The 57,671-nt window shown below is 72.2% G+C and carries 38 protein-coding genes (2 of these 38 running past the window's edge); 21 read left to right on the forward strand and 17 right to left on the reverse strand.

From position 1 onward, the window contains the following. On the forward strand, nucleotides 1-4,636 hold the 3' portion of the coding sequence (locus CHC09_RS48330; RefSeq protein WP_280523919.1) for a WG repeat-containing protein. It extends 20 nt beyond the left edge of the window; 4,636 of the gene's 4,656 nt are visible here — the last part of the coding sequence; the start codon falls outside the window, past its left edge; its stop codon occupies nucleotides 4,634-4,636. A 20-nt stretch (nucleotides 4,637-4,656) separates the two neighbouring features. Next, complete coding sequence (locus CHC09_RS08540) at nucleotides 4,657-5,655, forward strand: aldo/keto reductase family protein (protein WP_089292417.1); 999 nt, start codon at nucleotides 4,657-4,659, stop codon at nucleotides 5,653-5,655. Between the two features lie 10 nt (nucleotides 5,656-5,665). Here CHC09_RS08540 and CHC09_RS08545 read toward each other — a convergent pair whose 3' ends face one another. Both CHC09_RS08545 and CHC09_RS08550 read right to left on the reverse strand, forming a co-directional pair. After that, entirely contained in the window at nucleotides 5,666-6,484 is an 819-nt protein-coding gene (locus CHC09_RS08545; protein WP_089292418.1) for a site-2 protease family protein, read from the reverse strand. A 1-nt stretch (nucleotide 6,485) separates the two neighbouring features. After that, the gene (locus CHC09_RS08550) at nucleotides 6,486-6,683 is read right to left on the reverse strand and encodes a hypothetical protein (protein WP_089292419.1); all 198 of its coding nucleotides are present in this window, start codon (nucleotides 6,681-6,683) and stop codon (nucleotides 6,486-6,488) included. A gap of 83 nt (nucleotides 6,684-6,766) precedes the next feature. On the opposite strand from CHC09_RS08550, the gene CHC09_RS08555 reads away from it, so the two are divergent. Continuing rightward, nucleotides 6,767-8,695, forward strand: a complete 1,929-nt coding sequence (locus tag CHC09_RS08555) for a bifunctional adenosylcobinamide kinase/adenosylcobinamide-phosphate guanylyltransferase (protein WP_089292420.1) — start codon at nucleotides 6,767-6,769, stop codon at nucleotides 8,693-8,695. A gap of 41 nt (nucleotides 8,696-8,736) precedes the next feature. Further along, nucleotides 8,737-9,459: an adenosylcobinamide-GDP ribazoletransferase gene (locus CHC09_RS08560; RefSeq protein ID WP_089292656.1), complete on the forward strand. Its 723-nt coding sequence runs from the start codon at nucleotides 8,737-8,739 to the stop codon at nucleotides 9,457-9,459. 157 nt (nucleotides 9,460-9,616) lie between these two features. Here the strand turns inward: CHC09_RS08560 and gcvT are convergent, their stop codons facing one another. Further along, nucleotides 9,617-10,708, reverse strand: a complete 1,092-nt coding sequence (gcvT, locus tag CHC09_RS08565; protein ID WP_089292421.1) for a glycine cleavage system aminomethyltransferase GcvT — start codon at nucleotides 10,706-10,708, stop codon at nucleotides 9,617-9,619. Nucleotides 10,709-10,829: 121 nt separating this feature from the next. Here gcvT and CHC09_RS08570 point away from each other — a divergent pair, with 121 nt between their 5' ends. Then, on the forward strand, nucleotides 10,830-12,362 hold the full coding sequence (locus CHC09_RS08570; protein ID WP_089292422.1) for a leucyl aminopeptidase: 1,533 nt from the start codon (nucleotides 10,830-10,832) through the stop codon (nucleotides 12,360-12,362). A 23-nt stretch (nucleotides 12,363-12,385) separates the two neighbouring features. Here the strand turns inward: CHC09_RS08570 and CHC09_RS08575 are convergent, their stop codons facing one another. After that, nucleotides 12,386-12,706, reverse strand: a complete 321-nt coding sequence (locus CHC09_RS08575) for a hypothetical protein (RefSeq protein WP_089292423.1) — start codon at nucleotides 12,704-12,706, stop codon at nucleotides 12,386-12,388. Between the two features lie 166 nt (nucleotides 12,707-12,872). Between CHC09_RS08575 and lpdA the strand changes: the two genes are divergently transcribed. The 5 genes from lpdA to lipB all read left to right on the forward strand — a co-directional run bounded on the left by lpdA (nucleotide 12,873) and on the right by lipB (nucleotide 19,605). Further along, on the forward strand, nucleotides 12,873-14,264 hold the full coding sequence (lpdA, locus tag CHC09_RS08580; RefSeq protein WP_089292424.1) for a dihydrolipoyl dehydrogenase: 1,392 nt from the start codon (nucleotides 12,873-12,875) through the stop codon (nucleotides 14,262-14,264). 35 nt (nucleotides 14,265-14,299) lie between these two features. Then, nucleotides 14,300-16,027: a 2-oxoglutarate dehydrogenase, E2 component, dihydrolipoamide succinyltransferase gene (gene sucB, locus CHC09_RS08585; protein ID WP_089292425.1), complete on the forward strand. Its 1,728-nt coding sequence runs from the start codon at nucleotides 14,300-14,302 to the stop codon at nucleotides 16,025-16,027. 84 nt (nucleotides 16,028-16,111) lie between these two features. Further along, entirely contained in the window at nucleotides 16,112-17,026 is a 915-nt protein-coding gene (locus tag CHC09_RS08590) for a TIGR01777 family oxidoreductase (RefSeq protein ID WP_089292426.1), read from the forward strand. 30 nt (nucleotides 17,027-17,056) lie between these two features. Beyond that, a complete protein-coding gene (locus CHC09_RS08595; protein ID WP_089292427.1) occupies nucleotides 17,057-18,943 on the forward strand; it encodes a DUF6311 domain-containing protein in 1,887 nt (628 codons plus the stop codon). Between the two features lie 32 nt (nucleotides 18,944-18,975). After that, on the forward strand, nucleotides 18,976-19,605 hold the full coding sequence (lipB, locus tag CHC09_RS08600; protein WP_089292428.1) for a lipoyl(octanoyl) transferase LipB: 630 nt from the start codon (nucleotides 18,976-18,978) through the stop codon (nucleotides 19,603-19,605). Here the strand turns inward: lipB and CHC09_RS08605 are convergent. Together CHC09_RS08605 and aspS are read right to left on the reverse strand one after the other, a co-directional pair. Continuing rightward, nucleotides 19,589-20,770: an outer membrane protein assembly factor BamB family protein gene (locus tag CHC09_RS08605; RefSeq protein WP_089292429.1), complete on the reverse strand. Its 1,182-nt coding sequence runs from the start codon at nucleotides 20,768-20,770 to the stop codon at nucleotides 19,589-19,591. The genes lipB and CHC09_RS08605 overlap by 17 nt on opposite strands. A 12-nt stretch (nucleotides 20,771-20,782) precedes the next feature. Then, nucleotides 20,783-22,042: an aspartate--tRNA(Asn) ligase gene (gene aspS / locus CHC09_RS08610; protein ID WP_089292430.1), complete on the reverse strand. Its 1,260-nt coding sequence runs from the start codon at nucleotides 22,040-22,042 to the stop codon at nucleotides 20,783-20,785. Nucleotides 22,043-22,402: 360 nt separating this feature from the next. On the opposite strand from aspS, the gene lipA reads away from it, so the two are divergent. Next, complete coding sequence (lipA, locus tag CHC09_RS08615; RefSeq protein ID WP_373871887.1) at nucleotides 22,403-23,338, forward strand: lipoyl synthase; 936 nt, start codon at nucleotides 22,403-22,405, stop codon at nucleotides 23,336-23,338. Between the two features lie 170 nt (nucleotides 23,339-23,508). Here lipA and CHC09_RS08620 read toward each other — a convergent pair whose 3' ends face one another. The 3 genes from CHC09_RS08620 to CHC09_RS46155 all read right to left on the reverse strand — a co-directional run bounded on the left by CHC09_RS08620 (nucleotide 23,509) and on the right by CHC09_RS46155 (nucleotide 27,359). Beyond that, nucleotides 23,509-23,757: a hypothetical protein gene (locus tag CHC09_RS08620; protein ID WP_203833051.1), complete on the reverse strand. Its 249-nt coding sequence runs from the start codon at nucleotides 23,755-23,757 to the stop codon at nucleotides 23,509-23,511. Nucleotides 23,758-24,165: 408 nt separating this feature from the next. After that, on the reverse strand, nucleotides 24,166-27,159 hold the full coding sequence (locus CHC09_RS08625) for a helix-turn-helix transcriptional regulator (protein WP_239138148.1): 2,994 nt from the start codon (nucleotides 27,157-27,159) through the stop codon (nucleotides 24,166-24,168). Nucleotides 27,160-27,203: 44 nt separating this feature from the next. Beyond that, nucleotides 27,204-27,359: a hypothetical protein gene (locus tag CHC09_RS46155; protein WP_179276980.1), complete on the reverse strand. Its 156-nt coding sequence runs from the start codon at nucleotides 27,357-27,359 to the stop codon at nucleotides 27,204-27,206. 174 nt (nucleotides 27,360-27,533) lie between these two features. Here CHC09_RS46155 and CHC09_RS08630 point away from each other — a divergent pair, with 174 nt between their 5' ends. The 7 genes from CHC09_RS08630 to CHC09_RS08660 all read left to right on the forward strand — a co-directional run bounded on the left by CHC09_RS08630 (nucleotide 27,534) and on the right by CHC09_RS08660 (nucleotide 35,132). Then, nucleotides 27,534-28,229 (forward strand): DUF4191 domain-containing protein, encoded by a 696-nt coding sequence (locus CHC09_RS08630; RefSeq protein WP_089292433.1) that lies wholly within the window; start codon nucleotides 27,534-27,536, stop codon nucleotides 28,227-28,229. 66 nt (nucleotides 28,230-28,295) lie between these two features. Continuing rightward, nucleotides 28,296-29,600, forward strand: coding sequence for a hypothetical protein (locus CHC09_RS08635; protein ID WP_089292434.1), 1,305 nt, complete (start codon nucleotides 28,296-28,298; stop codon nucleotides 29,598-29,600). Between the two features lie 10 nt (nucleotides 29,601-29,610). Beyond that, complete coding sequence (locus CHC09_RS08640; protein ID WP_089292435.1) at nucleotides 29,611-31,269, forward strand: right-handed parallel beta-helix repeat-containing protein; 1,659 nt, start codon at nucleotides 29,611-29,613, stop codon at nucleotides 31,267-31,269. A 68-nt stretch (nucleotides 31,270-31,337) separates the two neighbouring features. Continuing rightward, nucleotides 31,338-32,759 (forward strand): type VII secretion protein EccE, encoded by a 1,422-nt coding sequence (locus CHC09_RS08645; protein ID WP_089292436.1) that lies wholly within the window; start codon nucleotides 31,338-31,340, stop codon nucleotides 32,757-32,759. Beyond that, entirely contained in the window at nucleotides 32,756-34,000 is a 1,245-nt protein-coding gene (locus tag CHC09_RS47440) for a hypothetical protein (protein ID WP_239138147.1), read from the forward strand. Before CHC09_RS08645 ends, CHC09_RS47440 begins: the two co-directional genes overlap by 4 nt. A 239-nt stretch (nucleotides 34,001-34,239) precedes the next feature. Next, nucleotides 34,240-34,821: a TetR/AcrR family transcriptional regulator gene (locus CHC09_RS08655; protein ID WP_089292659.1), complete on the forward strand. Its 582-nt coding sequence runs from the start codon at nucleotides 34,240-34,242 to the stop codon at nucleotides 34,819-34,821. A 17-nt stretch (nucleotides 34,822-34,838) separates the two neighbouring features. Further along, nucleotides 34,839-35,132 (forward strand): YciI family protein, encoded by a 294-nt coding sequence (locus CHC09_RS08660; RefSeq protein WP_089292437.1) that lies wholly within the window; start codon nucleotides 34,839-34,841, stop codon nucleotides 35,130-35,132. 135 nt (nucleotides 35,133-35,267) lie between these two features. Here the strand turns inward: CHC09_RS08660 and eccCa are convergent, their stop codons facing one another. After that, entirely contained in the window at nucleotides 35,268-39,224 is a 3,957-nt protein-coding gene (eccCa, locus tag CHC09_RS08665) for a type VII secretion protein EccCa (protein WP_089292438.1), read from the reverse strand. 125 nt (nucleotides 39,225-39,349) lie between these two features. Between eccCa and eccD the strand changes: the two genes are divergently transcribed. Together eccD and eccB are read left to right on the forward strand one after the other, a co-directional pair. Next, on the forward strand, nucleotides 39,350-40,753 hold the full coding sequence (gene eccD, locus CHC09_RS08670; protein ID WP_089292439.1) for a type VII secretion integral membrane protein EccD: 1,404 nt from the start codon (nucleotides 39,350-39,352) through the stop codon (nucleotides 40,751-40,753). Between the two features lie 6 nt (nucleotides 40,754-40,759). Next, nucleotides 40,760-42,121 (forward strand): type VII secretion protein EccB, encoded by a 1,362-nt coding sequence (eccB, locus tag CHC09_RS08675; RefSeq protein WP_089292440.1) that lies wholly within the window; start codon nucleotides 40,760-40,762, stop codon nucleotides 42,119-42,121. Here eccB and CHC09_RS08680 read toward each other — a convergent pair. Continuing rightward, nucleotides 42,118-43,404, reverse strand: a complete 1,287-nt coding sequence (locus CHC09_RS08680; RefSeq protein ID WP_143232243.1) for a S8 family serine peptidase — start codon at nucleotides 43,402-43,404, stop codon at nucleotides 42,118-42,120. The genes eccB and CHC09_RS08680 overlap by 4 nt on opposite strands. Before the next feature lie 71 nt (nucleotides 43,405-43,475). Between CHC09_RS08680 and CHC09_RS08685 the strand changes: the two genes are divergently transcribed. Beyond that, on the forward strand, nucleotides 43,476-44,321 hold the full coding sequence (locus tag CHC09_RS08685) for a hypothetical protein (protein WP_089292442.1): 846 nt from the start codon (nucleotides 43,476-43,478) through the stop codon (nucleotides 44,319-44,321). Here CHC09_RS08685 and CHC09_RS08690 read toward each other — a convergent pair. The 6 genes from CHC09_RS08690 to CHC09_RS08715 all read right to left on the reverse strand — a co-directional run. Further along, entirely contained in the window at nucleotides 44,318-45,181 is an 864-nt protein-coding gene (locus CHC09_RS08690; protein WP_089292443.1) for an SseB family protein, read from the reverse strand. The two genes, CHC09_RS08685 and CHC09_RS08690, sit on opposite strands and share 4 nt — an antisense overlap. Beyond that, complete coding sequence (locus CHC09_RS08695) at nucleotides 45,178-46,149, reverse strand: SMI1/KNR4 family protein (RefSeq protein ID WP_089292444.1); 972 nt, start codon at nucleotides 46,147-46,149, stop codon at nucleotides 45,178-45,180. Before CHC09_RS08695 ends, CHC09_RS08690 begins: the two co-directional genes overlap by 4 nt. Then, the gene (locus CHC09_RS47445) at nucleotides 46,149-47,027 is read right to left on the reverse strand and encodes a hypothetical protein (RefSeq protein WP_239138146.1); all 879 of its coding nucleotides are present in this window, start codon (nucleotides 47,025-47,027) and stop codon (nucleotides 46,149-46,151) included. Before CHC09_RS47445 ends, CHC09_RS08695 begins: the two co-directional genes overlap by 1 nt. 6 nt (nucleotides 47,028-47,033) lie before the next feature. Further along, the gene (locus CHC09_RS08705; RefSeq protein WP_089292445.1) at nucleotides 47,034-47,786 is read right to left on the reverse strand and encodes a hypothetical protein; all 753 of its coding nucleotides are present in this window, start codon (nucleotides 47,784-47,786) and stop codon (nucleotides 47,034-47,036) included. Next, nucleotides 47,779-57,243: a WXG100-like domain-containing protein gene (locus tag CHC09_RS46160; protein ID WP_179276981.1), complete on the reverse strand. Its 9,465-nt coding sequence runs from the start codon at nucleotides 57,241-57,243 to the stop codon at nucleotides 47,779-47,781. The genes CHC09_RS08705 and CHC09_RS46160 overlap by 8 nt, the downstream gene beginning before the upstream one ends. Nucleotides 57,244-57,311: 68 nt before the next feature. Further along, nucleotides 57,312-57,671, reverse strand: partial view of a hypothetical protein gene (locus CHC09_RS08715; RefSeq protein ID WP_089292447.1) — the 3' portion only. The gene runs 9 nt beyond the window's last position; the window shows 360 of its 369 coding nt (coding positions 10-369); the start codon falls outside the window, past its right edge; it ends in the stop codon at nucleotides 57,312-57,314.

Consider the following 57,671-nt stretch of genomic DNA (forward strand, 5'->3'; position numbering starts at 1 on the left):
CCGTGACGAGCGCGAACGGGTCACCAACCAGCCGGTCTCCGGGATCGCCGCCGCGCCGGTCTCCGGGATCGCCGCCGCGCCGGTCTCCGGGATCGCCGCCGCGCCGGTCTCCGGCATCGCCGCCGCACCTGTCTCCGGCATCGCCGCCGCACCTGTCTCCGGCATCGCCGCCGCACCTGTCTCCGGGATCGCCGCCACACCGGTCCCTGGGGTCGCCTCGGCGCCTGTCTCAGGCGTCGCCAGCCCGGTTCCTGGCAACGCGCCGGTTTCCGGGATCGCCGCCACCCCGGTCCCCGGAGCCGCCTCGGCGCCTGTCTCAGGCGTCGCCGGCCCGGTTCCCGGCAACGCGCCGGTTTCCGGGATCGCCGGTCCTGTTCCGAACATCGCGCCTGTCTCGGGTACGGCCGCGCCGGTCGCCGGGCCGCCGGTGCCGGACCAGCACCGGGCGGGCGGATTCCACTCGGGACAGCCTCAACACGGACAGCCTCAACACGGGCAGCCGCAATACGGACAGCCCGGGCACGGACAGCCCGGGCATGGTCAGTCTGGGCACGGACAACCCGGCCACGGTCAGTCCGGTTCGGGCGCGGGTGGTCCGATCGTTTCGGATGATTCCGCGCAGGCGAGGAACGCCGGGCGGGCCGACTCGGGATTCGCGCTTCCGCAGCACGGTGGCGAGGCGTTCCCGCCGGTGGAGCACGCCCCGGCAGTCGACCCGCGCCGGGTCACCCCGGACGTGCCGGGCTCGGCCTCCGCGGCCGGACACGGCATGCCGATCGCGGAATCGAGTGCCCCGGTCACCGGGGTTCCCGCTGTGGAGGAGAGCACCCCGGTCGCCGGAATGCCTGCCGTACAGCCGAACGCACCGGTCACCGGGATTCCGTTCGCGGAGGCCGGGCCGGGAGCGCCCGCGGGTACGCAGCCCCCGGCACAGCCTGTCGCGATGCCGCAATCTGCTGCGCCGCAGCCGGTTGCGATGCCGCAGCCTCCGGCGGAGGAGCCGCGCGGGCTGGGGTGGCTGCTGTCGATGAGCGGGCTCGGCGCGGAGACGCCGGTGCCCGATACCTCGCCGCTGGCGGAACCGGAGAGTTCCGCCGATGTCACGGAGGACACGCAGCCGACCGGCTGGTTCGCCCCCGGCACCGACGACTCGACGGACAGCGACACCGAGGCCGCCGACACGACGACCGACAGCGCGACCACCAACGAGGCGCCGACCGACGACAGCGCGACCACCAACGAGGCGCCGACCGACGACACCACGGCCGGCAACACCTGGGTCAACGAAACCACGGCCAACAGCACGACGGTCGGCGACGCGACGACCGACAGCACGACCACCAACAAGGCGCCGACCGACGACACCACGGCTGGCAACACCTGGGTCAACGGCACGACGAGTGGCAACACCACGGTCGACAACACCACGGTCGACAACACCACGGTCGACAACACCACGGTCGACAACACGACGGCCGACAGCACGACGGCCGGCGACATGACGGCCGACAAGGTGCCGACCGACGACACCACGGCCGGCAACACCTGGGTCAACGGCACGACGAGTGCCGACACCACGGTCGGCGACACGACGGCCGACAGCGCGGCGGTCGGCGGTGCAGGCACGTGGGGTTCCGCGAGTATCGCGGAGAGGTTCGGCTTCGGGGCGGGTCAGGAGCCCATCGCGCCGGTCGCCGATTCCACGGTGGTCAGCGGGGGCACCGCGCCGGTCCACGGCGGCACGGCTGGTGCGGGGGTCGCCGATCCGGTCGACGAGTCTTTCCGCAGCGCCAATGCCGCGGAGTACGGCGACGAGACGCCGACCGGGTCCGGGGAGGTTCTGGGGCACGGGTCTTCGGGTGTGGAGCACAACGCCGAGGTCGCGAGCCTTGTGAGCGAACCGAACGGTGTCGAGCTGCCCGGCGTGACCGATTCTGAGCATGTACTCGACGGATTCCACGCGGCCGATAAACCGTTCGGTGACGAAAGCGGTTCGGGCAAGGACGCTCCGGTGTCCGGGACGACGTCATCGACGGGCGAGTCCGCGGCCGACGTGATCGCGGCGCTGTTCGCCGCTTTGAAGCAGGAAATCCCTGTCGCCTTCGAATACGACAGCCCTATCGGCGGCCGGCACGAAAGCTCTGTCTCCACAGAACAGGAAACCCCTGCCACCGCCGCGACCGTAAACCCCGTCACCGGCCGACACGAAAGCCCTGGCACCGCAGAGCACGAAAGCCCTGCGACCGCCGCGACCGACAACCTTGTCGCCGTTGAGGACGGGCACTCGGTGCCGGTCGTCACGGAGCACATGACAGCCGCTGTCGACGAGCACACGGCAGTGGTTGCGGAGCATGTGACGACCAGTGGGAACACCACGACGGACGCCCAACCGGTGGACGCCGTTGAGCCGGTCGAGGCAGAGCCGGTAGACGTGGTCGAGCCGGCCGAACCCGAGCCGGTAGACGCGGTTGAGCCGGTCGAGGCAGAGCCAGTAGTGGTGGTCGAGCCGGCCGGAGCCGAGCCGGTAGACGCCGTTGAGCCAGTCGAGGCAGAGCCGATAGACGTGGTCGAGCCGGCCGAACCCGAGCCGGTAGACGCGGTTGAGCCGGTCGAGGCAGAGCCAGTAGACGTGGTCGAGTCGGTCGAAGCCGAACCAGCGGACGTGGTTGAGCCGGTGGCGGCCATCGCTGTCCCGGCCGTCGTGGACGCGCCGGCCGCGGACGGAACGGACAGTGCCTTCGCGGCGGCCGATCCGGGAGTGGACCCGGAATCGTCGGCTGCCCCGACGGCCGCGACGCCGGATGCTGGGGCGGGCGCGACGCCGGCCGCCGAGACGGTTGTAGCCGGAGACGGCGAGGCGGGCGGGATCGCCGGGACGGCTCCGGAAGCGCCGGACCCGACCGAGGCCCAGGCCGTTGACCTCAGTGTGTCCACAGCGGCGGCCGAGGACGCTGTCGGCCGCCCTGCACAAGGGGCGGAAGAGAGCACGGAAGGCGCGGACGCCCGTACCGGAAAGGCCGCGGACGAGCGTGCGGAAGGCGCCGGCGCTCGCACCGGAAAGACCTCGGAAGAACGCACGGGAGACGCCGACCCCCGTGCCGGAAAGACCTCGGAAGAGCACACGGCAGACGCCGACGGCCGTACCGGAAAGACTGCGGAGGACGCCGACAGCCGTAGCGGAAAGACTGCGGAGGACGCCGACAGCCGTCGCGGGAAGGCCGCGGGAGAGCGTGAGGCGGACGCGGACGGCCGTACCGGAGAGTCCGGGAATGATCGCGTCGAAGACGCGGCGGCGGCGCCGATCCGGCAGCGACGGAACCAGCATGCCCCCACGGACCGCCGCCGGGCCGACCCGGAGGAGATCCTGGCCGCGTACCCGTGGATGTTCGATCCGCGGACGCTCCGGGAGCAGGTCGACGAGCCGGACCGGCTCTGGGATCTCGCGGACCGGCTGACCGACCGGCTGGAGTTCGCCGAGCGGGACCTCGACCGGGCCGGACTGCTCAGCCTGCGTGCGGTCGTCTCGCGGGTGCTGGGCGAGCTGGACAGCGCGGTCGCCGACGGGCGGGAGGCGCTGCGGCACGCCGAGGCGAGCGCGCACGCGCGGACCATCTCGGTCGCGCGGGCCCGGCTCGCGCACGTGCTGCACTGGCGGGACGAGTTCGACGAGGCGGACCGGCTCTACGCGCGGGCCGACTCGCCGGAGCTGCCGGCCCGGGTCCGTGCCGAGATCCGGGAGCTGGCCGGGCGGTCGGCGTTCGAGCAGGGCCGGTTCCTGGAGGCCGTGAACCACTTCGAGCGTGCCCTGGACCTGTGCCAGGGTGGCGACGCGGAGCTGGTGGAGCGGGTCGAGCTGGCTCTCGACGTGATCACCCGGCGGTCGGTGGACGGCTGGGGCCCGTACCCGCGCGGGCGCGACGAGCTGCTGAACCTGCCGTCGGCGCCGACGCCGCTGCGGGACGACGGCACCGGCCTCTGGGGGTACGCGGCGGCCGTCGAGCCGCGGTACGCGCAGGCGCAGGCGTTCGCCGAGGGTGCCGCCTGGGTGCGGCGCCCGGAGTCGAACGCGTGGGAGCTGATCGACCGGTCCGGGACGGTGCTGATCGGCGCCGACTCCGGCTATCTCGCGGCCGACAAGTTCGCCGAGGGGCTGGCCTGGGTCACCCGGGATCCCCAGGGCGGCTGGTTCGCGATCGACCGGAACAACCGGCTGATCGTGCCGGGCGGCTTCGAGGACGTCCGGCCGTTCCGGAACGGGCTGGCACTGTTCCGGCGCGCCGGTGGCTGGGGCGCCATCGACCGGCACGGGCGGATCGCGGTGCAGCCGAAGTACCGGCAGTTCGCCACGGTGCTGAGCAGCGGTGGGCCGGTCGACGGCTTCGGCGAGGACGGCTTCGCGGTGGTCGACACGGGTAACGGCCTGGGCGTGGTCGACCGGACCGGGCAGCCGGTGATCCCACCGGTGCACAAGGCCGTGGTGATCCACCCGTCGGCGTTCCTGATCGCCGACGAGGCGGGACGCTGGGGTGCGCTGGACCGGCAGGGACAGCCACTGGTGGAGACCCGGTACGTGGAGCGCGCGGAGGCGGTCGTCGAGCTCGGGCGGGTCCGTCCGGACGCGAGGCCGGTGCTCTGAGATCCGGTTAGGGTCGGCGGATGGAGTTCCGTCATCTCGGCCGTTCCGGCCTGTTGGTCAGTGAGATCGCCTACGGCAACTGGATCACCCACGGGTCCCAGGTGGAGGAGGAGGCCGCGCTCGCGTGCGTGCGCGCGGCCCTCGACTGCGGGATCACCACTTTCGACACCGCCGACGTCTACGCCGGTACCCGCGCCGAGGAGGTGCTGGGCCGGGCGCTGAAGGACGAGCGACGCGACGGCCTGGAGATCCTCACCAAGGTGTACTGGCGGATCGGGCCGGGCGCGAACGACAGCGGCCTGTCCCGCAAGCACATCATGGCCTCGATCGACGGCTCGCTGCGCCGGCTGGGCACCGATCATGTCGACGTCTACCAGGCGCACCGGTTCGACCATCGGACTCCGCTGGCCGAGACCATGGAGGCGTTCGCCGACGTGGTGCACCGGGGCAAGGCGCACTACATCGGCGTCTCGGAGTGGACCGCCACCCAGATCCGGGCGGCGAAACCGCTGGCCGACGAGCTGAAGATCCGGCTGGTGTCGAACCAGCCCCAGTACTCGATGCTGTGGCGGGTGATCGAGGCCGAGGTGGTGCCGGCGTCGCGGGAGCTGGGGCTGGGCCAGATCGTCTGGTCGCCGCTGGCGCAGGGCGTGCTGACCGGCAAGTACCGGGTGGGTGAGCAGCCGCCGGCCGGGTCGCGGGCCACCGACGAGAAGTCCGGGGCCGGTTTCATCGCCCGGTGGCTGGAGGACGACGTGCTGAACGCGGTCGCCCGGCTGAAGCCGCTGGCGGACGAGGCCGGCCTGACCATGGGGCAGCTCGCCATCGCGTGGGTGCTGCACAACCCGAACGTGTCCGCGGCGATCATCGGCGCGTCCCGGCCCGAGCAGGTCCGGGACAACGCGAAGGCGTCCGGGGTGAAGCTGGACGACGGGCTGCTGAAGGCGATCGACGAGATCGTCGACCCGGTCGTCACCCGGGATCCGGCGCTCACGACCAGCCCGGTCGGCCGGCCGTGAGCAGCCGGTCCTAGTTCGACCAGAAGCGCATCAGGTCGAATCCGTCGGAGACCAGCCCCGGGTGCAGGTGGAGCAGCTCGGCGATCGAGCTGACCAGCCGGTAGAAGTAATCACCGGCGCTGGTCTGCCAGAGCGCCACGAACAGCAGCAGGAAGCCGAACGGCGCGAACATGTCCCAGGCGCGCCGGTAGGCCGGGTTCAGCCAGGGCCGCAGGATGCTGCCGCCGTCCAGGCCCGGGATCGGCAGCAGGTTCAGCACGCTCGCGGTGATCTGCAGGAACGCGACCAGCGAGAGCGCCTGCCAGAACTCCGGGTGCTCGGTGTAGACGAACGTCCGGCTGCCGGTCTCGACGAAGTCCGGGCCGAGGCCCAGCAGGAACGGCATGGCCGCCACCAGCGCGAGGATCACGTTGGTGAGCGGCCCGGCCGCGCTGATCAGTGAGTCCTTGAGCCGGCTGTTGATGTACCGGTGGTCGATCCAGACCGCGCCGCCGGGCAGGCCGATGCCGCCGAGGATCACCACGACCACCGGCAGCACGATCGACAGCAGCGGGCTGGTGTACTTCAGCGGGTTGAGCCGCAGGTACCCACGCTCGGCCACGGTCAGGTCGCCGGAGAAGAACGCGGCGACGGCGTGCGCGTACTCGTGCAGGCAGAGCGAGACGAGCCAACCGGAGACGACGAACAGGAACACGTCCAACCCGACGTTGCCGAACTTCGTCCAGACCAGGAAGCCGCTCACCGCGAAGATCGCGACGATGCCGACGAAGACCGGGCTCGGGATGAACGCGTGCCGGGGGGTACGGGTGAAAACCGGTTCGTAGGTCACGTCATTCCGCCGGTTGCAGGCTCATCTGGTAATCGACCCGATCGTCCTCGACCAGCGTGACCGTGCTGACCCCGCCGGCCTGCAATCCGCGCCACTCCTGGCCGATCCAGGACTCGGCGTCGGCCTGACTGCTGAACGTCTCGGCCGGTCCTTCGACAGCTTTGCCGTCGACGTCCTCGTACCGCCAACTCCACGGCATTGGGCCGCCCCCCTCACGTCGTACGTCGGTGGCCTTCCACCCTACGGCTTGTGCGTGTGCGACCCGGCTTTAAGGTACGGGGCATGTCCGAAGATCGGTGGAACACGGTCCTGGTGCTCGGCGGGATCCGCTCCGGCAAATCCGCGTTCGCCGAATCGCTGGTGGCCGACGCCCCGGCGGTACGGTATGTCGCCACCGCGGTGGGCGGCGAGGACGACCCGGAGTGGCTGGCCCGGATCGAGGAACATCAGCGGCGCCGCCCGCAGTCCTGGTCGACCGAGGAGACCGGCGCCGACCCGGCCCGGCTCACCGAGCTGCTGTCCGAGGCGAAGCCCGATGACACGCTGCTCGTCGACGATCTGGGTGGCTGGGTGGCCGCGGTGCTCGACCCGGCGCGGCAGCCGAACGACGACGAGGCGGACGTGGCGGCGCTGGCCGCCGCGGTGCGCTCCACCCCGGCGCGGGTGGTGCTGGTCAGCCCCGAGGTCGGTCTCTCGCTGGTGCCGGTCACCCCGGTCGGACGGGCCTTCGCCGACGCGCTGGGCACCACGAACCAGTCGCTCGCCGACGCCTGTGACGGTGTGGTGCTGGTGGTGGCCGGCCAGCCGACCTGGCTCAAGGGCAAGGCCGGGATCGCCACCCCGGCCCCGCGACCGAAGCCGCCCGCCGCCGCCACCCCGGCGCCGCCCCCTCCGCCGGTCTTCGTCACTCCCCCCGCCGACCCCGCTTTCGTCGCGACGCCGGTCGAGGCGGAGGTGGTGGCTCCGCCCGTGGCCGAGCCCTTCGACGCGCTCCAGGGGCGCACCCAGACGCTGCCGCTGATCGCCTCCGGCCTCACCGTCATCCAGCCGGGCATGGACCTGCCGCTGCCGAGCAGCGAGGCCGGCCCGGACGCCCGGGACCGCCTCGGCATGCTCGACCTGCCCGGCGCCGGGCTCGGCATGGTCGCCGAGGCGGTCGAGTTCGCCGCCTCGACCCAGGACAGCACCGCCCCGCGCCCGTGGTCGTCGGTCCGCGTCGTGGTGATCTCCGGCCGGCACGGCGGCGGTGCCGCCGCCGGCGCCGACTCGCTGGACGCCGAGCGCCGGGTCGCCGAGGCCGAGCTGGGCATCGGCCTGCTGGGCCGGCTGGCCGGGCAGGCCGGTGCGGACATCGCCGTGCTGCGGGTGCGGTCCGCCGGAGCGATGGAGGACGGCCCGGTCGCCGAGGCGGGCGCCGTCGAGGCCGCCCTGCGCCAGGGCTGGCAACTCGCCGACGAGGCCGCCGACGCCGGCCGGGACGCGCTGCTGCTGGCCGGGATCGGGGTCGGGGTGGAGGCCGTGGCGACCGCGGTGCTCGCCGCCACCACCGGCGCCGAGGCCGCCGCGACGCTCCCCCGGGTGCTGCTGCCCGGCGGACGGTTCGACGACAATGCCTGGATGGTCCGCTGCGGCGCGGTCCGCGACGCACTGCACCGCATCCGGCACGAGCCGCGCGGCGCCCATGACATCCTGCGCGAACTCGGCGGCCTGGACCTGGCGGTCGCCACGGGCCTGCTGCTCGGTGCGGCCGCCCGGCGCATCCCGGTGCTGCTGGACGGTCCGCTGGGCATCGCGGCCGGGCTGATCGCCCGGGATCTGGCCGGGCAGACCCGGCACTGGTGCCTGCTGCCCGAGGCGGGGACGCTGGCGCTGGTCAAGCAGGGTGCGGACGTGCTCGGCCTGACGCCGGTCCTGGAACTGGGGCTGGACCTGGGCGAGGGGGCGAACGCCCTGGCGGCGCTGCCGATGCTGCGCACGATGGTGGGGCTGGCCGCGGCGCTGCCGGTGCATCCGGCGTTGCTGGATGAGCACGGCGACGCCGGCCTCGACGACGACCCCGACGTGACGGCCGTCAACCTCATCAACGACGGGTTCGGGAACCTGGCCACCGGACTCGACAGCGAGGACGACGCCGGCGACAGCGAGGACGGTGCCGGCGACAGCGAGGACGGTGCCGGCGGCGTCGAGAGCGGCGCGGCCGGGCGGTCGTGACCGGCGAGCGGGCGGCCCGGGCCGGGCGCTGGCCGGCCGGGATGCGGCTGGCGGTCACCACGCTGACCGTCCTCCCGGTGCGCGGTGGCCGGGTCGACCGGCCCGTCGCGGCCGTCGCGATGGGTCTCGCCCCGCTGATCGGCGCGCTGCTGGGCGTGGTGCTCGCGGGCCTGAACGAGGGCCTGCGGGCGCTCGGCGCGCCCCTGCTTGTCGCCGCCGGGATCACGGTGGCCGCCGGTGCGCTGTTCACCCGGGGTCTGCATCTGGACGGCCTGGCGGACACGGTCGACGCGCTCGGCTCCTACCGCTCCGGACCCGCCGCTCTGGAGATCATGAAGAAGCCGGACATCGGGCCGTTCGGGGTCGTGGCGCTCGCCGCGACCGTGCTGATCCAGGCCGCTTCGATCGCCGCCCTGGGCTGGTGGCCGATCGTGATCGGGTGGACCGCCGGCCGGCTCGCCATCTCGCTGGCCTGCCGCCGCGGTGTCCCCTCGGCCCGTCCCGGGGGGCTGGGCGCGATGGTCGCCTCGACGGTCCCCACCCTCGCCGTCGTCTCGGTCGCGGCCGTCGTGCTCGCCGCCGCGATCCCGGCGGTTCCGGGCCGTCCCTGGCAGGGCCCGCTCGCCGTGGTCGTCGCCCTCGGGGCGGTTCTCCTGCTGCTCCGGCACTGCACCCGCCGCCTCGGTGGCGTCACCGGCGATGTTCTGGGCGCCTGTGCGGAGCTGGGCACCACGCTCACGTTGATCACGCTGACCCTGCGCTGACGCTTCGCTCGTGCGGGATCGCACGGGGCTTGGCCCGCGAGGGCTGGGGGCGGGACTCCATGGTCGTACCCCGGCCAAGGGTTTGACGTGCGCGAAGCCGGCCCGGTGGCGCGCGACGGCCGGTCCTGCCGGCCGCCGCGCGTGGGGTCTTCTCGCGTCAGCGGACGGAGGGGTTGACGAACGGCGGCTTGACCAGGCGGGCCTCGGTACGGCGGCCGCGGATGTCGATCTCGACGACGGCACCGTCGGGGAGCGCCGGGTCGGTGTCGATGAGGGCGAGCGCGATGCCGATCTTCTTCGTCGGGGAGAACGTTCCGCTCGTGGTCTCGCCGACCTGGGTGGCGCCGGAGAAGATCGGCATGTGGCCGCGCGGGATTCCGCGGCCGGTCAACTCCAGGCCGCGAAGGGTGCGGCGGGGGCCGGCCTCCTTCTCGGCGAGCAGGGCCTCGCGGCCCCAGAACGACGGCTTGGACCAGCCGACCGCCCAGCCGGAGCGGGCCTGGACCGGGCTGATCTCCAGGGACAGCTCCTGGCCGTGCAGCGGGTAGCCCATCTCGGTGCGCAGCGTGTCGCGGGCGCCGAGGCCGCACGGGCGGACCCCGGCGGAGATCAGCGCGTCCCAGACCGTGCCGGCGCCGTCCCACGGGATGACCAGTTCGTAGCCGTGCTCGCCGGTGTAGCCGGTGCGGCAGACCACCATCGGGGCGTTGTCGAGCCGAGCCTCGGTGAAGGACATGTAGTCGTGGTCGGTCGGCAGGCCGAGCTTGGCGAGGACGGCCGCGGAGCCGGGGCCCTGGACGGCGAGGACGGCGAAGTCGCGGTGCAGGTCGGTGACCTTGATGCCGGCGGGGGCGGCGGCGGAGAGCCGGCGGACGACCTCCGCGGTGTTCGCGGCGTTCGGGATCAGGAAGACGTCGTCGGGGCCGTAGAGGTACGCGATCAGGTCGTCGACCACGCCGCCGGAGGGGTCGCAGCAGAGCGTGTACTGCGCCTTGCCGGGGGCGATCCGGGCCAGGTCGTTGGTGAGGCAGGAGTTCACGAAGTCGGCGGCGCCGGGACCCTGCACGCGGGCCTTGCCGAGGTGCGAGACGTCGAAGACGCCGGCCGCCTCGCGGACCGACGCGTGCTCCCGCAGAACGCCGCCGCCGGCGTATTCCAGTGGCATCTCCCAGCCACCGAACGGGGCGAATTTCGCCCCCAGTGCGGCGTGACGATCGTGCAGCGGGGAGCGCGAGAACTCGGCAGACATGAGACTCAACTTACCGTTGACCTTGGGTCTGGTTAGAGTCGCGTGGAATACCAACTGTTTCCCAGAAGCCGGGAGCACCGCCCACAGGCGTCTTCCGGCCCCGACGTCCCGGAGCGCCCGAGTGACCCAGCCCAGCCTCAGCCTGGTCGACACCGACCCGGCGGAATTGGCGGTCGACGCCATCGTCATCGGCCTGCACAGCCAGCCTGACCAGGAGGGCGTCCTGCTTCCGGCGTCCGGCGCGGAGAGCATCACCGCCGCGTTCGACGGGAAGCTGACCGCGACGCTCGCCCTGCTCGGCGCTTCGGGCGCGCCGGGTGAGGTGACCAAGCTGGCCACCCTCGGCACGATCACCGCGCCGCTGGTGATCGCGGTCGGCCTGGGCGAAGAGCCGTCCGGCTCCGCCCCGGACCTGGAGACCCTGCGCCGGGGCACCGGCGCCGCGGTCCGCGCCCTGGCCGGCAGCGCCACCGTGGCGCTGGCCCTGCCGCTGCCCGACGACGCGGACGCCCCGGTGGTGCTGCGCGCCGTGCTGGAGGGCGCGCTGCTCGGCGGGTATCGGTTCGCCGGCTACAAGACCAAGCCGCAGAAGGGTCGCCGGGAGCCGGTGACCGCGCTGCAGGTGCACGTGCCGGACGCCGGCGACGCGGCGGCCGCGGCCGAGCTGGCCCGCGCCGAGGTGGTCGGCCGCGCGGTGCGGCAGGCTCGCGACTGGGTGAACATGCCGCCGAACGTGCTGCGCCCGGCGGACTTCGCCGACCTGATCGCGGCGGCCGCCGGCGAGGCCGGCCTGGGTGTCGAGGTGCTCGACTTCGATCAGCTCAAGGCGGGTGGCTACGGCGGCATCGTGGCGGTCGGCCAGGGCTCCGAGGCGCCGCCGCGGCTGGTCAAGCTGACCTACGTGCCGGAGGGCGTCGCCGAGCCGAAGCGGGTCGCGCTGGTCGGCAAGGGCATCACGTTCGACACCGGCGGGGTGAGCATCAAGCCGACCGCCGGCATGTGGGAGATGAAGTCGGACATGGCCGGCGCCGCCGCGGTCGCCGCCACCATGCTGGCCATCGCCGCGGTCAAGCCGGGGGTCGCCGTCTCCGCCTACCTGGCGATCGCGGAGAACATGCCGTCGGGTTCGGCGTACCGGCCGGGCGACGTGATCACCATGTTCAACGGCAAGCGGGTCGAGGTGTTCAACACCGACGCCGAGGGGCGCATGGTGCTCGGCGACGCGATGGCCCGGGCCTGCCAGGACGGCACCGACTACCTGATCGAGGCGTCCACCCTGACCGGCGGCCAGGTGATCTCGCTGGGCAAGAAGATCTCCGGCCTGATGGGTTCGGACGGGGCGACCGACCTGGTCAAGGCGGCCGGTGACCTGGTCGGCGAGCCGACCTGGCGGATGCCGCTGCCGGACGACGTGCGCAAGGGCATGGAGTCGGACATCGCCGACATCTGCCAGACCAACTCGAGCCTGGACCGGGCCGGGCACATGCTGCAGGGTGGCGTGTTCCTGCGCGAGTTCGTCGAGCCGGGTGTGGAGTGGGCGCACATCGACATCGCCGGTCCGGGCTACCACTCGGGCGAGGCCACCGGGTACTGGACCAAGGGCGGGACCGGGGTGCCGATCCGCACCCTGCTGCAGGTCGTCGAGACGCTTTAGCGGCGGGCGCCGCCCGGTGCCAATCAGGCCGGGCGGCGCTTCTGACGGGCGTTGTAATCGCGCATCCGCTGCGGATATCCGAGCAACCGGACGTCATAGATGGGCAGCGAGAGTTGCAGCGCGAAACGGCGTGCGACCTCAGGCGACTGAATTCGCCGACGGGTCCATTCGCCATCATGTGCCACAAGCAACACGGTGGTTTCGGTCACCGTCGTGCGCGGCTCGACGAAGGCCTCGACGCCCTTCCTGGAGCGGACGAATTGCGTGAGATGCTCCAGATCGGCCTGATCCACCTGCCGGCCACCGGGCCCTGCGGCGCGGGGGCGACGCCGAAACCAAGCCACTTCTCCTCCTCGTCACGCGGAATCCCGCAAGGGTACGACGAGCCAACGCGTCTTGGGGCACCTGGCTGCATTGAGCGGGTCTCCAAGTGACAAGATGTCCGAGACGGGACTGTGACCGTTTCCATTGTGTGACCCACATGGCGACGACTCGACCACTGGAGTCAACGTGAGCCAGCCGAACGGCGGAACCTTCGACATCGTCATTCTCGGCGCGGGCAGCGGCGGGTACGCGGCCGCGTTACGCGCGGCCGAGCTGAACCTCTCCGTAGCGCTGATCGACAAGGCCGAGGTCGGTGGCACCTGCCTGCACCGCGGCTGCATCCCGACCAAGGCGCTGCTGCACGCGGCGGAGATCGCCGACCAGACCCGGGAGAGCGAGCAGTTCGGCATCAAGGCCGACCTGGTCGGGATCGACATGGCCGGGGTCAACGCGTACAAGGACGGCGTCGTCGGCCGTCTGTACAAGGGCCTGCAGGGCCTGCTGGGACACAACAAGAACATCACGCTGGTGCCGGGCGCCGGCCGGCTGGTCAGCCGGGACACCGTCGAGGTCGACGGGCAGCGCTACACCGGCCGCAACGTCATCCTGGCGACCGGGTCGTACTCGAAGACTCTGCCGGGCCTGGAGGTCGACGGCAAGCGGGTGATCGCCAGCGAGCACGCCCTGAAGCTGGACCGGGTGCCGAGCTCCGCGATCGTGCTGGGCGGCGGCGTGATCGGCGTCGAGTTCGCCAGCGTCTGGAAGTCGTTCGGCGCCGACGTGACCATCATCGAGGCCCTCCCCCGGCTGGTCGCCGCGGAGGACGAGGAGATCTCGAAGACCGTCGAGCGCGCCTTCCGGAAGCGGAAGATCAACTTCAAGGTCGGCAAGCCCTTCGAGAAGGTCGAGAAGACCGAGAACGGCGTCAAGGTCACCATCGCCGGCGGCGAGACCGTCGAGGCCGAGATCCTGCTGGTCGCGGTCGGCCGTGGCCCGACAACCGCGAACCTGGGGTACGAGGAGCAGGGCATCACCCTGGACCGCGGCTTCGTGATCGTCAACGAGCGCCTGCACACCGGGGTCGGCAACATCTACGCCGTCGGCGACATCGTGCCCGGCCTCCAGCTCGCGCACCGCGGCTTCCAGCAGGGCATCTTCGTGGCCGAGGAGATCGCCGGCAAGAACCCGGCGGTCATCGACGAGGCGGGCATCCCGCGCGTCACCTACTCCGACCCCGAGGTCGCCTCGGTGGGCCTGACCGAGGCCAAGGCCAAGGAGAAGTACGGCGCCGACAAGGTCACCTCGTACAACTACAACCTCGGCGGCAACGGCAAGAGCCAGATCCTCAAGACCGCGGGCTTCATCAAGCTGGTCCGTGTCGAGGACGGCCCGGTGGTCGGCGTCCACATGGTCGGCGCCCGGATGGGTGAGCTGGTCGGCGAGGCCCAGCTGATCTACAACTGGGAGGCCTTCCCGGAGGAGGTCGCTCAGCTCGTACACGCCCACCCGACGCAGAACGAGGCGCTGGGCGAGGCTTTCCTCGCGCTCGCGGGCAAGCCCCTGCACGCGCACAGCTGATTCGATCGCGAAAGCGTTAAGGAGTTTGGGGAAAAATGCCGGTATCGGTAACCATGCCGCGGCTGGGTGAGAGCGTCACCGAGGGCACCGTCACGCGCTGGCTCAAGCAGGAGGGCGAGCGCGTCGAGGTCGACGAGCCGCTCCTGGAGGTCTCCACCGACAAGGTGGACACCGAGATCCCGTCGCCGGCCGCGGGTGTGCTCACCCGCATCGTGGTCGGCGAGGACGAGACCGCCGAGGTCGGCAGCGAGCTGGCCGTCATCGCCGGGGAGGGTGAGGACGCCGGTTCGGCCGCCCCCGCCGCCGCCCCCGCGCAGCAGGCCGAGCCGGAGCCGCCGGCCCCGGTCACGCCGTCGACCGAGAAGCCGGTCGAGCAGGAGGCTCCCGCGCCGCAGGCGACCGGCGGCTCCGCCGAGGGCGTCGCGGTGAAGATGCCGGCGCTCGGCGAGAGCGTCACCGAGGGCACCGTCACCCGCTGGCTCAAGCAGGTCGGCGACGCCGTCGAGCTGGACGAGCCGCTGCTCGAGGTCTCCACCGACAAGGTGGACACCGAGATCCCGTCCCCGGTGGCCGGAACGCTGCTGGAGATCAAGGTCGCCGAGGACGAGACCGTCGAGGTCGGCGCCGCCCTGGCGATCGTCGGCTCCGCCTCGTCCGCCCCCGCCGCGGCGCCGGCTCCGGCCCCGCAGCAGCCGCAGCCCAAGGTCGAGTCCGCTCCGGCCCCGGCTCCCGCGCCGGCTCCGGCTCCGGCTCCGGTCGTCGAGTCGAAGCCCGCTCCCGCCCAGCCGGCCGCGCCGGCCGCGGAGACGGTCAAGGCGAACGGCGCCGGTGACGCCGGCTACGTGACCCCGCTGGTGCGCAAGCTCGCGGCCGAGAAGGGCGTGGACCTGTCCTCGCTGACGGGGACCGGCGTCGGAGGTCGGATCCGCAAGCAGGACGTGCTCGACGCCGCCGAGAAGGCCGCCGCGGCCAAGACCGCCCAGGCCGCTCCGGCTCCGGCCGCCGCCCCGGCGCCCGCCGCCAAGCCCGAGCCGAGTCCGCTGCGTGGCCACACCGAGAAGCTGACCCGCATCCGGGCCACCATCGCCCGCCGCATGGTCGAGTCGCTGCAGGTCTCGGCGCAGCTCACCACGGTGGTCGAGGTGGACGTCACCAAGATCGCGACGCTGCGGAACAAGGCGAAGGCCGACTTCCAGGCCAAGCACGGGGTGAAGCTCACCTTCCTGCCGTTCTTCGCCCTGGCCACGGTCGAGGCGCTGCAGCAGCACCCGGTGGTCAACTCCTCGATCGACGTCGAGGCCGGCACGGTCACCTACCACGGCTCGGAGCACCTGGGCATCGCGGTGGACGCGCCGAAGGGCCTGGTCGTCCCGGTGATCAAGGACGCCGGCGACCTGAACCTGGGCGGCCTGGCCAAGCGGATCGCGGACGTCGCGGAGCGCACCCGGAACAACAAGATCGGGCCGGACGAGCTCGGCGGCGGCACGTTCACGCTGACCAACACGGGCAGCCGGGGCGCGCTCTTCGACACGCCGATCATCAACCAGCCGCAGGTCGGCATCCTCGGTCTCGGCGCGGTCGTCAAGCGCCCGGTGATCGTGAACGACCCGGAGCTGGGCGAGATCATCGTCCCGCGTTCGATGGTCTACCTGGCGCTCAGCTACGACCACCGGATCGTGGACGGCGCGGACGCCGCCCGCTTCCTGGTGACCGTCAAGGAGCGCCTGGAGGCCGGCCACTTCGAGCCGGACCTGGGTCTCTGATCGACTGAACGAAAGCCGGGGGTGTGACACACCCCCGGCTTTCTTCGGTTTTGACTTGTCTGATCTCCGGGAAAGAATCAGATCATGCGGATCGTCATGGCCGGCGCCTCCGGCTTCCTCGGTGTCCGGCTGGCCGAGCGGCTGCGCCAGAGCGGCCACGAGATCACCCGGCTCGTCCGGAAGCCGGCCGGGGTCGGCGAGGCGACCTGGAGTCCCTCCCAAGGGCGGCTCGACCCGGCGGTGCTCGCCGGCGCCGACGCGGTGATCAACCTGGCCGGTGCGAACGTCGGCGCGCGCCGGTGGACCGCGGCCTACAAGAACGTGCTGCGGGCCAGCCGGGTGGACAGCACCGACACGATCGCCCGGACCATCGCCAAGCTGCCCGCCGGAGAGCGCCCGCGCACCCTGCTGCAATCCTCCGCGGTCGGCTGGTACGGCGACACCGGCGACCACGAGGTCACCGAGGAGGCTCCGGCCGGCAACACGTTCCTGGCCGACATCTGCCGGGTCTGGGAGGCCGCCGCCCACCCCGCCGAGGACGCCGGCACCCGGGTCGTACCGCTGCGCACCGCGCCGGTCCTGGACCGGCAGGGATCGCTTTTGAAGCCGCTGCTCCCGCTCTTCAAGCTGGGCGGCGGGGCCCGGATCGGCGGCGGACAGCAGTGGATGGCCTGGATCGCGCTCGCGGACTGGCTGGGTGCCGCCGAGTTCCTGCTGGAACGCGAGGACGTGGCCGGGCCGGTCAACCTGGTCTCCGCGGAGCAGTGCACGAACCTCGAGTTCACCCGGGCCCTGGCCCGCCGGCTGCGCCGGCCCGCGCTGCTGACCGTGCCCGGCCCGATGCTCGACCTGGTGCTGGGCGAGCTGGCCGGGGAGGCCCAGCGGAGCCAACGGGTCATTCCCAGCGTTCTTCGCAATGCCGGATTCTCGTGGACCTACCCGGACATCGGGTCCGCTCTGGGCGCCGCACTCGGACAGCAACCGGCGAGCACCCCCTGATCTTCAGCTCGCGCTGCTAACCTGCGCGTGATGTCCGTCTCCGCCCCCGCCCCCGCCGCGTCCGCCGATCCCCCCTCCGAGGAAGCCGCCAGCACACCCGGCGCCAAGCCGCGTGAATGGCCGGTCCACCTCACCGTCGCCATCGTCGCGCTCTCCTTCGCGGTGTACGTGGCCAGTGGGCTCTGGGCGGATCCGTACACGAACGTGCTCTCCGACAACGTCGGCGACCAGGCGTTCTTCGAGTGGCTGATGGGGTACGGGTACTACACCGTCACCCAGGGCGCGGACCCGTTCTTCGCCGCCCTGCTGAACGCCCCGCACGGCGTCAACCTGGCCACGAACACCTCGGTCACGGTGTACACGGTGCTGCTCACACCGCTGACCCACCTGGCCGGCCCGCAGGTCAGCTTCGTGACCGTGCTCACGCTTAACCTGGCCGGCTCCGCCTTCGCGTGGTACCTGTTCCTGCGCCGCTGGCTGGTCCACAACGCCCTCGCCGCCACGGTGGCCGGGCTGTTCTGCGGCTTCGCCCCCGGGTTCATCTCGCACGCGAACGGTCACCTCAACTGGACCTCCGGCTGGATCGTTCCGGTGGTGCTCTGGCGGGTGCTGAAGCTGCGCGAGCCGGGCCGCTGGCTGCGCAACGGCCTCATGCTCGGCGTACTGCTCGCGATCGGCTTCTCGATCGCCGCGGAGGGGCTCTTCTTCACCGCCCTGGCCAGCGGGATCTTCATGATCGTGTGGGCGCTCGCCCGGCCGGTGCGCGCCGAGGCCCGGGCGGCTCTGCCGACCGTGCTGCGCGCGCTCGGAGTGACCGCGGTGGTGGCCGGGTCACTGCTCGCATACCCGCTCTACATGCACTTCGCCGGCCCGTGGACGTTCTCCGGGACCGGGTTCAACCAGCGGCATTTCGTCGAGGACGCGGCGGCGTACCTGTCGTTCCCGAACCGTTCGCTGGCCGGACACCTCGGCTGGCACGCCGACCTGGCGCCGAACCGGACCGAGGAGACGTCGTTCTTCGGCGTGCCCCTGGTGATCCTGATGATCGTCTCGTTCGCGCTGCTCTGGCGGCGCGCGGAGCCCGGCCGGCGGGCCACCCTGCGCGCGGTCGGCCTGGTCGGCCTGATCTTCTTCCTGCTCTCGCTCGGCCCGCGGCTGAACGTGAACAAGCACGAGTACGACGTCCCGCTCCCCTACGCCGCCCTGACCCACGTCCCGCTCTTCGACTCGGCCCTGCCGCTCCGGTTCGCGCTGGGCGTCGTCGGCGTCTTCGGCGTCCTGCTCGCCCTGATCCTGGACCAGTTGCTGAGCCGGCGAGGCCCGTCCGGCGGGATGCTGAACACCGCGCTGACGGCGGCGGTCGTGGTCAGCCTGCTGCCGATCTTCCCGCTCCCGCTCCGGATCCAGTACCGCGCCGCCGAGCCGACGTTCATCGCGGACGGCACCTGGCAGAAGTACGTTCCCGAGGGCGGCACCATGTCCGCGCTGCCGTTCGCGCTCAACGTGACCGCGGACGGGCAGCGCTGGCAGGCGTACACCATGGCCCGGGGCGGGCGGCAGTTCCGCATGCCGGACGGCTACTTCCTCGGCCCGCAGACCACCGATGAGGGCGGCCGCGAGCAGCCCGGCCGGATCGGCGCGCCGCCGCGGGCGACCGACTGGCTCTTCCTGCGCGCCGCCTGGTACGGCTACATCACCAGCATGAACAACGAGGACCGCGCCCAGGCCCGCGCCGACTTCGACTACTGGGGCCTGGACGCGGTGTTCCTGCCCGGCGAGATCACCGGCTCGGACCACCAGACGCTGAACCGGGCCGCGGTCGAGGCCGTCGCCCGTGACCTGCTCGGTGAGCCCGAGGTGGTGGGCGGCGTGCTGGTGTGGCGCATCCGTCGCGGTGTGGATCCCGTCGACCGGTGAGTACCGGTGAGTACGGAGTTAGGCTGGCCGCTGTGACAACCTCCGCACTCACCGTTCTGCGCCCGGGGCTGGTCGATTACCGCGACGCCTGGGAAGAGCAGAAGCGTTTGCACGAGGCCGTGGCGACCGGCGAACAGCCGGACACGGTCCTGCTGCTGGAGCACCCCAGCGTCTTCACCGCCGGCAAGCGCACCGAACCGGCCGACCGGCCGTTCGACGGCACCCCGGTGGTCGACGTCGACCGCGGCGGCAAGATCACTTGGCACGGGCCGGGCCAGCTGGTCGGGTACCCGATCGTGCGCCTGCCCGACCCGGTCGACGTGGTCGCCTACGTCCGCCGGGTCGAGCAGCTGCTGATCGACGTCTGCGCCGAGTTCGGGGTGGCCACCGAGCGGGTCGAGGGCCGCAGCGGCGCCTGGGTCCGGGCCACCGACGGCGGCCTGGACCGCAAGATCGCCCAGATCGGGATCCGGGTGGCGCGCGGCGTGACCCTGCACGGCTTCGCCCTCAACTGCGACTGCGACCTGACGGCCTTCGACCGGTTCGTGCCGTGCGGCATCCGGGACGCCGGGGTCACCTCGCTCAGCGCCGAGCTGGGCCGGCCGGTGACCGTGGCCGAGGTGCTGCCGGTCGTCGAGCGGCACCTCACGACGCTTCTCTGACCCGGAAGACGACAGTGCCGCCGTGCCTGGAACACGCCAGGTATTCCCCGGCGGCGACGCAGCCGAACGGCAGGACGCCGGGCAGGCTTCCGTACACCTGACCGGTACGCAGGTCGGTGACCTGCGTACCGGTGTCACCGTCCTGGCGCAGCATCAGGCCGCCGGCCACCATGCCCCGGCCCAGCCTGCGGACCACCCGCCCGGTCGCCGGATCGAGGAGTACGTTCCGTCCGTCCAGGGCTCGGACCACCGCGCCGGCGTAGAACATCCGGTCCGGTGAGCTCCAGCGCGTCGTCCCGGTGACCGGGTCCAGCGCGCTGATACCTCGCCGGCCCACCACGCAGACCAGGTCGCCGCAGGTGGTGGCGTCGGACGGCATGAGCACGCTGCCCGGGGCGGGCCAGGCCGGGGTCAGGCCGGGCAGGTGAAACGCGGTCACGGTGGCGGTGCCGAAGACGTACACCCGATCGCCGACCAGCCTGATCGACGTCCGTAGATCAATGGATTCGTCGTCCAGCCTCCGCCTCGCCAGCGGCCGGCCGTCCAGGGCGGAACGCACCTGGACGTTCCCGCCACCGTCCAGCGTCAGCAGGTAACGCCCGGTCGCGTCCAGCAACGCATCGGACGCGTCGCCCGGCCGGGTCCAGAGGATCCGGCCGGTCTCCACGTCGGCCAGCTCCAGCCTGCCGGAGCCCGCATCGTCGGAGCCGGCCAGCAGCACCCGGTTGCCGACGACGCGCGGGCTCGCCCAACTCGGCGCCGACCAGCGCTCCCGGCCGGTGCCGGCGTCCAGGACCGTCGAGCTCACGTCGTCGCTGATCGTCAGCACCGATCCCGACCTGGTCAGCAGCAGATCGTTCATCGTGTTCAGCGACAGCTGGACCGACCAGGACGGGCCGCCCGGCGCCAGCGGCCGGGCCACCAACTCGACCTCCTCGTCCACGCTGTGGTGCACGGTGTAGAGCGCCTCCGGGGTGAGCAGGACCGCCACCACTCCCCGCCCACCCGTGTTCGTGACCTCCGGGAACACCCGTGGGCGGGGTGGGGCGGCCGCCGCGCCGAGCAGGGACAGAGCGACCGCGACGACCGCGATCCGCAGCTTGCGCCAAGGGACCCGAAGGGGCCGCTCGGCCCCCGGTGGCGGAGCCGCGTCAAGATCGATCATCACCGCTCAAACCTACGGCGTGACCCGGCGCGGGTCGCGTGGAAAGGCCATCGCCTCCCGGACGTTGGCCGCGCCGGTCAGCCGGGCCACCAGGCGCTCCAGGCCGATCGCCCAGCCGCCGTGCGGTGGCATGCCGTACCGGAAAGCGTCCAGATAGCCCTGGTAGGCCGCCGGCGGCTCGCCCGCCGCGCGCAGCGCGGCGACATAGTCGGCGTGCCGGTGCAGCCGCTGCCCGCCGGTGACGATCTCCAAACCGCGAAAGAGCAGGTCGAACCCGTTGGAGTACGCCGGGTCGGCCGGGTCCGGGTGGGTGTAGAACGGTCGTTTGCGCATCGGGTAGCCGGTCACGAAGACGAACTCCGAGCCGTGCTCCCGCAGCGCCCACTCGCCCAGCGCCCGCTCGTGCGCCGGAGCCAGGTCGGGCTCGTCCGCCGGCGCCCCGGCGATCCGCAGCGCCGCGGTGAAGTGCACCGCCGGAATCTCGACCGGCACCTCCGGCGTCGCGGTCCCGGTCCGCTCGGTGACCTCGCCGAACATCCCGGCGATGGTCCGGGTCAGCGCTGCCATCACGTCACGGTGGTCCGCGATGAAGCCCATCTCGGCGTCGAGCGACGTGTACTGCGTCAGGTGCCGCGCGGTGTCGCTGTTCTCCGCGCGGAACACCGGCCCGACCTCGAAGACCCGCTCGAAGACGCCGACCATCATCTGCTTGTAGAACTGTGGCGACTGGGCCAGATAGGCGGGCCGGCCGAAATAGTCCAGTTCGAAGACGTTCGCACCTGATTCGGTCGCCGACTCGACGATCTTCGGGGTGTGGATCTCGACGAACCGCTGCGTCTCCAGCGCCTTGCGGAAACCGGCCGTCGCGGCCGCGGAGATCCGCAGCGCGGCCCGGCGGGCCGGATGGCGCAGGGCGAGCGCGGCGTGGTCCAACTGGGCGGGAAGGGCCGCGGTCAGCGCGGGCCGATGCAGTTCGAACGGCAGCGGTACGCCGACAGCGGAGTGCACGTGGATCTCCTCCGCGCCGGTCAGCTCCACCCCGTTCGGGGCCTGGCTGTTCGGGGTGACCGTGGCGATGACGGAGACCACGCTCTCCTCGGTGAGGGTCGCCACCTGGGCCGGTTCGGTGATCACGACCTGCGCCAGACCGGCGGCGTCACGGACGATCAGGAACGTCACCGACTTCAGCCGGCGTACGCGGTGGATCCAGCCTTCGACCCGGACCTTCTCGTACGGATGAGCGGCCAGTTCGGTGGAGAGGATGCGTTGCATGGCGGGTTACCTCCTCGGGTGCTGCAACGCGGCCCCAGGGAGGTGCGGGCGAGCGGGATCCTCGCGGTACCACCGCACCTTCGCGCCCCGCTGCTCGCGGGACGCCTCTTGCACTGCTCGGCTCGGGGGTGTCTTCGTGCTCCGGCGCTCGGGCCACCATCACAGCTGCCGGTGGCTCTCTCGACCGGCGGATCGGAGCGTTACTCGGTCCCGTCACTGCCGTGGTGCGGAAGGCTAATCCGGTCTTCGATGCCTGTTCAAGCCGTTTTCCACACCGCATTCGAGGTGGCGTGACGGCGGTCACAGGGAAGGTCACGTGAGCCTCGTCGCCCACACGCCGCGACCGGTCCTCTCCGGCGTATCTTCTGGGTTGTGACTATTGCTCCCGAGGGCCGCCGCATGCTGCGCATCGAGGCGCGCAACGCCGAAACTCCCATCGAGCGGAAGCCGCCGTGGATCAAAGTCAAGGCGAAGATGGGCCCTGAGTACACCCAGATGCGCGGTCTGGTGCAGAAGGAGGGCCTGCACACGGTCTGCCAGGAGGCGGGCTGCCCGAACATCTACGAGTGCTGGGAAGACCGCGAGGCCACCTTCCTCATCGGTGGCGACCAGTGCACCCGCCGCTGTGACTTCTGCCAGATCGACACCGGCAAGCCGGCCGAGTTCGACGCCGACGAGCCGCGCCGGGTCGGCGAGTCCGTCGCCACCATGGGCTTGAAGTACGCCACGATCACCGGCGTCGCCCGCGACGACCTGCCCGACGGCGGCGCCTGGCTCTACGCCGAGACCGTCCGCCAGATCCACAAGCTGCAGCCCGGCTGCGGCGTCGAGCTGCTGATCCCGGACTTCAACGCCGAGCCCGAGCAGCTCGCCGAGGTCTTCGGCGCCAAGCCCGAGGTGCTCGCGCACAACGTCGAGACCGTCCCGCGGATCTTCAAGCGGATCCGTCCCGGTTTCCGTTACGAGCGCTCCCTCGACGTGATCACCCAGGCCCGGGCCGCCAACCTGGTCACCAAGAGCAACCTGATCCTCGGCATGGGCGAGGAGCGCGCGGAGATCTCCGCCGCCCTGCGCGACCTGCACGCGGCCGGCTGCGAGCTGATCACCATCACGCAGTACCTGCGTCCGACGCCGCGCCACCACCCGGTCGAGCGCTGGGTGAAGCCGGAGGAGTTCGTCGAGCTCCGTGAGGAGGCCGAGGCGATCGGGTTCGCCGGGGTGATGAGCGGGCCGCTGGTCCGGTCGTCGTACCGGGCGGGTCGCCTCTACCGTCAGGCTCTCGAAGCCCGCGGCTGACCCTGCCGCATCGTTCTCGCCCGGCCCCGGTTTCTCACCGGGGCCGGCGTCTTTCCAGCCACCGGCACCGCGCCCCAGCGCTCCGGAAACCTGGTCCGGAGACGGTGAGGGCCCGCAACCGGTGGTCCAGGATCATGCGAGCCTGGAGTGGTTGCGGGCCTTCCGAAGGGTCACCTCTTGCCCTTCTTGCCTTTCTTGCTCTTCTTCGCTTTGCCCTTGCCGTCACGTTCCCGGCAGAACTCGGCAAGGCGACGATCGGACTCCGCCTCGGCGGCGGCTGTTTCGGGGAAGACCACCGGGTACATCAGCTTGGCCAGGAGCAGGATGATCGGTCCCAGCCAGGCCCACCAGGGGATGTCACCCTCCGGCCCGAACAGCGCCTCGACCATACGATTGGCCACGTCCACGGCGCCGTCCATCATCGGCCCCCGAGGGACGAACGGAACTTGTCGTGCATGACGGCTCCCTAAACTGTCGGTCGACCAGCCATATCGGGCACCCGCCAGGCGGGATTAGCCTTCGCCCCGCCCGCCTGCGTCCGCCCACGCCAGAGCCGGGAAATTTGCCCCCACCCGGCAACTCTCCGCACCCACCCGGCAACTAAGGGGACCAAGGCGGCATGCCGTAGCGGTCGACGCGATCAGCCGCCGAGAAGACTGGAACGGCACACGACAGCGGCCAACTTGGCCCGCCGACGAGGAGGCCGACACGGCATGCCACCGCGGCCAACGTGCTCCGATGCCGAGAAGGCCGGAACGGCATGCCACCGCGCTCGACACGATCAATCGCCGAGAAGGCGGGACGGCGGGCCACAGCGAGCGGCGCGGTCAGTCGTCGAGGAGGCCGAGGCGGCGTGCCACGGCGGCGGCCTCGACCCGGTTGGTGACCTCCAGCTTCGCGATGATGCGGGAGACGTGGACGCTGGCCGTCTTCGGCGAGATGAACAGGCGGTGGGCGATCTGGCCGTTGCTCTGGCCCTCGGCGACCAGCCGCAACACCTCGTGTTCCCGGGCGGTCAGCACCTCGGTCGCCGGGCCGGCGACGGCCGGGCGGACCCCGAGCCGGCGGGCCAGCACCTCGGCGGCCTCGAGCAGCGGGGCGGCGCCCAGCCCGGTGGCGATCGTGGTGACCTCGGCCAGCGCCGAGGCAGCGGCAGGCCGGTCGGCGGCGTTCGCCTCGGCGGCCCGGAGCAGCACCGAGGCCAGCTCGAACGGTTGGCTGTCGACTCGCCAGGCGGCGACCGCCGCGTTCCACCGGTCGGCGCCACCATCGAGCTCGGCCTCGACCTGGGCCGCGGCGGCCAATTCGGCCGGGTAGCGCCGGGGCAGCCGCTGGGCGGCCCACCGGATCCGCTCCACCAGCCGCTCCACGTCAGCAGGGGTGGCGCCGTCGGAGGCGGAGTCACCGGCTGAACGCGAGGGCCCGGCCCACGCCGGGTCACCCGGCGAAGCCAAGCCCGGCCCGGCCTCCCGATGGACCGAGCCCGGCCCCGCCTCCCGGTGAACCGAGCCTCGCCCCGCCTCCCGATGGAAGGTGGCGGCGCGGGCCGCGGCCGTCAGCAGCTGCCAGGCGTAACGCGGCCGATCGAGCAGGACCGGCTCGTGCACCGCGGCACGGGCCGCCGACAGCACGGCGGCACCGTCGTGAGCGGAGAGCGCCGCGAGGATGCGCAGCTCGAGCATCCAGAGCTTCTTCTCCGGCGGCACATACGGTTTACCGAGCATGCTCACCAGGCGGGTGATCAGATGTCCCGCCCCGGGGTGGCCACGGAACAGGCGCAGCCTGGCCCGCAGTCGCAACCACGGCACGGCCACCAGACCGGGCGGATCCTGGCGGGCGGCCTCGGCCAGCAGCGCGTCGGCCTCGTCCCAGCGGCCCAGGGCAAGCAGCGCCTCGGCCTGGTTGGACAGCAGGTAGACCCCGGTCGTGCGGGAGACGCCGTAGCGAACCGCGTGCGGGACCCCCTCGGCGGCCGCCGTCGCCGACTCCGCGTAGCGGCCCAGCTCGAACAGGACATCGGAGACGTTGATCAGGCCGCGGGTCAGCGCCCGTTCGTCGCCGGCGGCGCGGGCCTCGGCGACCGCGGCCCGCAGAATCGGCAGCCCCTCGGCGGCGGGCACCCGGCCGGCGCAGACCTGGCCCTTGGTGAGTTCCGCGGCGATCTGGGCGGCGGCGTCGCCGTGCTGATCGGCGGAGGCCCGGAGCTGCTCCCAGATCCGCTCGACCTCGTCCCCGTCCGACTTGGCGAACAGGTAGGCCACGTCGCCGAGGAGCCCGGCCCGGACGCGATCGTCCGGGGCGCCGGTCAGCAACCGGTACGCCTCCTTGGCCTCGGCGAAACCGTCGCTCTTGCCGGCGAGGCGCACCAGCTTGGCCCGGCGCACCAGCAGCCGGGCGGCGCGCACCGGCTCGGCCCCGGTGTCCAGGTCGGCGAGCGCGGCCCGGGTCAGGCTGAGCGCCCGCTGCAGCTCACCGGAGTCGATCGCGACCAGCGCGGTCTCCTCGAGCAGGTCGAGATGGCGGACCCCGAGCAGCTCCGTGGCTTCGGGCACCTGCTCCCAGAGCTCCAGGGCACGGTCGAGCAGGCGGGCCTGCTCCGCGTAGGCGAAACGCCGCCGGGCCTCGTCGGCCGCCTGTTTGGCGGTGACCAGGGCCCGCGGATGGTTCTTCGCGGCGTGCCAGTGGTGGGCGATCTCGGCCGGCGCCCGGCCGGGCGGCACCAGCTGCGGGTCGGTCTCGATCGCTTCCGCGTAGCGGGCGTGCAGGCGGGTGTGCTCGCCGGGCAGCAGGTCGTCGTGGACCGCCTCGCGGACCAGGGCGTGCCGGAACTCGTAGCCCCCGTCGGGGTCGAAGACGATCAGCTGGGCGGCGACGACCACGCGCAGCGCGGACTCGCACGTGATCTCGTCCACGCCGGCGACCCGGGCGATCAGGTCGTGCCCGAGCCGGGTGCCGCCGACCGCGGCGACCCGCAGCATCCGCTGGGCCGCCTCGGGCAGCAGGTCGACCCGGGAGAGCAGCAGGTCGCGCAGGGTCTCCGGAAGGTCCGCGCAGGCCGGGTCGGCGGTGGCGGCGAGTTGCTCGATGAAGAACGGGACGCCCTGCGCGCGGCTGCTGACCGCGTCAACGGTCTGCGGCTCGGGCTCGGCGCCGAGCAGGTGACCGAGCAGCTCGGCGGTGCCCTCCCGGTCGAGGCGGTCGAGCTCCAGGCGCCGCACGCCGCGGACCCGCTCCAGCTCGGCCACGAACGGGCGCAGCGGGTGGCCGCGGTGCAGCTCGTCGGTGCGGTAGGTGGCCAGCAACAGCATCCGTGGGGCACGGGACGAGCGGATCAGGAAGCCGATCAGGTCACGGGTGGAGCGGTCGGCCCAGTGCAGGTCCTCCAGGATCAGCACCAGCGGCCGCTGCGCACAGAGCCGGGCGAAGAGCGCGCCGACCAGCTCGAAGAGCAGGCCACGATGGGCCTCGCCGAACTCGGAGGGCGGGCCGAGCTCGGGCATCAGCCGGGCGAAGTCGGCCTCCCGTCCGTCGAGGACCTCGCGCCCCTCACGGCGGACCAACTCGCGCAGCGCGGCCGCGAACGGCGCGAAGGGCAGACCCTCCTCACCCAGCTCCAGGCATTGACCGGTGAGCACCCGGACCGGCTCGCCGGCAAGCGCCCGGGTGAACTCCTCGACGAGCCGGGTCTTGCCGACCCCGGCCTCGCCCCCGACCAGCATCGCGGCCGGCTCGTCGGACCGCACCCGGCGCAGCGCGTCGTGCAGCGCGGCCAGGTCGGCATCGCGGCCGACGAGGATCTCGCTGTGACCGGTCACCGTCATGAGGCCGAGCATGCCATGCCGGTCCGACAGGAAATTCAAGCCGATCATGCCGTACGCGACCGCGGCGCCGGCCACCGTACGAGGAGCCGGCGGCGGGGCCGGCCGTCGAGGACCTCCCGGGCACGCCGGTACTCCTCGGCCTCCCGTTGCAGCTCCCCGGCGCGCTGACGGGTCAGTTCGAAATAGATCTCGGGAGTCATCTCTCCGCGCTCCTCAGGCCGATGTCTTTCTCGCTGACATCGACTCTTCGCGCGAAGGCGGCCCCGGGACATGGGGACGACGCCCGATATCCCACTGCCCCGGGCCCCTTACGACGGCCGACGCGGGTGCCCGGGACGCCGTAAGGTACCTGAGGCTGACTACACTTTCCGGCTATGGCAAAGCCCCAGGAGAAGGTGTCGTTCGTCGAGCGCCTGAAGCAGATCGGCCAGGTGTTCAGTTTCACCGCGAAACAGGACAAGTGGTTCCTACCACTGGTCATCGCGGCGGTGCTGATCCCGGTCGCACTGACCGTGCTCGCCGTGCTCCTGGGCTTCGGCCTGATCTGGATCCCGGTCGGCGTGCTGGTCACCCTGCTCGCCGTCCTGATCGTGCTGAACCTGCGCTCCAACGCGGCGATGATGAACGTGGCCGAGGGCCAGCCCGGAGCCGCCGCCTCCCTGATGGAGAACATGCGTGGTGACTGGCGGGTCCGCCCGGCGGCCAGCTCGACCACCCAGTTCGACATGGTGCACGTGGTGATCGGCCGGCCCGGCGTGATCCTGCTCGGCGAGGGCAACCAGCAGCGGGTCAAGGGGCTGCTGAGCCAGGAGCGCAAGCGCCTGTCGAAGGTGATCGGCAACGCGCCGCTCTACGACTACGTGATCGGCACCGAGGAGGGTCAGCTCCCGGTCCGCAAGCTGCGCACCACGATGCTGCGGCTGCCCCGCAACCTCACCGGCAAGGACGTCAACGCGCTGGACACGCGACTGTCCGCGCTGATGGCCCGCCCGCAGATGCCGAAGGGCGCGATCCCGAAGAACATGCGGCCGGGCGGCAAGGGCGCGTTCCGGCAGCAGCGCCCGCGCTGATCTCCAGCGCCGCACCCCCGGTGCCCCACCCCCGTCACCGGGCCGCGAACTGAAGACGGAGGCGAGATGCCAACCGCTGGGCCTTACCGCCTGCAGCGCCGGCTGTCGAGCTGCGAGGTCGGCGACGTCTGGTCGGCTGCCGACGCGCGGGGGCTGCCGCTGACGGTCGCCCGGCTCAACGAGTTGGCCTCGGCCGACGACCGGTGGCGGAGCGCCTTCGCGGCGGCCTCCGAGGCGCTCGGCCAGTCCGAAAGTGATCGGCTGCCGATCGTGGACTCCGACCACGCCAGCAACCGCCCCTGGGTGGCGTGCTCCGGCACGGGCGCCGGCGCGGCGGAGATCTTCACGGCCCTCGGCCAACAACTGCAACCGGTCGCCGCGGAGCACGGTCCGCCCGCCGCCGACGACGCGACGGTCGGGCGGGACCTCGATTTCGTACGTCCGGAGCCCGACCCGCCGACCGTGCCGTTCCAGCCGGTCGCGCGCCCGATCTCCGCGCAGCCCGTGTCGGCCGCCGCCGGACAGCCGGTGTCCGCCTATCCGGGCTCCCCGCAACCGGTCTCGGGGCGGCCGGTCTCCGGGGACCCGAGCTCCGGCCTGCCCGCTTTCGGTGACCCGATCTCGGCGGCACCGATCTCGGCGGCTCCCCCGCCGTACGGGAGAATCGGCGACGGACCGCGGCCGGACCGCCTCCTGCTGCTGATCGTCGCCCTGGTCTCCCTGCTCCTCGGCGCCGCGGCCGGCGCGGGTCTGGTCGCCGCCACCGCCGGCGATGATCCGAAACCGTCACCCAGCACCGCACCGGTCACCTACACCGACGCGCAACTGCTGCTGCCGGCCACCCCGCCCGCCCGGCCCGGCCTGCTTCCCGATCCGGACGACTGGCCCAAGAACACCTGGCCGACGTTCGAGGGCCAGAGCACCGGCGTCCAGGACGTGACCGATCTCGACGGTGTCGGCTTCGACTTCAAGGTGCCGGACGGCTGGAAGTGCACCCTGGCCGCGAAGGCCGAGGCCGCGGTGCACTATCGCTGCGGGGTGTTCGACGGCGAGACCGTCGAGGCCGGCGGCGACCTGATCGTCCGTACCTGCGTGGCGGTCTGCGACGACGCCGCCCGGCAAGCCCTGCGCAAGCGCGAGGAGGCCTGGGGTCTACGGTGGACCGGCGGGACCTCGCTGCAGTCCTGGGTCGAGACCGACGCTGTCGAGGGCAAGCCGGTCTACGGCGTGGTCTACGTCGGATTCTGGCGCTCCACTCCGGAGGAGGTGCTGAATCGGGAGGTCGTCCTCCGGATGACCGCGCCGGCCGCCGCGGCGAACGACGTGAAGAAAGTGGCCTACACCATCCGCGATCACACGTACACGCAATAAGGAGCCCCCCGTGGTCAGCACCCTGGCGGTCCCCGGCAGCTATCCGACGATCCGTGACGCGCTCGAGGTGGCGCCGGACGGTGCGGTCATCACCGTCGCTCCCGGCACGTACCAGGAGCGGATCGAGCTGACCGGGCGACGGCTCACCGTGCGGGGCACCGGCGAGGAGGGCACGGTCGTGGTGGACGCGGCCGGGCTGGAGGGGCCGGCGCTGGCCGTCCTCGGTGGCGAGGTGACCGTCGAGGGGCTCGACCTGACCTCCGGGGACTATCCCGCGATCGCGGCCACCGGCGCCCGGCTGACCATCCGCAAATGCCGCCTCTCCGCCGGTTACGGTGCCGGCCTGCAGGCCACCGACATGTCCACGGTCGAGGCCACCGAGGTGCGCGTGCTGCGCGGGCAGAACGGCCTGGTCTTCTCCGACGCCGGCGGCACGGTCGACGCCTGCGAGGTCCACGGGGTGAACGACGACGGCATCATCGTCCGGCTCGGCGCCGACCCGGCCATCCGCAACACCACCGTCACCGGGTGCGGCTACCGCGGGGTCTACGTCTACCAGTCCGGCCGCCCCGTCATCGAGCGCTGCGACGTCTCCGGCACCGGCGACGCGGGCATCGTGATCGCGAACAGCAGCGCGCCGACGGTGCGCGAGACCTGGGTGCACCAGACCGCGGGCTCCGGCATCGTGGTCGGCGCCGGCTGCACCGCGGTCATCGAGCAGTGCCGGGTGGAGGGCACCGCCGAGCCGAAGGTCAGCGTCGACCCGCGCGCGCAGGCCACCGTGACGCTCTCCGAGGGCGGCCCGGCACCACGCGCCGGGATCACCGAGGCCACCGGTGGTCAGGACGCCGTCGAGGTCGACCGGCTGCTCACCGAGCTCGACTCGATGATCGGCCTGGCCGGGGTGAAGAACGAGGTCCGGGCCCTGATCGACGAGATCCAGGTGAACGAGTGGCGGCGCAGCGCGGGGCTGTCGGTCGGCGCGGCCAGCCACCACCTGATCTTCACCGGCGCTCCCGGCACCGGCAAGACGACCGTGGCCCGGATCTACGGCCAGTTGCTCAAGGCACTCGGCGTGCTGCCCAACGGCCGGTTCCGCGAGGTCTCCCGGCGCGACCTGGTCGGTCAGTACATCGGACACACCGCGGAGAAGACCACCTCGGTCTTCGAGGAGGCGATGGGCGGCGTTCTCTTCATCGACGAGGCGTACACGCTGTCCCGGGCCGGTGGCGCCAGCGCCGACTTCGGCCAGGAGGCGATCGACACCCTGGTCAAGCTGATGGAGGACCACCGCGACCAGGTCGCCGTGATCGTCGCCGGCTACACGCGGGAGATGCTCGACTTCCTGGACGCCAACTCGGGCCTCGCCTCCCGGTTCGCCAAGACCCTGGAATTCGAGAACTACGGGCCGGACGAGCTGGTGATGATCGCGACCCGGATCGCCAAGAACGACGACTACGCGTTCGCGCCCGGGCTCAGCGAGGCGCTGCACGAGCACTTCTCCCAGATCGAGCGGGACCGGAACTTCGGCAACGCGCGTGAGGCCCGCAAGCTGCTGGAAGGGATGCGGAAGGTGCAGTCCGGGCGGCTGCGGTCCCTGGGCCGGATGCCCAGCCGGGACGATCTGACCACATTGGTCCTCGACGATCTGCTGGCGGCGATCCGCTGACGGTGCCACCGCCGGGGCAGCGTCGGCACATAGAATGAGCTCACTACGGGGCGAGCGGGGAGGCTGCGGTGAATCCAGGTGACAGCTACCCGGGGCAGGCGTACGGCGCCGCCGTGCCGCCCTCCGCTCCCCCGCCGAACGTCAGCGCGCCGGCCCAGGCGCACGCCACCGCCGCCGCCACTCCCCTGCGCCGGGCGAACACCGGAGCCCGGGGCAGCGTCCCGGTGCCGACCTCCGGCCTGCCGCAACCCACCGGAGCACCACAGCCGACCGCGACGCCGACGAGCCCGGCCGATACCGCGGTCGACGCCGGGGTCCGGGCGATCCCACGCCGCGGCCAGGTCGGCCCGCTGAGCCTCACCCAGATCGTGATCGCCGAGCTGGCGGTGCTGGCCACCGTCGCGGCCGCGATCCAGGGGCCGCTCCCCGCGCTGGTCACCGGCGTGCTCGGGCTGACCCTGATCGTGATCTTCTTCGCCCGGCAGCGGGGGCGCTGGTGGCTGGAGCACCGCCAGGTCGCCCGGAGCCACGCGCGGCGCCGCGCCGCCGCGCTGGAGACCGGCGCCGGGCCGGTGCTGGCCGCGCTCCGCACGATCGCCCCCGGCCTGGCCGTCCGGGACCTGACCGCGCAGGACGGCGCCCACGCCGGAGTGGCCAGGGACGAGGCCGGCTGGTTCAGTGTGGTGGCGCTGACGCCCACCGCCCCGGTGCACCACGACGCCGCACCGATCCCGTTGGACGCGCTGGTCAGCGTGCTGGCCGCGACCGAGCAGCCGGGCGTGGTGCTGGAGCTGGTCACGCACACCGTGCCGGCGCCGAGCCCGGATGTGCACGCGTCGTCGCCGGCCGGGTCGTCGTACCGGCAGCTGGTCGAGTCGCTCAGCCCGGCGCCGGTCCCGGCACACCGGGAGTCCACGATCAGTGTCCGGGTGGACGCCCGGATCCTGGCCGAGGCGCTGCACGACCACACCGCCGACCTGGAGGCGGCGGCCACCCTGGTGGCCGGCCTGGGCCGGAAGGTGGCGACCAGCCTGCGCCGGATCGGCATCGGCTGCCGCCTGCTGGACGCCGAGGAGTTGCTGGCCGTGCTCGCCCGCTCCTGCGACGTCGAGGTGGGCTCGCTGGCCGAGGGCTCCCAGGTCGACGAGGAGTGGACACACTGGCGGTCGGCCCGGCTGGTGCACCGGACGTACTGGGTGAAGACCTGGCCGACGTCGGCCGGCGAGATCGGGTCGCTCTTCGCCTGGGCCGCCACCGCCCCGGCCGCGCAGACCAGCGTGGCGCTGGTGCTGAACGCCGCGGCGGACGGTGACGACGTGGCGGTGCGGGCCTTCATCCGGCTGGCCACCCGGCCCGACGCCGATCTCGGGGCCCTGGACCGGGTGCTGGTCGAGGGGGTCAGGCGGGTCGGCGCGGAGCTTCAGCCGCTGGAGGGGGAGCACGGGCCGGCCGCCTATGCGACGGCGCCGACGGGAGGTGGGGCGGGATGACCCAGCCGGATCGGGAGGGCTCCTGGCGGCCGTACCCGTCGCAGCCGGACCCGGACTCCCCGGACGACCAGCAGCAGCCGCAGCAACAGTTGCCGCCCCCGCCGGCGGTTCATCCGCCGAACGTGGTTGCCCGAGCGCAGGTACGCCCGCCACAGGCGCCGCTACCTCCCCCGCCGCAGTTCCCGCCCGCACAGGCCCAGTTCCCACCCGCACAGGCCCCGTTCCCGCCCGCGCAGGCCCAGTTCCCGCCGGTCAACGGTCCGTTCCCGCCCGGCCAGGGGCAGTTGGCGCCGCCGCCGGGACAGGCCATGGCACCGGTCCAGCCGGCGCAGGCGGTCCAGCCTGTCCAGGCCCCAGCGGTGCAGCTCCAGCAGGAGCAGCAGGGCACGACCGACGCGACGGGACGCCGGCTGGCCGCACCGCAGCTGACGTCCGCGCCGCTGGCCGGGCCGCAGGGCCGGGCCTTGGCCGCGGCCCAGGCGGCGCACGGGTGGGAGGACGACTTCCCGCCGGACGAACCCGGGGACGAGGACGACGAGGCCCGCACCGGCCCCTCCGGCAAGGTCTCGCCGCTGCACATCGGCTGGCACGCGATCTCGCGGAAGACGCTGCGCCGGGTCACCGTCGCGCCGTCCGCCGGCGCCGGGCTGGTCCTCGGCCGCGACCGTCAGCACGCGCCGGTGCCACTGCACCTGTTCGCGCCCGAGCCGGTGCGGATCGCCCTGGTCGGCGGAGTGTGGGCGGCCCAGTTGCTGATCTTCCGGGCGTTCGCGCTGGGTGCCCGGGTGGTCGTGGTGACCACCGAGCCGCGCGCCTGGGCCGGGTTCGGCGAGCGCGCCACCGGCCAGTACAACCGGCTCACCGTCCACAGCAGCGACCAGGGCGAGGCGCCGAGCGGCAGCGCGCAGATGCCCACCCTGGTGGTGTACGACCTGGGCATGACCGGCCCGGCCACCACCCCGCCGCTCGGCCCGTGGCGCACCCAGCTGACCATCCTGCGCCAGCTTGACCGCCCCGGCCTGGCCGCGTTGCAGGATGTCCAGCTGACCCTGCTCCAGCGCCTCGGTGGCGACGAGGCCGCCCTGGCCGCGTCGGCGCTCAAGCTGCGCCCGCACAGCAGCCAGTTCCTCCAGTTCATGGCGGACGACATGCTGGCCCTGATCGGCGAGGGCACCGACCGTTACCTGTTCCTCGCCCAGACCCAGACCGAGCAGCAGTTCGTCGGCCTCCCTCGCCGCTGACCGGACCGCGCACGGCACCGCTGTCGAGACCGATGATCCATTCGGTCGGGCATCCGGCGGCGGCAAGTAGGCGATGGCCACCATGCCATCCGCTGGCGTCCGGCTCGGCCGGCCAGGGCCTCAGCGACCCCGGCGACGACGAATTGCCGCTTGACACTCGGTAGGACGATCATCCTAAGATCCATCTAGGATGATCGTCCTACCGGCTTGAGGTCGCACAAGAAGGGGTGTCGCGGAAGATGGCACGAAGCGAGACCCGGGCGCAGATCGTCGCGGCGGCCGATCGGCTCATCTACGAGCGAGGTTTCGAGCACACCTCGTTCACGACGATCGCCGAGGCTGTCGGGCTCTCCCGGGGCAACTTCTACTACCACTTCAAGACCAAGGACGAGATCCTGGCCGCGGTGATCGATTCCCGGATCGAGACCACCCGCGGAATGCTGCGATGCTGGGAGGACGAGGCTGCTGAGCCTGCCGAGCGGATCCGCCGATTCATCCGAATCGTGGAGACCAACGGCGCGGACATCCGTGACTTCGGTTGCCCGGTCGGCACCCTGACCGCGGAGTTAGCCAAGCTGCATCACCCGTCGCGGCCAGAAGCCGCCGCCCTGTTCACACTTTTTCGTGACTGGCTCGGCACGCAGTTCACCGCGCTCGGCCACGCGGCAGAAGCCGACGCGATGGCCCTGCACGTGCTGGCTTTCAGCCAGGGCATCGCCACGCTGGCCAACGCTTTCGGCAACGAGGACTTCGTCCGCCGCGAGGTGGAGCGTTTGGAAGCCTGGCTGGCCGACTGCACCAGCAAATCAGCCCGCTCCTAGCCCCAGAGAGGGATCGCATGTTCATCGTGTTGCTCCGGTTCGCCGAGAACAAGGCCGCCGCCGGCGAACATCTGCCCGGCCACCAGCGGTGGATCGAACAGGGCCTGGATGATCAGGTGTTCTTGCTGGCCGGCGGCATTCAGCCGGGGCTCGGGGGCGTGCTGCTGGCGCACAACATGTCGCTGTCGCAGGTCCAGGAGCGGGTGGCGGCAGACCCGTTCGTCGCCCATCGGGTCGTTGACGCCGAGATCCTTCAGATCGCGCCGGGCATGGCCGACCCACGGCTGAACTTCCTGGTACCGGCACGGTAGGACCGTTCAGCGGCCGCACTGCCTGCATCTGGCGTCGTGGGCGAATGCGTGGTAAGCGGGTGAAACCGAGGTCTGGTGGCGTCACGCCGAGAGGCTGCCCGACAAGCGGAGTTCGTCGGACAGCCTCGAAACACGTCAGCGGACGGGTGGGGTCCAGGCGAGCTGGACCAGACGGGCACCGTGCTTGCGGGTGATCATCCAGGCGCGGCCCGGGGGCAGCACCTGAGGTTTGATCGTGCCGAAGAGCGGGCCCTCCTCGCGCGGGCCGGACATCATGATGCCCGGCGACGCCAGTTCGCGGATGCGGCCGATGACCGGGTCGAACATGGCGCGGGCGGCACCGCCGATGCGGCGGGTGATCACCAGGTGCAGGCCGATGTCCCTTGCCTGGGGCAGGAACTCCAGCAGTGGCAGCAGCGGGTTCTGCGACGCGGCGGCGACCAGGTCGTAGTCGTCGACCAGGACGTAGAGCTGCGGGCCCTTCCACCAGCTGCGGTTGTTCAGCATCTCCGGGGTCACGTCCGGGCCGGGGAGCCGCTCCCGCATGGCGACCGCGATCTGGTTGATCAGGTCCGCGGTGACCTGGTGGGACGTGCCGTACCCGATGGTGTTCTCCTGCGGGATGCAGCCGAGCAGGCTGCGCCGCAGGTCGACGAGGAGGACCCGGGCCTCGGACGGGCTGTTCCCGGCCACGATCGATTTCGCCAGGCTGCGCAGGAACGAGCTCTTGCCGCTCTCGATGTCGCCGAAGAGCAGGGCGTGCGGCTCGGCGTCGAAGTCCAGCCAGACCGGTTGCAGGTCGGACTCGGCGATCCCGATCGGGACGACCGGGCCCCGCGCCGCGGGCAGCATGTCGAACGGCAGCTCCGGCGGCAGCAGGCGGACCCGGGGAGCGGGCGGCCCGCTCCAGTGCTCGGTGGTGTGCTTGACCAGCTCCGCGACCGCCTCGGCGAGGTCGTCGGCGCGCTGCTCGCGGTCGATGCGGGGCAGCGCGGCGAGGAAGTGGTGCCCCTCCGGGGTGAGGCCGTGGCCCGGCGACTGGTCGGGCACGTTCACCGCTTCCCGGCGGTTGATCAGCGAGTCGCTGGGCTCGCCGAGGCGCAGCTCGATCCGGGTGCCGAAGACGTCGCGGATCTGCGGCCGGACGTCCATCCACCGGTTCGTCGCGGCGATCACGTGGATGCCGAAGCCGAGTCCCCGGTTGGCGAGATCGTTGACGGTCGGCTCCAGGTCCTCGAAATCGGCCCGCAGTGTCGACCAGCCGTCGATGACCAGGAAGACGTCGCCGAACGGGTCCTCGGCGTACCGGCCCTGCTGCTTGGCCCGCCGGTAGGCCGCCATGCCCTCCACGCTCTGCTGGGCGAACAGGTCCTCCCGGCCCCGCATCAGGCCGTGGACCTCGGCGATCGTGCGCCGGACCCGGTCGGTGTCCCGGCGGGTCGCCACGCCGCCGACGTGCGGCAGGTCGGTGACGCCGCTGAGCGGGCCGCCACCGAAGTCGAGGCCGTAGAACTGCACCTCACGTGGGGTGTGGGTGAGCGCGAGGCTGGCGATCAGGGTGCGCAGCAGGTTCGACTTGCCGGACTGCGAGCCACCGATCACCAGCAGGTTGCCGGACGCCCCGGCGAGGTCCAGCCACATCGGATCACGGCGCTGGTCGAACGGCTTGTCGATGATCCCGACCAGGGCGTGCAGGGTGCCGAACCGCTCGGCCGCGTCGACCGTGAGGCCGCGGTCCGGCATCGAGATGACCGGCGGCAGCATCTGGCCGAGGGTGGGCGCCTTGTCCAGCGGGGGCAGCCACACCTCGTGTGCCGGGGTGCCCTGGCTCTCCATCTGCCGGGCCAGGACGTCCATCAGGGTGTCGCCCTGGACTTTCTCCTCGAGGTCCTGGGCGGCCGTCTCCGGTTCCGGGCGCTCCTCCCGCAGGGGCGCCACGTAGTAGGTGCTGAACTCGCGGACCGGGCTGCCGGCCCGGGTGCCGCCGGCGGCGACGACGCCCTCCCTGCGGACGGCACCGGAGACGTACGCCGCTTTCAGCCGGACCAGACCGTCGGTGCCGGCCCGCAGGTAGCCGTGGCCGGGGTGGTGCGGGAGCTCGTAGGCGTCCGGAACGCCGAGCACCGCCCGGCTCTCCATCGAGGAGAAGGTGCGCAGACCGATCCGGTACGACAGGTGCGACTCCAGGCCGCGCAGCCGCCCCTCCTCCAGCTTCTGCGAGGCGAGCAGCAGATGGATGCCGAGCGACCGGCCGACCCGTCCGATCTGGACGAACATGTCGATGAAGTCCGGCCGGTCGGCGAGCAGCTCGGAGAACTCGTCGACGATCAGGATCAGGCTGGGCAGCGGGGCCAGCGGCACGCCGGCCGCCCGGGCCCGCTCGTAGTCCCGCTGCGAGGCGTAGTTGCCGGCCTTGCGCAGCAGCTCCTGCCGCCGGGTGAGCTCGCCCTGGATGGCGCCGAGCATCCGGTCGACCAGCGGCTGCTCGTCCTGCAAGTTGGTGATCATGGCCGCGGTGTGCGGCAGCCGGTCCAGCGACGCGAAGGTCGCGCCGCCCTTGTAGTCGACCAGCACGAAGTTGAGGATCTCCGGGTTGTGGGTCAGCGCGAGCGCCACCACCAGCGTGCGCAGCAGCTCCGACTTGCCGGAACCGGTCGCGCCGATCAGCAGGCCGTGCGGGCCCATGCCGTCCTGCGCCGACTCCTTGAGGTCCAGCTCGACCGGCCGGCCGTCGACGCCGATGCCGATCGGCACCCGCAGCCGGTCCCGGTTGGGGCGGCTGGCCCAGAGGTCGGTCAGGGCGATCTGGTACGGATCGTCGACCTCCAGCAGCTCGGCCAGCCCCATGTCCTGGGAGATGGCCGGCTGGTCACCGTACGTCGCGGCGGAGAGCCGCAGCGGCGCCAGCTCCCGCGCCAGCACCTCGATCTCGGCGGGACCGAGCGTGTCGGCCTGGCCGACCTGGGTGGACCCGTCCATCGTGGTGCCGGTGATCGTCCCGTCCGCGGCGATCTCCAGGACCACCGAGCTGTCGTCGAGCAGTCGCGGCGGCGGGACCGAGAGGTCGAGGATGGTGACGCCGGCGACGCCACCCTCGGTCATCAGGTGGTCGGAGCCGGCCGTCGAGCCGCCGTCGATGATCACGACCACGTGCGGACCGCCGGGCGCCGGGCCGGACGGATCGAACCGCGGGCGGTTGACCAGCACGTCGTCGAGCATCGCCTCGAGCGCGGGCACGCTCGGCGCGACCAGCCGGACCGGGCCGACCGCGTCGGTCTTGTCCGGGTGCTGCGCGTGCGGCAGCCATTTCGCCCACTCCCACCGGCGCCGCTGGTGGTCCGGCACGCAGACGCCGATCCGCAGGTCGTCCGGGGCGTGGAAGGTGGCGATCTGGGCGGTCAGCGCCCGGCAGAAGCCCTGCACCGCCTCGTCGGAGCCGCGCAGGTAGATGTGCGAGAAGTCGCGCAGGGCGACGGAGACCGGCAGGTCCGGCACGACCGAGTAGGTGTTGACGAACTTGCGCAGCGCCATCGCGCAGAGCGGCTCCAGCTCGTCCACCGGCCGGGTCTGCGGCGGGATCAGCCGGGTCGCCACCTCCTGGACGCCGACCGCGATCCGGACCACCGTGAAGTCGGCGTCGTTGCGGCGCCGCTCCCAGAGCCGGCCGCTGTCGGCGAAGGTCCACAGTGTCGCCGGGTCGGGATTGCGATAGTAGAGCGCCTCGCGCTGCTGCCGGATCGTGTTGCGCAGCTGGGCGCGGAGCTGGGAGAGATGGCGCAGGTACTGCCGGCGGGACTCGATCATCTCGCGCTTGCCGGGGCCCGAGGTGTTGGTCGCCATCATCGCGATCATGCCGAGGATGGACACCCCATACATCGCGCCGGCGACATAGGTCAGTGGACCGCCGCGCTGCACGCCCATCATCAGGCCCATGGCCGCCGCGCCGGCGCCCATCGGCAGCACCATCAACATCCGGGTCCAGCCCTTGCCGGCGGGCGGCGGGACCTCCGGTGGCGGGTCGAGCAGCACCTCCCCGGAGGGCATCACCGGCGCGGGTCGCCGCGGGGGGCGCTTGACGATGGTGACGGTCACGCTTGGCTCCCCCGCGGCTGCTGAGTCTCCCTTGTGCCCATCCTAGCCAGCCATTCGCCGGGGCGAATCAATCCGTTTCGGCCTGCTAGCTTGTGTGGCACACAGGCACAGCAGGAGGTGACCGCGTGACCGCACCGGGTGGCCCGAGTCTGGCCCGGGTGACGATCGCCGCGCCGACCCGCCGGATGGACATCGCCCTGCCCGACAACATGCTGGTCGGCGAGCTGCTGCCGCATCTGCTGCGGCACGCCGAGGGCGCGCTCGGCGAGCCGGCCGAGCGGCACGGTGGCTGGGTGCTGCGGCGGGCCACCGGCAACGCCCTCGAGCCCGGTCGCAACCTGGCCGCCCAGGGCGTCCGGGACGGCGAGCTGCTGCACCTGAAACCGGCCCGGGAGGACTGGCCGGAGCTGGCGTACGACGACGTCGTCGAGGTGATCGCCAGCGGCGCCCGCCGCTCCGGGCGGTCCTGGGGCGCCGCCGCGACCCGCCGCTGCGGCCTGGCGATCTTCGCCGCGGCCCTGCTCATCGGCCTCTTCGGACTGGCCGTCGGCGGCCCGTCCCGGCAGCTCTCGGCGATCGTCGCGCTCGCCGTGGCGCTCGGCCTGACCGTGGTCGGCATCCTGCTGTCGCGTGCGTTCACCGACGCCGGTGCGGGCGCCGTGGTCGCCGCGAGCGGCCTGCCCTACGCGTTCCTCGGCGGCGCCTGGCTGCTCACCGACTCCGGGTCCCGCTTCCTCGGCATCGGCGCCCCGGCCCTGCTGCTCGGCTCGGCGGTGCTGCTGGTCTTCAGCATGCTGGGCCACGCCGGCGTGGCCGGGCTGCCCCGGCTCTTCGTGGCCGGCACCGCGATCGCCCTGACCGGCCTGCTGGCCGCGCTGCTGACGCTCGCCGGGGTGCCGGCCGACGGCGCCGCCGCGGTGGCCCTGACCGCCGCGATCGGGCTGCTCCCCGGCTACCCGGTGCTGGCCAGCTGGATCGGCCGGCTGCCGTTCCCGGAGCTGCCCAGCCGGGCCGAGGAGATCCTCAAGGACAAGCCGATGCCCCGCCGGGCGGACGTCTTCGCCGCCGTGGTCCGGGCCGACGAGGTGCTCTCCGGTCTCCTGCTCGCGGCCGCGTTCAGCAGCGTCGTCGCGATCCTCTACCTGGCCTGGTCCGATCCGGGCACGGCCGTGGTGCTGCTGATCGTGGCCGCGGTGACCGCCCTGCTGCTGCGCGCCCGGCTGCTGGCGACGCCGCGGCAGCGCGTCCCGCTCCTGGTGGCCGGGGTCGCCGGCCTGGCCGTGCTGGGCATCGGCGCGGTCGTCACCGGCGCGGTGCCGGGCCTGCTGGTGCTGGCCGGCGCGGTGCTGACGGGCGCGGTCGCGCTGATCGCCGCGGTGGTCTACAGCCAGCGGCAGCCCTCGCCCTATCTGGGACGGGCCGCCGACCTGCTGGACGTCATCGCGATCATGGCGCTGATCCCGCTGGCGTGCGCGGTGATGGGCGTCTTCGACGACATCCGCGGGCTGTTCTCCTCGATCGGCGGGTGAGCCGCCGTGACCTCTCGTCGTGACCAGTTGCAGTCGTACCAGTTCCTGAACCAGCGGGTGATCTCCGCGTTCGTGATGCGGGAGACCGACCCGGCGCAGTCCCCGCTGCGGCGCGGCATCGGCGCGCTCTTCGGCGGCCTGATGGTGGCGATCCTGATCGGCGCCGGGTTCGGCATCTACGGCATCCTCACCAAGGTCGGCACCGACCAGTGGAAGAGCGACGGCTCGGTGGTGGTCGAGCGGGAGTCCGGCGCGAGCTTCGTCTACCTGGGTGGCCGGCTCAATCCCGCGCTCAACTTCACCTCGGCCAAGCTGGCCGCCGGCCGGGCCAACCCGGTCGTCTACCGGGTCGCGGCCAAGGCACTGGCCGGGACGCCGCGCGGCGTCACCATCGGCATCCCGAACGCGCCGGCCTCCCTGCCCGCGGCCGGTCAGCGGGTCGGCCTGCCCTGGTCGATGTGCCTGGTCCCGGGGGCGAACCCGACCGGGACGCTGCTGGTCGGCTCGACCGGCCCGGCCGGCACCGACCTGGGCGACAAGGGTCTGCTGGTGAGCACCGGAGCCGACGACATCGAGCTGGTCTGGCACGGCCGCAAACACAAGTTCCGGAACGCCCAGACCACCCTGCCGGCACTGTACGGCGCGGTCGACCCGACCCTGGTCAGCACCGCCTGGCTGAACGCGCTGCCGGCCGGGACGGACATCGCCGCCGTCCAGGTGCAGAACCGGGGCGCCCGCTCCGCGCGGGTCGCCAACTTCGTCAACGGTCAGGTGCTCGCGGCCGATTTCGGCGTCGGCAACAAGCAGTTCTACCTGGTGCTGGACAATGGCCTGCTGCCGATCACCGCGTTGCAGAGGGCGCTGCTGAACGCCAGTTTCCCAGCCGAGCCGACGAACGTCCCGGTCACCGTCGTGAACAATCCGGCCGACGCCCCGCAGCTCAAGCCGGCCGGCAACGCCGACGCCCAGCCCCCGGCGACCCCGCCGACGCTGGCCACGGTTGCCGCCGGCACGACCGCCTGCGCGGTCACCCGCGTCGCCGCCAAGGCTCCGTCGATCACCATCGGTGGCGCGGCCGCCGGCCTCTCCTCGGCCGTTCCCACGGCGGGCAGCGTCGGAGGGCGCGCCCTCGCCGACGCGATCGGGGTTCCAGCGGGGATGTTCGCGCTGGTCAAGGTTCCGGGATCGGGCGGCTACCAGCTGGTGACCGACCTCGGCGTGCGGCACGCGGTCCCCGACGCGGACGCGCTGGGCCGCCTCGGATACGCCGCGACGTCGGCCACCGAGGTGCCCACGGCCCTGGTCAACACGATTCCGGCGGGAGTCACGCTCGACCCGGCCGCCGCCATCAAACCGGCCGGCGGCTAGCGGGTGGGTTCGGCGGGGTCGTCGAGGAGCATGACCGGGGGCCCGGGCTCGACCGGCTCGTCGTAGAGCGGGAGGGGCAGCGCCAGAGCGGGCCGCCAGTGCTGGCGACGGCTGCGCCGGATCGCGGCGGTGACCATCAGGACGGCGACGACCGCGACCGCGGCGAGGGTGGCGCCGGCGAAGGCGGCCAACCGGCGGCGTCTTTCCGTGTCGGCGCCGGCGGCCGGGGCGGCGGACAGGGCGGGCAGGGCCCGCCCACGCGCTCCGGAGACCTTGCCGGTGATCGCGCTGTAGGGGTTGACCACGCCCGCGCCGAAAGCGTCACCGGTGACGGTGGGGCTGGCCGATGCGGTCAGGAGGCGGGTCACGTCCGCCACCGGCATCCGGCCGACGCGGCTGCGGATCAGGGCCGCTGTCGCGCCGACGTAGCCCGCCGCGATCGCGGTCCCGTCCGCCTCGACCAGGCCGTCGGCCTGCAAGGTGGGTACGGCGACGCCGGGGGCGACCAGATCGACGTACGAACCGTGGCCGGATTTTTCGAAGATCTTGCCGTTCTGGTCGATCGCGCCGACGGCGATCACGTCCTGATAGGCGGCCGGGAACGGCGTCGGATTTCCGTCCTGGGCCGAACCGAGGTCACCGGTCGCGGCGATCACCGGCACGTCCGCCGCGATCGCCGCCGCGATCGCCGTGCGCAGCCGGTTGCTGTCGTCGTAGGCCGGGCTGGCCACGACGATCACGTCGGCGCCCTTGGCCACGGCGAGGTCGATGGCGCGGGCCAGCACGTCCGGCTGGGCGAACGTCTCCCCCGCGCCGGGATCGTCCGGGACGACCCGGACCGGCAGGATGCCGGCCGAGCCGGCCAGCCCGGTGACCGGGCTGTCGTTGGCCGGCTTCGCGGCGATCACGCCGGCCACCTGGGTGCCGGTGCCCCGGCAGTCGGTGTCCGCGGTGCCCTTGTTGTCGACCGCGTCATTGCCGGCCAGCACCTGGTCGGTGAACTGCGGATTGTCGGCCTGAACCCCGGTGGAGAGCACCGCGACCCGGACGCCACCGCCCCTGGCGAACTGGCTGACCGAGTCGGCCGCCAGCATCGTCCGCGGCCACGCGACTCCTCCGGAGACCTGACCGGCGGAGACGCAGTCGGCGGCACGGGCCGGCGTCAATCCGGCCGGTGCCATGATCCCGGCCAGCGCCACAGCCAGCACGGCGGCGGCGCGGCCAAGACCGGGCCGGCCCATGCGGGGATGGGCTTCGTCGCGAGTCCTGGCAACCGGCAGCACCCGCCGATGATATGCCGGTCGATCCCTGCGGGCGTTACCCTTTGGTGCACTGCCGTCCACCCGGGAGCCCGATGAAGAAGCGCGTCATCCTCTGCTGCCTTGTCACCGTCCTGATCGGCGTCGCCGGATGCGACGCGAGCACCGGCACCGCCGCCGAGCGTAAGGCGGCGTACGCGGAGCTGACCGGGATCCAGGAGAAGCTGGAGAAGGCGGGTGGCGGCGCCCGGGTCGACTTCACCGCCACACTGGACGGCATCGGCCCGTCCGGCGGGTGGGAGGGCGTCAGCCAGGTCCGATTCGCGGAGCCGAGCTGGGACACGACGTACGCGAAGATGATCTCCAAGGGTGACGACAGCCCGGTGGTGAGCGCGCGGCGCCTGCACCTGGGCAACGCCGACTACTACACCTCGCAGGCCCTGAAACCGGCCGACGGCCGTCCCTGGTACCAGGCGAGCGAGACCATCCTGCTGTGGGGCAACCAGCTCGCCAACCCGCAGCTCAACGTGGCCGACATCGTCACCTGGCTGCCGGCCTTCGCTCGCGCCGACGAGAGCATCGCCGCCGAGTCCAAGATCGGCGACCACGAGTACCGGATCTCCTGTGACAAGGGCAGCCGAGTCTGCCCGACGCAGCTGGGCTCCAGACTGGACGACTACTTCAACGTGATCTCGTCGATGACCCTGCACGCGGTGCTGAACGCCGACGGACTGCTCCAGAAGCTCGAGGTGGAGGCTTACCTGAGCTACCAGGAGCCGCCGGGCGGGACACCGACCGGGAACCCGGCGTTCCACCCGGCGGATTCCTACCGGGCCACGGCGACCTTCACGCTCAGCCAGTTCGGCACGGTCCCGCGGATCACCGCCCCGGCCGCCGGCGACATCTCCCGCTCCGACCGGGTGGACGTGAAGCGGAGTTAGGTCTCCGGCGGGCCGAACGTGAGCAGCCACGGCACCTGCTCGGCGCCGAACTCCAGCGGGTTGTCGCCGTCCGGATCGATCGCGAGGCTCCAGCCCTCCGGCCAGCAGGCCAGGACGAAAGAGAAACCCACCTCGACGTACGGCACCTGGTCCGGATGACTGGCGGCCAGGGACGCCGGACTGGTGAACACCTCGATCCGGTGCTCCGGGGCGTACCGCCACGGGAAGCCGGCGTCGACCAGCTCCTCGGCCTGGGCCGGGCGGGTCGTCGGGACCAGCACCACGGCGTCGAGCAGGCGCTCCATGAAGCCGTACACGTCACCGGCGTCGGCGGCGGCGCTCATCGCGGTCATCGGATCGTCGTCCGGGTAGTCGCCGGCCTCGTGAAGGGCCCGCAACCGCGCCTCCTCCAGATCCTCCTCGACCGAGGTCTCGACCAGCTCCGCCAGGGTCGGCACGACCCGGTCGCCGACCGCGGCGCCGGCCAGATCCTCCACCGGCAGGTAGGCGTCGATCGGCGTGCCCGGGTTGATCGCCAGCCGCCACTCCGGGTTCGGCCACTTGCGCCGCAGCTCCGCGTAGGTGGTGACGACGTAGCCGTCGATCGCGTGCCCGAACTGCCGCGCCAGGCTCTCCACCGAACTGAACACCGGCAGGAAGACGTGGTCGAAGGCGTGCACGGTGAGGAACCGCTGCCGCCCCGACCGATCACCGGTGAGCTGCGGCAGGAACAGATCGGCGACCGCGACCAGCTGGAAGTAGGTCTGCCGCTCGTCGGCCACCGCGGCCAGGGCCATCGCCCGCTCGACCTCGTTGGACGGCGCCCACTCGGCAGGCCCCTGCTCCGGCTGCCCGTTCACGAGAGCCTCCGGTGCGAGCCCGGCAGGAGAACGCCGAGACCGTCGGGGGTGGCGAGCCGGGCGGTCGCGCTCGCCGCCAATTCCTCAAGATCTGCCGGTACGGAACGCAGCGCCAGCCAGAACGACGCGAAGTCACCGGCCACCCGGTGCATCAGCCGCTCGCAGACCTCCACGGCGGTGAAGTGGTCCCGGTCGCGCGGATCGTCGTCGTCCAGGAACCCGATCGTGCCGGCGCCCGCGCCGCTGACCCGCAACGTGAGCAGGCCGCCCTGAACCGGGCCGATGCCCAGCCACTCCTCGGTCAGCCGATCGCCGAAGAACTCGTTCAGGTAGCCCAGGTCCTGCGTCCGGTCCGCACGGAAACCGAACAGCGGCTGGTCGAGAACGAAGCCGAATCCGGGATGGACCGCGGGTACGTCCGGCGCGCCACCGTTCGTACGCCCGAGAAAATCGCGATAGGCGGCCGGAAGGCGAACGCCGAAGCGGTCCTCCGCCGCCGCCAGTGCGGCGGCCGAGAGTCGCTCGGTGACCAGGATGCCCGGCGGCTCGTCGCCGGGCGCCCGGAGACCGTGACCGGCCAGCGAGCGCGCCCCGACGCTCACCCCGCCGAGGTGCCGGAAACTGCTGTGCAGCTCGGCCGGGACCAGCGCGAGGTGCCGGGTCTGCGCGACGTGCGCCCAGGTCCAGCCGACCGGGGTGCCGACCGCGCCGGCCCAGAGCGGGTCACCGCCGGCGCGGGCCGTCCGGTCCGCGGTACGCACGTCGACGACGCGCGCCTCCTCCACCGTGAGATCCGCGATCGCCGGGGGCAGCGCGACCATCGTCCGCGCATACGGCGTCCAGTCCGGGAAGCCGTACGGATCGACGGGCACCCCGTGCCGGTAGCGCACCCGCAGCATCGGGCTGGCCGGGTGCGCGGCGCGAAACGCGTACCTGCCGCCGGCGATCCGCTCGCTCCCGTCCCCCATCAGAGATCGACCCGACGGCCGGTCTTCGGGTCGAGGCCCATGATCTGCCGGGCCTTCGCGGTGTACTCCGTCTCGGCCTCCGCCGATGCCTCGACGTCGACGTGGTGCCGCTCGTAGTCCTCGTCGTCCGGATGTTCCTCGGCTCGGTACGGCGTGCTCCCGGCGTGCCTGCCCTGCCACTCGGAGTGCCAGCCGGCCAGCTCGCCCAGCCGCTCCTCGGTGGTCGGAGGCGGCGGCATGCCGGGCACGCTGAACTCGCGGACCCGCTCCGCACCCTCGGTCCGCGGGGCGGACTCCACCAGAAATCGGGCCCGGTCCAGCACGACCTTCTCCAGCTCCTCCGGGTGACAGAACGCCCGGTCCTCGATGTGCAGGAAGAGCTCGTCCTCCGGCGGGAGGCCGGTGGCCAGCACGGAATCGGCGATCGATTCCGGCCATACCCACATGCCGTCGGTCCGGTACGCCCCGTCCGGCCCGGAGACCACCAGCGGCGCCCCGGTCAGGAACGCCACCATCTCGGCGCGCGCCTCGGCGTCCAGGTAGCCGCTGCCGTATCCCGGCACGGCCAGGCGCAGCGGGAACTCGCCGGCCCGCTGACGGGCCAGGGCGCGGGACACCGCTTCGTACTCGCGGCGTACCGCCGACTCCAGGGCCACCGCAAACACGCTGACCAGCGGCTTCAACGGGCCGGGCAGCTCACCGCGCCCGGTGGCCGCCAGCATCGGCGAGGGCCGCCACACACCGTCCCGGCCCAGTAGCTCGTCGACCGGGCCGTCCGGGGACGGGACCCGGCGCAGCAGCCAGGACGGGGCGGTGACCGGGTCACCCTCCCGGAGCCGGGCGAAGTAGGCGACTTCGGACACGTCTGCTGTGGACAACTCGGCCTACCTCTCCCCCGGGCGCCAGAGCAGCGCCGCGCCGTCGAGCGCCGCCCGGTGGTACGGCGGCAGCTCCTCCCCGGCCCAGTACACCTCGACCTCGGCGGTGCCGTCACCACGGCCGGCCAGGGCCCGCGAGGCCTCGTGCGCCCGATCCCAGGCCGGTGCGTACGGGCTCACCTCGACCAGCACCACGCGGACGCCGCCGTCGAGCGGCCCGTCCGGCGGGAAGCGCCAGGTCCGAGCGACCGAGCGGACGTCGTCCTCCTCGCGCAGCCAGATGATCGGCGACCGGTCCGCCAGATCGGTCAGCCGGGTGGCGAGGTCGTTGAGCGGGGCCAGCACGGGCGGCAGCTCCCAGAGACTCTCGCCGGGGCGGCCGGTGAAATCCATCCGGGGCGGAATCCGGTCCGCGTCGGTGGCCAGCACCTCGGCCGGCACCGGAAAGAACCGGTACCGGGGCAGCGGGGTCTCCTCGGTGAGGGTCACCAGGTCGAGCGCCATCGGGTCCTCGTCGAGGAAGGCCCGCGTCATCTCCCGGAGCAGGGCCACCTCACCGTTGGTCAGCGGCACACCGAACTCCACCGCCGAGCCCGCCACCGTGTCGGGCAGCAGAACCAGGTCACCCCCGGCCAGCATCCGCCGCATGTCGGTCAGCCAGTCGCCGGGCACCTGGCCGGCCAGCCGGAGCAGCAGCCGATGCAGGCCGCTGAAGTATCGCCAGCCCTGCTCACCGGTCTCGATCCGCGCGTCAACCATCTCCGCCCCTCTCCTCGAGGACGATGATCTCGCACCTGCCGCGCCACTCCTCCGGCAGCTTTTCCAGCGTCGCCTCGACGAGCGCCGGGTCGTACACCTGACGGGTCTTCGAACCCGGTGGCAGGACCACCTCCCGGTCCTCCGGGAACGAGGAGAACACCGAGATGTCCCGGGCGGCCACACCGGTCAGCTTGTAGACGGCGATCACCCGGTTGTCACCGGCCGGGTTCTCCGACATGAACCGCACCGCGACGTCCGACAGCGGGCTCATGCTCAGTACGCTCAGCGCCCTGCCGTCCGGGAACGCCTTCGAGCCGTAGATCGGCGAGTAGTACCTGGTCGTCCAGTCGCCGCGGTACGCGATCACCGGTTCCTCCCGGCTGCCGACCGTGGGCAGCTGCTGGAGCGCGTCGAACGACATGTCGGCATGCCAGCGCATCTCCTCGAACAGCCGGGGTGCCACCTTGCGCAGCTCCTGGCGGATCTCCCGGTGTGCCCGGCCGGCCTGGGCCTCGGCCCGGTCCGCGGCCTCGGCGGCCCGTGCGGCACCGGCCTGATCGCCCGCGGCGAGCAGGCGCGCGGCCTCTGCCTGGGCGTCCCGCATCGCCCGGGTGGACGCGATGTACCGCTCGGCCGACGGCCGGTACGCCGACGTGGAGTCGAGATGCCCGTCCCCGACGTGCACGATCGGCCGCAGAGCCAGGGGCAGCGGCAACTGCTTCGCCCCGTCGACCTTGTTGTTCAGGTAGTTGTCGACCAGCGCGTTGATCTTCCGGTCGTGCACGATCCGCACCGGGGTCTCGGCCGGGGTCGGGTTCAGCATCTCCGCGGTGATCACGTTGTTGATCAGGTAGTGACTGTGTCTGGTGTAGACGGTCAGGGCCATGATGTGCGGCTTCGTCAGGCGTTCGCCGAACGCGCGCACCTCTTCCGGCCGGTCCGGGTCGATCCCGTTGCGCTCCATCCACTCACGCAGCGGGCTGCCCTCCTCGACCCGGCCGCTCCGCAGCTGCGACCAGATCCGGTCCGCGATCTCCGGCACCTTGTGGTGGGTCTCGGTGAACCCCCTGACCGAGGTGTCCTGTGCATGGTCGAGATACAACACCTCGTGCGGCACCAGACCGTCACGTGCGATCTCGGTCCGGATCGTGTGCAGGTCGACGCCGGGCAGGCTGCGGTGCAGGTCGGCGGCGGTCAGCCGCTGTGACCGGGAGTGGACGGCGACCGGCTCGACCTCGGCCATGCTCGCACCGCGGAGGATCTCGAACAGCGAGTGGTCCCGGGACGGCAGCATCCAGCCCATCAGGCCGTGCAGGAAGCTCTCCGCCCTGGGGCCGTGGAAGCCGATCAGCTGCGCCGCGGTCAGCATCCGGGTCGTGGTGGCCGAGACGCCGTCCTGGATCGTGTGGCCGTCCCGCTTGACACCCCGGGCCCAGCGGGTGTTGTCGAGCTTCTCGATGTCGTGGACGACCTCGCCCTCGCGCCACGCCAGCTTCGAATCGGCCCCCAGACGTTCCCCGCCCATCCGCTCCAGGAACTCCCTCTCGAACTTCCCGAGCGGCGCGCCGATCCGTTCGTAGTGACCCAGGGTGTTCGCCCGGTCCGGCAGGAGCCGCTCCGGGGCGTCTCCCCGTTTCCACTGGCTGCTCACCACCTCGAGCAGGTTCCGGTACCCACGCTGGGTCGGCCGCAGGGCGTTCCCGGTCGTCATCGGATCCCGGGCGAACCGGCGCTCGACCTCCGGCGGGAGCCGGTCCTCGAGCGAGCCGACGACCCTGCGGACCGTGCTCATCTCGACCTGGTGGTGGACGCCCCGCAGCTCCCGCAGATCGAGCCCGGCCGCCAGGGCCTCCCGCAGCCGGCCGTGGTCGAACGCCGAGATCAGCGCCATGGACAGCCGGTGCGGGCTCGACCGGTTCGAGTACGCCGCGTTGTAGAACGCGGTGGCCAGTTCCCGGACGTTGCCCTCCCGCAGCAGGGTGTCGAGGGGCACGTCCCGCCCGACCTGGCCGGCGCTCTCCACAGCTCTCGGATCGTCCCGGAAGAAGGCCTGCTCGACCTCGCGGGCGATCTCGGCCTTACGGACCGGCTCCGTCTCGCCGATCGTCGCCAGGTCGGTGAGCACCTCCCGGAGCCGGGACACGGCCTCCCGCATCGTGCCCAGCGTGTGCGGGTCGTTGAAGAAGTGCACGCCGACCGCGGTCTCGAACCGCCGTGCCTCGGCGGGCCATCCCCCGTCGCTGTAGAAACGGTCGAACCCGAACGGTGGCTCGCCGGGCCGGCGGCCGCCGATCGGTCGATTCAGGTCACCAGGATCCGGCCGACGAAGACCGGGGTCGGGTTCGTGCGCTCCACCACGAGCGTGACCCAGCCCATCCGCCGGCTCCGCGGAGTCTCGAACTCCACCCCGAGAACCTTCGCCGACTCCCCGGTCACCGCGTCCCGCAGGGTCTCCCCGGTCGTGATCACCCCAGCGAGTACCTTCCCCGAGACCAGCAGGCCGCCCCGGCTCGCCAGGTCGGTGATCTCCTCGATCAAGAACTGCGCCTTCTCCGGCACTTTCCCACCCTTCGAAACCCTGCCGGAAGCGTTGGACGGCCGCGCTCTCGCTCGCGTACGCCTCCGCCTCCAACTCGCGCAGCATGTGCGGTCCGGTGACCCGGCCCTCGCGCAACTGCCTGACATGAGTGTGTTCATGGGCGACCGTGGCCGCCAGCGTCTCGGCGTCGGCGAACGCGGCCGGGCCGAGGCGGACCTGCCGCCCGCCGTACTCCGGCGGGGTCACGGCGCTGACGCCCTCCCGGTCGTACATCCGGGCCTCGGCGAGGTCGGAGATCAGATGGACGTCGACCCCGCTGAGGTCGAGACCCATCAGATCAGCGACGTGGGCCACCGCGTCGTGGGTGAAGGGGACGTCGCTGCCGTTGAGGAGGACGTCCTCGTTCGTACGCGGTGGAGTGCCGTGGTCGTGCGAATGTTCCGGGGTGTCGTTGGCGTTCGGGTTCGCGTCCGCCGCGTCCGGCTCCGCGTAACGGTCCGGGTTCAGGGCACGGTCGATCCGGTCTTGCTGGAGCCGGCGATCGGCTTCGGTGTACGGCTGGTCGTCCGCCGGGCGATACGGCTGGTCGTCCGCCGGACGATACGGCTGGTCGTCCGCCGGACGATACGGCTGGTCGTCCGCCGGACGATACGGCTGGTCGTCCGCCGGACGATACGGCTCGTGCGCTTCGCGATGCAGGTTGGGGGCCTCGTTCGGGTGCCCGCCGAGGCTGGGCGAGGGCGTCTCGGGCTCCACGCGCAGCGGAGCCTCCTCGTGCCAGCGCGGCGCCCGCTCCCCACGCCAGTCCGAGCCGAGCATGGCGCGCTTGCCGATCCAGCTGCCCTCCGCGCCCTCCTGACCGGCCCGGCCGACCTGACTGAGCTCGTACGGCGTCGGGTAGTCGGGGTGTCCGAACCTCGTCCGGGCGTGTCTGCGGTGCAGCGCCTCAGCGTCCCGGGACTCCTGCGTCATCCGGCTCAGGCCCTCGGCCGAGTCGCGGTAGCCGTACTTGCCGGCGATCCGGTCGGCGGCCTCGACGTCGCCGCGCGACAGGGCCTCGGTCATCTGCCCGAGGTCCTGGTTCAACCGATTGATCTCCGTACGAAGGCGGGCGAACACCTCGGACGGGAACCGCTCGCCGAACATCCGGCTCCAGTTGAAACCGTCCCGGGCCCAGACATAGCCGCCGATGTCCATGGCCGCGCGCAGGGTGATCCGGTCCACGCCGGACTCGACGTACCAGCCCTCCATGTGGTTGTTGAACGCCCGGGAGAAACCCCTGCCCTGCCACCACCGGTCGAGCTTCAGCTTCTCGTGGTGCACCTCCACGGTGCCGTCCGGGTTCCGGGAGAACAGCCGGTGGACGACGCCGACCGGCTGGGACTGGCCGGGGCGGTGGATGTCCATCCGGACCTCGAACTGGCCCTCCGAGAAGGCCACCACCTCGCGGACCCGGACCTCCAGGCCGGCGAAGTCACGCCCGGCCATCTCGTGCCGGAACGCCGCCTCGGCGCGCCGCACCGACTCCGGAAGGCTGTTCTCGTCCGGAGCGAAGAGCTCGCGCAGAGACGGCCGGGGCTCGCCCGGTCGCCGCGGCGACTCACCGTCCGGGCCACGCCCACCCGGGCCGTCACCGGGCTGCTCGTGCGCGGCGCGCTCGGCCTCCTCACGGGCCCGGGCCTCCTCCTCCCAGCGCCGCTGATCGCGAGCCTCGTCGTCGCGGCGCTGCTGCTCACGCAGCTCGTCGTCGCGCCGCTGCTGCTCGAACAACTCGTCCTCGTGCCGCTGCCGCTCGCGGTTCAGCTCCTCGAGACGCCGCCGCCCCTCGGCCTGCTCTTCCTCTAGGCGCCGCTGGTCGTGCAGCTCCTGTTCGCGCTGGGCCCGCTGCTCGGCCTCGGCGCGCTCCCGAGCGGCCACTTCCTGCCTGGCCCGCTCTTCACGAACGCGTTCCTGCCGGGCCTGCTCCTGCCGGGCCTGCTCCTGCCGGGCCTGCTCCTGCCGGGCCTGCTCCTGCCGGGCCTGCTCCTGCCGGGCCTGCTCCTGCCGAGCCTGCTCGTGTGACTGCGGTGTGCGGGTCGGCGGCTCCTCGTGGCGCGGTGTCACCTGGTCGAGTACCTGCTCAGCGAGGCGGTCGACGGTCCGGCTGATCTCGGCCGGCGACTTCGGCTGCCAACCGCCGTGCTCGTTCTGCTCGGCGAGGTGCTCCGTGGACCACCGGCCGAACTGCTCCGGCCCGGTGCGCGACCGCAGCTGCGCGGAGACCTGGTCCCGGTTGAGTCCTTCGGCCGGTGGCGGTTCGGCCCGGGTGGCCGGATGGCGGTTGACCACCTCGGCGGGCAGTTCCGGCACGTCCTCGCCGCGCATGATCTCCAGGATCCGCAGCGACTGCGGCGGCTCCTCCGCCCGCATCGGCTCGCCCGGCGGCGGCGGATCATCGTGCGGCGCCGCCCCACCATCGTGCGAGGACGCGCCGTCGCGTGCGGTCACACCATCGCGTGCGGTCACACCATCATGTGCGGTCGCGCTGTCGCGTGCGGTCGCGCTGTCGCGTGCGGTCGCGCTGTCGTGGGGCGAAGCCGGCACGCCCTCGTGCGCTGCCCGGCCCGCCGGGCCTTCGGCCGGCGGTCGCAGCTGGTCGCCCACCTCGCTGTGGAGGATGCGCCAGGCGTCATTCAAAGTTTCCCGTACGTGTGAAGGCCGCGCCGCCACGTCCTCCGGCACGTGGGTCGACAGCACCACGCCGGCGGGTTCGGTCTGCCGCCAGCCGCCCCCGTCGAGCGCCTCCATCGGGGGCCGGACCACGACCGCGCGGCCCGGCGGCACCGACTCGTTCACCTGGATCTTGACGTCCACCTCGAGGCCGTCGCCGAACCGTACCCGCATGACCTGCGTGTCGCTGTCCCAAGTGCCGTGGTGCGGCACGCCCGGCTCACTCGGCTGGCGCCCGTTGACCAGGTCGGTCATCTCGCCGTTGAGGGTGTGGACGACCTCGTGCGGCGCGGCCACCGGGCGGTCCATCGGCGGCCCGTCGACCGAGATCAGCCGGAACGGATCATGCTCACCGGGAACGTGCGAGCGGCCGGTGTCGCCCCGCTTCGCCATCGGGCTACCGGACTCCGAATCATGATCAGTCCCGCGCGGCGTCTCCGGGCCCGCCTGCCTCTCCTGGGCTGCAGGCGTCTCCCGGGCAGTCGGAGCCTCCCGAACTGCCGGCGTCTCCCGGGCTGCCGGGGCCTCCCGAACTGCCAACGTCTCCCGGGCTGCCGGCGTCTCGCGGGCTGCCGGCGTCTCGCGGGCTGCCGGCGTCTCGCGGGCTGCCGGCGTCTCGCGGGCTGCCGGCGATTCGGCTGCGGCTCGCTCCGGCAGTGCTTCGGCGATCGCGTCGACCTGCTCGCGCAGCGCCGGGATGTCCGGGAAGTGATCGGCGGCGAACTTGGCGTTCTTGCTCTGCGATCGGGTCTCGACGTGCTGCTTGTACTCCCGCGCGTACTCGCCGAGGCCCTCGATGTGCTTCGCGACGATCGCCGGGTCGGCGCCGTTCCGATCCAGCCGGATGATCTCCTCGAGCCGCACGTGGTACTCGACGATGAACATCCGGTTGCCGATGATGTTCGGCACCGCTTTCGCCGAGGGGAAGGTGCCGTCCCCGGTGTCCCGGACCGCGTTCGTACCCCATTCTGGGCCGTTCGGGAAACGGGCCCGGCTCTCCATCTGGTGGACGTGGCCGACCTCGTGCTCGAAGTCCAGGAATCGCATGTCCGGAATGACCCGCATGCGCTTCTCGAGCCGCCAGAAGACCTTGCCCTTGGCGTCGTAGACGTGCCGGTACTCGGTCTCCGGCCACCCGGCGTCCTCTTCGTAGATCTCGACGCCGAGCTCCCGCATCTCTTCCGCGATGCGGGGGAAGTCCGGGTGCTCACGGAACCGCACGGTCCCCTGTCGGATCGACTCAGGCGTCGGGTCGACACCGGTCTCGTGCCCGGCCGCGGCCATCGCCTTCTCACCGGGCCCCACGGCGCTCGGGTCGTGCGGCGGAGTCTCATCGTGCGGCGGCGGCCCGTCCGGCGGAGTCTCGTCGTGCGGCCGCCCACCGCCCTCCCCGTCACGCCCGGGATGCGCCTGCTCGCCCTCACGAACCGGATGCTCAGCGGCAGGCCGCTCCTCCCGGATCGCTGGCGGCTCCTCACCCCGTCGCACACCGTCCACATCGGCCCGCCGGGGCACCTCTTCCCCAGGCCGGGTAGGAGGCGCCACCTCATCCCGGCGATGCTCCGTCCCACTCCGCTCAGAGACGGCCCGCTCAGAAGAAGCACGCTCAGAAGCGGTCCGCTCAGAAGAAGCACGCTCAGAAGCGGTCCGCTCAGAAGAAGCACGCTCAGAGACGGCCCGCTCGGAAGAAGCATGCTCGGAGACGGCCCGCTCGGAAGAAGCACGCTCGGAGGCGACCCGCTCGGAAGAAGCGCGCTCGGAGGCGCCCCGACCCGACGGTGTGCGATCGGAGGCCGCGCGGTCCGGAACAGTGCGCTCCCCGGCCGGTCGCTCGGTGGCCGCACGGTCACCACCCACGCGATCGGTCGCCGCGCGATCACCACCAACCCGATCGGTCGCCGCGCGATCACCACCAACCCGATCGGTCGCCGCGCGATCACCACCAACCCGATCGGTCGCCGCACGGTCACCACCAACCCGATCGGTCGCCGCGCGATCACCACCAACCCGGTCCGTCGCGACACGATCGCCATCAACCCGGTCGGTCAGCGGCTGATCAGGACCCGTCCGGTCGCTCACCGGACGATCGACACCCGGACGATCGGTGGCGGCCCGGTCGACAGCCGGCCGATCCGTGCCGGAACGATCGCCCGGCTGCTGATCCGCGCCCGCACGGTCACCGGCGGAGTGTTCACCCTCGGGACGATCCGAGGCCGTACCGTCTGAAATGGATCTGTCGCCGCCGTCGATGACCCGGTCCGTAGGTCCGGAGTCCCGGATCCCGCTGTCGCGCACGCCGGTCCCGGCCGCGGCCGGGCGATCTCCCGCGCCCCGGTCGGCGGGCCCATCATCCGCCCCGCGGTCCGCCGCGGACGTGTGATCCCCGGTCGCCGTCTGCTCCGGCCGGGCCGCTGCCGGCGGCCCACCATCGGGAGGCGGCCCGTCACCGCCCACCCCGACCCGCTCCTGCCCCGCCACGCCCGTCGCGCCACTCCCGGTGGACGTGGTCTGCCGGGCCCCGGTCTCCGCCCGGACCGGACTGTCGCTCCGCCCGGCCAGCGCCTCCGTACGACCCGGCGCGGCGGCGGTCGACGCGGCGGCCGGCGCCATGTGCTGGGCCTGGATGCCGGTGTCCGTGGAGCGAAAGCCCTCGCTGTGCCCGGAGCTGCCGCCGTTGTAGTCGGTCGACCAGGAGAATTGCCCGTCGCTGGTGAGCACCAGGCTCTCGTTGTGCGTGGAACGCGCCGAGACGACGGTGAAGTCGCCCTCCCTCGCACCCGGCAGCACCTGGACGTCCTCGCCGATCCGCAGGTGGCCACCGCCGATGTGCGAGCTCTCCAGGTGGGTCTGACCGCCGAAGATCACGCCGGCCGCGGCACCCTGCACCGCGCCGTGCCCGACGTTGCTCCAGTTGATCGAGTCGCTCTGGCCGGTGGCGACCGCGTAGACCTCGGTGCCGAGGGCGGTGCCACCGCCGGCCAGCGCGCCACCGACGGCGTGGCCGATCGGGCCGCCGAACATGCCCGCGCCGAACGCCGCACCCTGGAGTGTGCTGGTGCCGACGTGACCCCAGTCCATCTCGGTCCGGTTGCCGGACATCTCCTGGAACATCTGCCCGAGCACGTCGGTGCCGCCCATGAACATGGCGCCGAACGCGGTGCGGGTACCGACGTACGAGACGAACTCCCGGCCGAGACCGGCCTCGGCCGCCCGCCGGGCGGCGATCTTCTCCAGCTCGGTGGTGGCGACCCTGGTGGCGGCGGACTCGGCGGCCTCCTGACCGACCTTCTTCTTCGCCCAGTTCTTGAGGAGCTGCTCGCGGATCTCCTTGGACAGCTCGCGCTGCAGCGTCCGCCGGACCCCCTTGTTCAGGGTGCCGGTGAGCTCTCTGGTGGCGAGTTTGCGCAGCTCCTTGGCGGCCAGTTTCTGGGCGACCGCCTTGGAGATGCCGCGGGCCGCGAGCTGGCGCGGGGTGAGGTTGGTGAGACCGGTCCTGGCGGCCTTGGCCAGGGCGTCCCTGCTCAGCTTCTTACCGGCGTCGGCCAGCGCGCGCGAGGTCGCGTTCTTGCCCGCGGCGAGGACCTTCGGTACGGCGCCCTTTCCGGCCGCCAGCACCCGGGGCGCTCCCTTGGCCAGCGCCGACGGCAGCCTCTTGAAGAGCTGGACCATCGACTTGAGCAGGACCTTGAGCGAGATCGACGCGATCTTCCGGACCGCCGCGGTCGCCGCTTCCAGGAGGGCCTTGCGGCAGAGCGCGAAGAGCCCGGGCGCGGCGGCGATCGAGCCGCCGCCGGACGGGATGATCGCCAGGATCAGCATGAACAGCGAGACGGCGAGCATCACCAGGTTGACCGCGGCGATGAACTTCATCAGCTCGACCTCGAGGCCGAACTTCTGCACGGCGCCCTGCATCTCGCCGGTGCCGGAGGCGGTCGAGCGGAGGCCTTCCAGGTAGGCGAACCACTGCTCGGCGAAGCGCTGCGCGGACTCGTCGCCGGACCAGTTCTCCAGGATGCCGTTGGCGGCCTGGGAGATGTCCTTGTACGCGTCGTTCAGCGTCTCGGCGAGCAGGCCCCACTGGTCGGCGAGGTCGTAGACGTCGTTGGCGCTGGATTCCGGGATCGGTCCGAGAATGATCTCGCCGACCCAGCTGCGGGCACCAGGGATGTACTCCTCGACGGAAGCGAACCAGTCGAGGATCGTCGTCATGACCTCGTGGTCGTCGCCGCTAGCCACGACGCGCCGCCGGGCCGTCCGGCCGGTGCATCACCGTCGCCTCACACCTGCCCGGACTTCGCGATGTCGGCACCCGACTGCTCGTCGGTGACATCGTAGGAGGCCATCGCGTCGGCGACGTACCTACCGATCTCGATCAGCTTGTCGCCGCAGTACGCGGCGGCGCTGCGCAGCGCCACGTTCGCGGTCGAGGGGTGACCCTCGGCGTCCGTGGTAGCGGTGACGTACTGCGGGTGGAACTCGTTGGTGAACTGGTCGGGCGGGAACGTGCCCTCGCGGCCCTCACGCTCCTCGATCTCCGGGATGCGCTCCCGCACGGCCTTGGCGAGGTCCTCGCCGCGATCCCTGATCCGGTGCGCGATGTTGATGATGTCGGTCGGGGATGAGCTGATCCGAACGTA

Source organism: Actinoplanes regularis (genome assembly GCF_900188005.1).
Taxonomy (GTDB): domain Bacteria; phylum Actinomycetota; class Actinomycetes; order Mycobacteriales; family Micromonosporaceae; genus Actinoplanes; species Actinoplanes regularis.

Excerpts from the sequence above, each read along its gene's own strand:
- CHC09_RS08660 (WP_089292437.1), top strand. The coding sequence starts at position 34,839 with ATGTTCATCGTGTTGCTCCGGTTCGCCGAGAACAAGGCCGCCGCCGGC.
- sucB (WP_089292425.1), top strand. The coding sequence starts at position 14,300 with ATGCCGGTATCGGTAACCATGCCGCGGCTGGGTGAGAGCGTCACCGAG.
- CHC09_RS08590 (WP_089292426.1), top strand. The coding sequence starts at position 16,112 with ATGCGGATCGTCATGGCCGGCGCCTCCGGCTTCCTCGGTGTCCGGCTG.
- CHC09_RS08555 (WP_089292420.1), top strand. The coding sequence starts at position 6,767 with ATGTCCGAAGATCGGTGGAACACGGTCCTGGTGCTCGGCGGGATCCGC.
- aspS (WP_089292430.1), bottom strand. The coding sequence starts at position 22,042 with ATGCAACGCATCCTCTCCACCGAACTGGCCGCTCATCCGTACGAGAAG.
- CHC09_RS46155 (WP_179276980.1), bottom strand. The coding sequence starts at position 27,359 with ATGACTCCCGAGATCTATTTCGAACTGACCCGTCAGCGCGCCGGGGAG.
- gcvT (WP_089292421.1), bottom strand. The coding sequence starts at position 10,708 with ATGTCTGCCGAGTTCTCGCGCTCCCCGCTGCACGATCGTCACGCCGCA.
- CHC09_RS46160 (WP_179276981.1), bottom strand. The coding sequence starts at position 57,243 with ATGACGACGATCCTCGACTGGTTCGCTTCCGTCGAGGAGTACATCCCT.
- CHC09_RS08540 (WP_089292417.1), top strand. The coding sequence starts at position 4,657 with ATGGAGTTCCGTCATCTCGGCCGTTCCGGCCTGTTGGTCAGTGAGATC.
- CHC09_RS08655 (WP_089292659.1), top strand. The coding sequence starts at position 34,240 with ATGGCACGAAGCGAGACCCGGGCGCAGATCGTCGCGGCGGCCGATCGG.
- CHC09_RS08685 (WP_089292442.1), top strand. The coding sequence starts at position 43,476 with ATGAAGAAGCGCGTCATCCTCTGCTGCCTTGTCACCGTCCTGATCGGC.
- CHC09_RS08605 (WP_089292429.1), bottom strand. The coding sequence starts at position 20,770 with ATGATCGATCTTGACGCGGCTCCGCCACCGGGGGCCGAGCGGCCCCTT.
- CHC09_RS08635 (WP_089292434.1), top strand. The coding sequence starts at position 28,296 with ATGCCAACCGCTGGGCCTTACCGCCTGCAGCGCCGGCTGTCGAGCTGC.
- CHC09_RS08625 (WP_239138148.1), bottom strand. The coding sequence starts at position 27,159 with ATGACGGTGACCGGTCACAGCGAGATCCTCGTCGGCCGCGATGCCGAC.
- CHC09_RS08705 (WP_089292445.1), bottom strand. The coding sequence starts at position 47,786 with ATGGTTGACGCGCGGATCGAGACCGGTGAGCAGGGCTGGCGATACTTC.
- CHC09_RS08550 (WP_089292419.1), bottom strand. The coding sequence starts at position 6,683 with ATGCCGTGGAGTTGGCGGTACGAGGACGTCGACGGCAAAGCTGTCGAA.
- CHC09_RS08595 (WP_089292427.1), top strand. The coding sequence starts at position 17,057 with ATGTCCGTCTCCGCCCCCGCCCCCGCCGCGTCCGCCGATCCCCCCTCC.
- CHC09_RS47440 (WP_239138147.1), top strand. The coding sequence starts at position 32,756 with ATGACCCAGCCGGATCGGGAGGGCTCCTGGCGGCCGTACCCGTCGCAG.
- CHC09_RS08560 (WP_089292656.1), top strand. The coding sequence starts at position 8,737 with ATGCGGCTGGCGGTCACCACGCTGACCGTCCTCCCGGTGCGCGGTGGC.
- CHC09_RS08630 (WP_089292433.1), top strand. The coding sequence starts at position 27,534 with ATGGCAAAGCCCCAGGAGAAGGTGTCGTTCGTCGAGCGCCTGAAGCAG.
- CHC09_RS08695 (WP_089292444.1), bottom strand. The coding sequence starts at position 46,149 with ATGGGGGACGGGAGCGAGCGGATCGCCGGCGGCAGGTACGCGTTTCGC.
- CHC09_RS08620 (WP_203833051.1), bottom strand. The coding sequence starts at position 23,757 with ATGGACGGCGCCGTGGACGTGGCCAATCGTATGGTCGAGGCGCTGTTC.